This is a genomic window from Streptomyces sp. NBC_00038 (assembly GCF_026343635.1).
In the GTDB taxonomy this organism is placed as follows: Bacteria; Actinomycetota; Actinomycetes; order Streptomycetales; family Streptomycetaceae; genus Streptomyces.
This window is the reverse complement of the sequence record NZ_JAPELQ010000001.1, coordinates 7,433,004-7,490,674: the sequence shown is the minus strand read 5'-3', so window position 1 is coordinate 7,490,674 and position 57,671 is coordinate 7,433,004. Positions and strand designations below refer to the sequence as shown.

General features: G+C 70.2%; 45 protein-coding genes and 1 pseudogene (2 of these 46 cut by a window edge). 10 read left to right on the top strand and 36 right to left on the bottom strand.

Going from position 1 to position 57,671, the window contains the following annotated elements; genetic code table 11:
• The 3 genes in view from OG219_RS33960 to ureA are tightly spaced (at most 51 nt apart) and all read right to left on the bottom strand, a layout consistent with a single transcriptional unit that may run on beyond the window.
• Positions 1-33, bottom strand: partial view of an agmatine/peptidylarginine deiminase gene (locus OG219_RS33960; RefSeq protein WP_266836327.1) — the 5' portion only. The gene continues 1,008 nt to the left of window position 1, outside the view; 33 of the gene's 1,041 nt are visible here — the first part of the coding sequence; its start codon is at positions 31-33; its stop codon lies beyond the left edge, outside the window.
• 51 nt (positions 34-84) lie between these two features.
• The gene (locus OG219_RS33955; protein ID WP_266833025.1) at positions 85-1,755 is read right to left on the bottom strand and encodes an urease subunit alpha; all 1,671 of its coding nucleotides are present in this window, start codon (positions 1,753-1,755) and stop codon (positions 85-87) included.
• Entirely contained in the window at positions 1,752-2,456 is a 705-nt protein-coding gene (ureA, locus tag OG219_RS33950) for an urease subunit gamma (protein ID WP_266833023.1), read from the bottom strand. The genes OG219_RS33955 and ureA overlap by 4 nt, the downstream gene beginning before the upstream one ends.
• A gap of 115 nt (positions 2,457-2,571) precedes the next feature.
• On the opposite strand from ureA, the gene OG219_RS33945 reads away from it, so the two are divergent.
• Entirely contained in the window at positions 2,572-4,005 is a 1,434-nt protein-coding gene (locus OG219_RS33945) for a cytosine permease (protein WP_266833021.1), read from the top strand.
• 124 nt (positions 4,006-4,129) lie between these two features.
• Here the strand turns inward: OG219_RS33945 and OG219_RS33940 are convergent, their stop codons facing one another.
• Both OG219_RS33940 and OG219_RS33935 read right to left on the bottom strand, forming a co-directional pair.
• Positions 4,130-5,218, bottom strand: a complete 1,089-nt coding sequence (locus OG219_RS33940) for a branched-chain amino acid aminotransferase (RefSeq protein WP_266833019.1) — start codon at positions 5,216-5,218, stop codon at positions 4,130-4,132.
• Positions 5,219-5,482: 264 nt separating this feature from the next.
• Positions 5,483-6,526: a 3-isopropylmalate dehydrogenase gene (locus OG219_RS33935; protein WP_266833017.1), complete on the bottom strand. Its 1,044-nt coding sequence runs from the start codon at positions 6,524-6,526 to the stop codon at positions 5,483-5,485.
• A gap of 142 nt (positions 6,527-6,668) precedes the next feature.
• On the opposite strand from OG219_RS33935, the gene OG219_RS33930 reads away from it, so the two are divergent.
• Positions 6,669-8,252 (top strand): metallophosphoesterase family protein, encoded by a 1,584-nt coding sequence (locus OG219_RS33930; RefSeq protein ID WP_266833015.1) that lies wholly within the window; start codon positions 6,669-6,671, stop codon positions 8,250-8,252.
• 79 nt (positions 8,253-8,331) lie between these two features.
• Here OG219_RS33930 and OG219_RS33925 read toward each other — a convergent pair whose 3' ends face one another.
• Together OG219_RS33925 and OG219_RS33920 are read right to left on the bottom strand one after the other, a co-directional pair.
• Positions 8,332-8,475, bottom strand: a complete 144-nt coding sequence (locus OG219_RS33925) for a hypothetical protein (RefSeq protein ID WP_266833013.1) — start codon at positions 8,473-8,475, stop codon at positions 8,332-8,334.
• A 195-nt stretch (positions 8,476-8,670) separates the two neighbouring features.
• Positions 8,671-9,645 (bottom strand): LysR family transcriptional regulator, encoded by a 975-nt coding sequence (locus tag OG219_RS33920; RefSeq protein WP_266833011.1) that lies wholly within the window; start codon positions 9,643-9,645, stop codon positions 8,671-8,673.
• 101 nt (positions 9,646-9,746) lie between these two features.
• Here OG219_RS33920 and OG219_RS33915 point away from each other — a divergent pair, with 101 nt between their 5' ends.
• Positions 9,747-10,739: an NADP-dependent oxidoreductase gene (locus tag OG219_RS33915; protein ID WP_266833009.1), complete on the top strand. Its 993-nt coding sequence runs from the start codon at positions 9,747-9,749 to the stop codon at positions 10,737-10,739.
• Between the two features lie 7 nt (positions 10,740-10,746).
• Here the strand turns inward: OG219_RS33915 and OG219_RS33910 are convergent, their stop codons facing one another.
• From OG219_RS33910 to OG219_RS33900, 3 genes are all read right to left on the bottom strand, one after another.
• Positions 10,747-11,283: a GNAT family N-acetyltransferase gene (locus OG219_RS33910; protein WP_266833008.1), complete on the bottom strand. Its 537-nt coding sequence runs from the start codon at positions 11,281-11,283 to the stop codon at positions 10,747-10,749.
• Positions 11,284-11,371: 88 nt separating this feature from the next.
• Positions 11,372-13,003, bottom strand: coding sequence for an L-glutamate gamma-semialdehyde dehydrogenase (pruA, locus tag OG219_RS33905; RefSeq protein WP_266833006.1), 1,632 nt, complete (start codon positions 13,001-13,003; stop codon positions 11,372-11,374).
• Between the two features lie 30 nt (positions 13,004-13,033).
• Complete coding sequence (locus OG219_RS33900; protein WP_266833004.1) at positions 13,034-13,960, bottom strand: proline dehydrogenase family protein; 927 nt, start codon at positions 13,958-13,960, stop codon at positions 13,034-13,036.
• A gap of 164 nt (positions 13,961-14,124) precedes the next feature.
• Here OG219_RS33900 and OG219_RS33895 point away from each other — a divergent pair, with 164 nt between their 5' ends.
• Positions 14,125-15,324, top strand: a complete 1,200-nt coding sequence (locus OG219_RS33895; protein WP_266833002.1) for a CdaR family transcriptional regulator — start codon at positions 14,125-14,127, stop codon at positions 15,322-15,324.
• Positions 15,325-15,342: 18 nt separating this feature from the next.
• Here OG219_RS33895 and OG219_RS33890 read toward each other — a convergent pair whose 3' ends face one another.
• The 6 genes from OG219_RS33890 to OG219_RS33865 all read right to left on the bottom strand — a co-directional run bounded on the left by OG219_RS33890 (position 15,343) and on the right by OG219_RS33865 (position 24,147).
• Positions 15,343-16,260 (bottom strand): carbohydrate ABC transporter permease, encoded by a 918-nt coding sequence (locus tag OG219_RS33890; protein WP_266833000.1) that lies wholly within the window; start codon positions 16,258-16,260, stop codon positions 15,343-15,345.
• A complete protein-coding gene (locus OG219_RS33885; protein ID WP_266832998.1) occupies positions 16,257-17,189 on the bottom strand; it encodes a carbohydrate ABC transporter permease in 933 nt (310 codons plus the stop codon). Before OG219_RS33885 ends, OG219_RS33890 begins: the two co-directional genes overlap by 4 nt.
• Entirely contained in the window at positions 17,186-18,559 is a 1,374-nt protein-coding gene (locus OG219_RS33880; protein WP_266832996.1) for an ABC transporter substrate-binding protein, read from the bottom strand. The genes OG219_RS33885 and OG219_RS33880 overlap by 4 nt, the downstream gene beginning before the upstream one ends.
• A 107-nt stretch (positions 18,560-18,666) precedes the next feature.
• Entirely contained in the window at positions 18,667-19,764 is a 1,098-nt protein-coding gene (locus tag OG219_RS33875; protein ID WP_266832994.1) for an enolase C-terminal domain-like protein, read from the bottom strand.
• Positions 19,765-19,814: 50 nt separating this feature from the next.
• Positions 19,815-23,186 (bottom strand): discoidin domain-containing protein, encoded by a 3,372-nt coding sequence (locus OG219_RS33870; RefSeq protein WP_266832992.1) that lies wholly within the window; start codon positions 23,184-23,186, stop codon positions 19,815-19,817.
• 112 nt (positions 23,187-23,298) lie between these two features.
• Positions 23,299-24,147 carry a FadR/GntR family transcriptional regulator gene (locus tag OG219_RS33865; protein WP_266832990.1) on the bottom strand — a complete coding sequence of 283 codons (849 nt, stop codon included), beginning with the start codon at positions 24,145-24,147 and terminating at the stop codon, positions 23,299-23,301.
• 246 nt (positions 24,148-24,393) lie between these two features.
• On the opposite strand from OG219_RS33865, the gene OG219_RS33860 reads away from it, so the two are divergent.
• A complete protein-coding gene (locus OG219_RS33860; RefSeq protein ID WP_266832988.1) occupies positions 24,394-24,717 on the top strand; it encodes an L-rhamnose mutarotase in 324 nt (107 codons plus the stop codon).
• A 68-nt stretch (positions 24,718-24,785) separates the two neighbouring features.
• Positions 24,786-25,748 carry an aldo/keto reductase gene (locus OG219_RS33855; protein ID WP_266832986.1) on the top strand — a complete coding sequence of 321 codons (963 nt, stop codon included), beginning with the start codon at positions 24,786-24,788 and terminating at the stop codon, positions 25,746-25,748.
• Between the two features lie 15 nt (positions 25,749-25,763).
• Here OG219_RS33855 and OG219_RS33850 read toward each other — a convergent pair whose 3' ends face one another.
• Positions 25,764-26,354 carry a TetR/AcrR family transcriptional regulator gene (locus OG219_RS33850; protein WP_266832984.1) on the bottom strand — a complete coding sequence of 197 codons (591 nt, stop codon included), beginning with the start codon at positions 26,352-26,354 and terminating at the stop codon, positions 25,764-25,766.
• A gap of 97 nt (positions 26,355-26,451) precedes the next feature.
• Here OG219_RS33850 and OG219_RS33845 point away from each other — a divergent pair, with 97 nt between their 5' ends.
• On the top strand, positions 26,452-28,032 hold the full coding sequence (locus OG219_RS33845) for an MFS transporter (RefSeq protein ID WP_353962410.1): 1,581 nt from the start codon (positions 26,452-26,454) through the stop codon (positions 28,030-28,032).
• A 158-nt stretch (positions 28,033-28,190) separates the two neighbouring features.
• On the opposite strand, the pseudogene OG219_RS33840 reads toward OG219_RS33845, so the two are convergent.
• Positions 28,191-28,344, bottom strand: a pseudogene (locus OG219_RS33840) (cobyrinic acid a,c-diamide synthase); the annotation flags it as partial.
• Between OG219_RS33840 and OG219_RS33835 the strand changes: the two are divergent.
• Positions 28,331-31,312, top strand: a complete 2,982-nt coding sequence (locus OG219_RS33835; RefSeq protein WP_266832982.1) for a helix-turn-helix transcriptional regulator — start codon at positions 28,331-28,333, stop codon at positions 31,310-31,312. The pseudogene OG219_RS33840 and the gene OG219_RS33835 sit on opposite strands and share 14 nt — an antisense overlap.
• A gap of 206 nt (positions 31,313-31,518) precedes the next feature.
• Here OG219_RS33835 and serA read toward each other — a convergent pair whose 3' ends face one another.
• The 6 genes from serA to OG219_RS33805 all read right to left on the bottom strand — a co-directional run bounded on the left by serA (position 31,519) and on the right by OG219_RS33805 (position 41,541).
• A complete protein-coding gene (serA, locus tag OG219_RS33830) occupies positions 31,519-33,117 on the bottom strand; it encodes a phosphoglycerate dehydrogenase (RefSeq protein WP_266832980.1) in 1,599 nt (532 codons plus the stop codon).
• A gap of 314 nt (positions 33,118-33,431) precedes the next feature.
• Entirely contained in the window at positions 33,432-34,433 is a 1,002-nt protein-coding gene (gene ilvC / locus OG219_RS33825) for a ketol-acid reductoisomerase (RefSeq protein ID WP_266832978.1), read from the bottom strand.
• Positions 34,434-34,548: 115 nt separating this feature from the next.
• Entirely contained in the window at positions 34,549-35,076 is a 528-nt protein-coding gene (gene ilvN, locus OG219_RS33820) for an acetolactate synthase small subunit (protein WP_266832976.1), read from the bottom strand.
• A gap of 20 nt (positions 35,077-35,096) precedes the next feature.
• Positions 35,097-36,953, bottom strand: coding sequence for an acetolactate synthase large subunit (locus OG219_RS33815; protein WP_266832974.1), 1,857 nt, complete (start codon positions 36,951-36,953; stop codon positions 35,097-35,099).
• Positions 36,954-37,181: 228 nt separating this feature from the next.
• On the bottom strand, positions 37,182-40,145 hold the full coding sequence (locus OG219_RS33810) for a bifunctional diguanylate cyclase/phosphodiesterase (RefSeq protein ID WP_266832972.1): 2,964 nt from the start codon (positions 40,143-40,145) through the stop codon (positions 37,182-37,184).
• Positions 40,146-40,599: 454 nt separating this feature from the next.
• Positions 40,600-41,541, bottom strand: coding sequence for a 2-hydroxyacid dehydrogenase (locus OG219_RS33805; RefSeq protein WP_266832970.1), 942 nt, complete (start codon positions 41,539-41,541; stop codon positions 40,600-40,602).
• A 75-nt stretch (positions 41,542-41,616) separates the two neighbouring features.
• On the opposite strand from OG219_RS33805, the gene OG219_RS33800 reads away from it, so the two are divergent.
• Together OG219_RS33800 and OG219_RS33795 are read left to right on the top strand one after the other, a co-directional pair.
• On the top strand, positions 41,617-42,624 hold the full coding sequence (locus tag OG219_RS33800; RefSeq protein WP_266832968.1) for an aldo/keto reductase: 1,008 nt from the start codon (positions 41,617-41,619) through the stop codon (positions 42,622-42,624).
• 131 nt (positions 42,625-42,755) lie between these two features.
• Positions 42,756-43,940 (top strand): sorbosone dehydrogenase family protein, encoded by a 1,185-nt coding sequence (locus OG219_RS33795; RefSeq protein ID WP_266832966.1) that lies wholly within the window; start codon positions 42,756-42,758, stop codon positions 43,938-43,940.
• A gap of 51 nt (positions 43,941-43,991) precedes the next feature.
• Here the strand turns inward: OG219_RS33795 and OG219_RS33790 are convergent, their stop codons facing one another.
• The 12 genes from OG219_RS33790 to OG219_RS33735 all read right to left on the bottom strand — a co-directional run.
• Positions 43,992-44,234: a DUF6191 domain-containing protein gene (locus OG219_RS33790; RefSeq protein WP_266832964.1), complete on the bottom strand. Its 243-nt coding sequence runs from the start codon at positions 44,232-44,234 to the stop codon at positions 43,992-43,994.
• A gap of 38 nt (positions 44,235-44,272) precedes the next feature.
• Positions 44,273-47,326, bottom strand: a complete 3,054-nt coding sequence (locus tag OG219_RS33785; RefSeq protein ID WP_266832962.1) for a helix-turn-helix transcriptional regulator — start codon at positions 47,324-47,326, stop codon at positions 44,273-44,275.
• Positions 47,327-47,511: 185 nt separating this feature from the next.
• The gene (locus OG219_RS33780) at positions 47,512-47,709 is read right to left on the bottom strand and encodes a hypothetical protein (protein WP_266832960.1); all 198 of its coding nucleotides are present in this window, start codon (positions 47,707-47,709) and stop codon (positions 47,512-47,514) included.
• A gap of 203 nt (positions 47,710-47,912) precedes the next feature.
• The gene (locus OG219_RS33775; RefSeq protein ID WP_266832958.1) at positions 47,913-48,515 is read right to left on the bottom strand and encodes a hypothetical protein; all 603 of its coding nucleotides are present in this window, start codon (positions 48,513-48,515) and stop codon (positions 47,913-47,915) included.
• 64 nt (positions 48,516-48,579) lie between these two features.
• Positions 48,580-49,146 carry a GNAT family N-acetyltransferase gene (locus tag OG219_RS33770; protein ID WP_266474777.1) on the bottom strand — a complete coding sequence of 189 codons (567 nt, stop codon included), beginning with the start codon at positions 49,144-49,146 and terminating at the stop codon, positions 48,580-48,582.
• Complete coding sequence (locus tag OG219_RS33765) at positions 49,124-51,367, bottom strand: MMPL family transporter (RefSeq protein WP_266832956.1); 2,244 nt, start codon at positions 51,365-51,367, stop codon at positions 49,124-49,126. Before OG219_RS33765 ends, OG219_RS33770 begins: the two co-directional genes overlap by 23 nt.
• Positions 51,368-51,587: 220 nt before the next feature.
• A complete protein-coding gene (locus OG219_RS33760) occupies positions 51,588-51,881 on the bottom strand; it encodes a hypothetical protein (RefSeq protein ID WP_266832954.1) in 294 nt (97 codons plus the stop codon).
• A 101-nt stretch (positions 51,882-51,982) separates the two neighbouring features.
• A complete protein-coding gene (gene gatB, locus OG219_RS33755) occupies positions 51,983-53,500 on the bottom strand; it encodes an Asp-tRNA(Asn)/Glu-tRNA(Gln) amidotransferase subunit GatB (protein ID WP_266832952.1) in 1,518 nt (505 codons plus the stop codon).
• A 16-nt stretch (positions 53,501-53,516) separates the two neighbouring features.
• On the bottom strand, positions 53,517-53,759 hold the full coding sequence (locus OG219_RS33750) for a hypothetical protein (protein ID WP_266474783.1): 243 nt from the start codon (positions 53,757-53,759) through the stop codon (positions 53,517-53,519).
• Complete coding sequence (gene gatA, locus OG219_RS33745) at positions 53,756-55,261, bottom strand: Asp-tRNA(Asn)/Glu-tRNA(Gln) amidotransferase subunit GatA (protein WP_266832949.1); 1,506 nt, start codon at positions 55,259-55,261, stop codon at positions 53,756-53,758. Before gatA ends, OG219_RS33750 begins: the two co-directional genes overlap by 4 nt.
• A 5-nt stretch (positions 55,262-55,266) precedes the next feature.
• A complete protein-coding gene (gene gatC, locus OG219_RS33740; protein ID WP_015036350.1) occupies positions 55,267-55,563 on the bottom strand; it encodes an Asp-tRNA(Asn)/Glu-tRNA(Gln) amidotransferase subunit GatC in 297 nt (98 codons plus the stop codon).
• Between the two features lie 373 nt (positions 55,564-55,936).
• Positions 55,937-57,671, bottom strand: the 3' portion of a protein-coding gene (locus OG219_RS33735) for a bifunctional diguanylate cyclase/phosphodiesterase (RefSeq protein ID WP_266832947.1). The gene runs 488 nt beyond the window's last position; only the last 1,735 of its 2,223 coding nucleotides appear in the window; its start codon lies beyond the right edge, outside the window; the stop codon is at positions 55,937-55,939.

The following is a 57,671-nucleotide window of genomic DNA, read 5'->3' as shown; positions in this document are numbered from 1 at the left end:
CATCCGGAAGCCGTCGGCGGCAGGCGTGTTCAAGTCGGCGGCAGGGGTGTTCACGTCAGCGGCAGGGGTCTTCATCGCGGGTCCTTAGAGGAAGTACAGGCGGTTGAGGGAGACCGAGTCGGCGGGCTCGGAGCGGATCGGGGCACCGTCGAGGGTGACCAGGCCGGTGCGCTGATCGACATCGACCGCTCCGGTACGGGAGTTGAGGCGCAGGTCGGCAGGTCCGATGCCGCGGGTGCCGCGGACGGCGACCCGCCGACGCCGGGTGGGCATCAGGTCGTTGCCCTGGTCGAGCGCCGCCTGCGCGACGAAGGCCACCGAGATGTCGGCCGGTGTCGAGCCGTGTGCGCCGAACTGCGGCCCCAGGACGAGGGGTTCGCAGGTGTCGGTGGCGGCGTTGGGGTCGCCGACCACGCCGTACGCCGGGAAGCCGGACTTCAGGACCAGCTGCGGTTTGGCGCCGAAGTACTCGGGCCGCCACAGCACGATGTCGGCGAGCTTGCCGACCTCGATGGAGCCGACCTCGTGCGCGAGGCCGTGGGCGATGGCGGGGTTGATGGTCAGCTTGGCGATGTACCGGAGGACGCGTTCGTTGTCGTGATCCTCCGGGGCGCCGAACTCGGCCTTCATCTTCCCGGCCATCGCGAAGGTCCGGCGTACGGTCTCGCCCGCGCGGCCCATGCCCTGTGCGTCCGAGGAGGTGATGCCGATCGCGCCCAAGTCGTGCAGCACGTCCTCGGCGCCCATGGTGCCGGCCCGGATCCGGTCGCGGGCCATGGCGGCGTCGCCGGGCAGGTCGGTCTTCAGGTCGTGGACGGAGACGATCATCCCGTAGTGCTCGGCTACCGCGTCCCGGCCGAACGGCAGGGTCGGGTTGGTGGAGGAGCCGATGACGTTCGGAACTCCCGCCATTTTCAGGACATTTGGCACGTGCCCGCCGCCGCACCCCTCGATGTGGAAGGCGTGGATGGTGCGGCCTTCGAGCACCCGGAGGGTGTCCTCGACCGAGAGGCATTCGTTCAGCCCGTCGCTGTGCAGGGCGACTTGGACGTCGTACTCCTCGGCGACGCGCAATGCGGTGTCCAGCGCGCGGGTGTGGGCGCCCATGTCCTCGTGCACCTTGAAACCGCTCGCGCCGCCCTCGGCGAGCGCCTCGATGAGGGGTGCGTCGGAGGACGACGAACCCCGGCCCAGGAAGCCGATGTTGACCGGCCATGCGTCGAAGGCGTTGAAGGCGTGCCGCAGCGCCCAGGGCGAGTTGACGCCGACGCCCCACACCGGGCCGAACTCCTGGCCGATGATCGTCGTCACCCCGGAGGCGAGCGAGGCCTCCATGATGCGCGGGCTCAGCAGATGGACGTGGGTGTCCACGGCACCGGCGGTGGCGATGAGCCCCTCGCCGGACACGATGGACGTACCCGTGCCGACCACGACGTCGACCCCGTCGAGGGTGTCGGGGTTCCCGGCCCGCCCGATGGAACAGATCCGTCCCTCGCGGATGCCGATGGAGACCTTCCGGATCCCCTGCGCCGCGTCGATCACGACCACATTGCTGATGACGACGTCGCAGGTCTCACGGACGGCGGCGGCCTTGAGGTGCAGCCCGTCGCGGGCGGTCTTGCCGAAGCCGGCGAGGAACTCGTCGCCGTACTTCTGGGCGTCGGACTCGACCCGTACGGTGAGCCCCGAGTCGCCGAGGCGGACACGGTCGCCCGCACGCGGGCCGTGGGTGGCTGCGTACTCGTACGGGTTCATCGGTCGCCTCCTGCAGTCCGGGCTCCGGATCCCAGGTATCCGCAGGCTGCGGCCCTGCGCAGCGCCTCTTCCCGCGCGCCAGGCGCGTCCAGCGGTCCGTCGACGAGCCCCGCGAAACCGATCGCGATCCGCTCGCCGCCGATCGGCAGCAGGCCGACCTGAGCACTCTCGCCCGGCCCGAAGCGGACGGACGATCCGGCGGGTACGGCGAGCCGCATGCCGTAGGCGTCCGCGCGCGGGAAGTCGAGCCGCGGGTTGGCCTCGAAGAAGTGGAAGTGGGAGGTCACGGAGACCGGCACGGTCGCGGTGTTGGTGACCGTGAGCCGGACGACAGCCTCGGGCTCGGCGTGCGCGGGCCCCGGGAGCAGCGCGCCCGGGCCCTGATCCGCGAGGCTCCCCCCGCCGATGGGGTCGGAGACCACGGCGAGCCGTGAGCCGTCGTCGAAGACGGCCTCGACATGCACCTCGGTGACGATGTCCGCGACACCCGGCAGGACGTCGTCGGGGCCGAGCACCGACCGGGCGCGCTCGATGGCCTCGGCCAGCCGCCGCCCGTCCCGGGCCGCCTCGCACACGGTGTCCGCGATGAGCGCGGTCGCCTCCGGCACGTTGAGCCGGACGCCGCGCGCCCTGCGGGACCGGGCCAGCTCGGCGGCGCCGAAGAGCAGCAGCCGGTCGCGTTCCGTCGGGGTCAGCCTCATCCCACATCCTTCCTTTAGAACATCACTCTAAACAGTAAAACCCATTCCTAGAAGGCTTGACGCATCATCCATTTCAGGCTCACATTGAGCGTCACTCTAAGAATGGGAACCCACCATGCCGATAGAACAGCGCGGCGTCGACACCATCCCCGACGAGGAACGCACCAGCGGCCCCCGCGACCTCGTGTCGATCCTGCTCGGCTCAAATCTCTGTCTCGGCGTGATCATCTTCGGGTGGCTGCCTGCGTCCTTCGGGCTCGGCTGGTGGGCCTCGGTCACCTCGATCGTGGCGGGCACGGTGGTCGGCACGGCGATCACGGCTCCGCTCGCCCTGGTGTCCCTGCGCACGGGGACGAACCTCTCCACCTCCTCCGGCGCCCAGTTCGGCGTGCGCGGACGGCTGGTCGGCTCGGTCGTCGGCCTGCTGCTCGCCCTCGGCTACACCGCGCTGACCGTCTGGATCGGCGGCGATGTGATGGTGGGCGTACTGAACCGGCTGTTCGGACTGCCGGTCAACGGCATCTCGTACGGCGTGATCTACGGGCTGCTCGCCACGGCGACGGTGGCAGGGGCGGTGTACGGGTACCGCGTGCTGCTCGCCATGTCCCGCATCCTGGCGATCGGCATGACGGCGCTGCTGGTCCTGGGGGTGATCGCGTACGCCCCGCACTTCACCACCGCCCCGCTCCCGGAGGCCGGCGGCTACCTGCTCGGCTCCTTCTGGCCGACCTGGCTGCTCGCGGCGGTGGCGGCGGGCCTGTCCGGGCCGATCGCGTTCATCACCCTCCTCGGCGACTACACGCGCTACATCTCCCCGGCCCGCCATTCCTCCCGCAAGGTCCTGCACGCGACCTGGCTGGGGCTGACGGTCGGTCTGCTGGTCCCTCAGCTCTTCGGCACCTTCACGGCGTACGCGGCTCGCGCGGCCCTCGACTACGCGGGGCCGCTGGTCTCCGCCTCCCCCACCTGGTGCCTGGTGCCGCTGCTGCTCGCCGCCACCGCGGGCTCGGTCGGCAACGCGGGGCTGATGCTGTACTCGATGGGGCTCGACCTCGATGCGATTGTGCCGCGCGCCTCTCGCGCGCAGGCCACCCTCTCGGTTGCCGTCGTCGCCACGGTGTGTGTCTTCGTCGGTCATTACGCGTCCAGTGCTCAGGACGCTATGACCTCCTTCGTGCTGCTGCTGACCGCTGTCGGCACGCCGTGGGCCGTCGTCACGCTCATCGGCTTCGCCCGCTGTCGAGGTGTGTACGACCCGGACGCGCTTCAGGTCTTCAACCGGCGTTCGCGGGGCGGGATCTACTGGTATCGGGGCGGCTGGAATGTGCCGGCCGTCGTCGCGTGGGCGCTGGGCGCGTTCGTCGGGCTGCTTGCGGTGTCGCTTCCCTCTTATGAGGGGCCGCTGCTTTCGCTGACCGGTGGGGTGGACTGCAGTTTCCTGCTGTCGGGGGGTGTCGGGGGGCTTGTGTACCTGGTGTTGTCACCGAAGCCGGGGCCACAGCGGGTGGAGGCCGGGCAGGAACTGGCTCGCGCCGAGAGCGGGAGCTGAGCTCCCGCTGGGGTTGCGGTGTTTTGTCTGCGGGTCCGTTGTGGCTGGTCGCGCAGTTCCCCGCGCCCCTTTGGGGCGCTGCCCTCCCCGCCCCCGTTGAAGGGGGCGGGGTTCAGGGCACGGGTCAGCCCAGCGGGTGCATCCAGCCGTGCTTGTCCTCTGTGACGCCGCGCTGGATGTCGAGGAGTGCCTCGCGCAGGCGCAGGGTGACCTCGCCGGGTTCGCCGGCCGACTGCTGCCACTCGCCGCTGGTGCGCTTGACCGTGCCGACGGGGGTGATGACGGCGGCGGTTCCGCAGGCGAAGACCTCGGTGAGGGTGCCGTTCTCGGAGTCGCGCTGCCACTGGTCGATGGAGATGCGGCCCTCTTCGGACTCGTAGCCGAGGTCGCGGGCGACGGTGAGGAGCGAGTCGCGGGTGACACCGGCGAGAAGGGAGCCGGTGAGCGCGGGCGTGACGATCTTGTTGCCGTACACGAAGTACAGGTTCATGCCGCCGAGTTCCTCGACCCACTTGTGCTCGACGGCGTCGAGGTAGGCGACCTGGGCGCAGCCCTTGGCGGCGGCCTCGGCCTGGGGCAGCAGGGACGCGGCGTAGTTGCCGCCGGTCTTGGCGTCGCCCATGCCGCCGGGGACGGCGCGGACGTGGTCCTCGGAGAGCCAGATGGACACGGGCTTCACGCCGCCCGGGAAGTACGCGCTCGCGGGAGACGCGATGACGAGGAAGAGGTACTCGTTGGCCGGCTTCACGCCCAGGCCGACCTCGGTCGCGATCATGAACGGGCGGAGGTAGAGGGACTCCTCACCGCCGTGCGCCGGGACCCACGCCCTGTCCTGCTGGACCAGGACGTCGCACGCCTCGATGAACGTCTCGACCGGCAGCTCCGGCATGCCGAGACGGCGGGCCGAGGACTGGAAGCGCTTGGCGTTCATGTCGGGGCGGAAGGTGGCGACGGATCCGTCCGCCTGCCGGTACGCCTTGAGGCCCTCGAAGATCTCCTGCGCGTAGTGCAGGGTCATGTTCGCCGGGTCGAGGGAGAGCGGTCCGTACGGCACGAGCTGGCCGTCGTGCCAGCCGCGGCCCTCGGTCCACTTGATGGTCACCATGTGGTCGGTGAAGTAGCGGCCGAACCCGGGGTTGGCGAGGATCGCCTCGCGCTCCGCACCCGAGCGGGGCTGCGAAGAGGGCTTGAGCTCGATCGTGGGCGTCGTCATGAGTGGTTGTCCTTCACCGGTTGTGTGTGACGGGCCGCGCTCACGCCAGTACTGCCAGTGGCCAGTGCTAGGACGTCCGAGCATTCCCTCATTCCGCGGCTCCGCGTTCGATTATCGCGTGTCCGGAGCCGTGGACGAAATGGTGTGAATGCGGCCCATGGGATTGCCCAGGGGTAGATGGTGGCACCCGGCGAGGGCATAGGGAAAGCCGCCGGGTGCGGATGCGACCCGGCGGCTTCTACGAAACGTAAGTGGCGCGGCGGGTCAGCCGGCTACTCGTACGGCGAGCGCGTCGCCGATTTCCTCGGTGGAGCGGGCGGGCTTGCCCACGCGCTCGGCGAGGTCGGTGGCGACGGCGTCCTCGATGCGGGCGGCCTCGGCCTCGTAGCCGAGGTGGCGCAGCAGGAGGGCGACGGAGAGGACAGTGGCACTGGGGTCGGCCTTGCCCTGGCCCGCGATGTCGGGCGCCGAGCCGTGCACGGGCTCGAACATCGAGGGGAACTCGCCGCTCGGGTTGATGTTGCCCGAGGCGGCGACGCCGATGCCGCCGGAGACGGCCGCGGCGAGGTCGGTGATGATGTCGCCGAAGAGGTTGTCGGTGACGATCACGTCGAAGCGGGCGGGGTCGGTGACGAGGTAGATCGTCGCCGCGTCCACGTGGATGTAGTCGGTGGTGACCTCGGGGAACTCCTCGGCCACCTTGTTGAAGATGTTGGTCCAGAGGTGGCCCGCGAAGGTCAGCACGTTGTTCTTGTGGACCAGCGTCAGCTTCTTGCGCGGGCGGGCCTGGGCGCGGGCGAAGGCGTCACGGACGACGCGCTCCACACCGAAGGCCGTGTTCACGGAGACCTCGGTGGCGACCTCGTGCGGGGTGCCCTTGCGGATGGTGCCGCCGTTGCCGGTGTACGGGCCCTCGGTGCCTTCACGGACCACGACGAAGTCGATCGCGGGCTCACCCTTGAGGGGAGTCTCGACACCCGGCAGCAGCTTGCTCGGCCGCAGGTTGACGTGGTGGTCGAAGAGGAAGCGGAGCTTCAGCAGGAAGCCGCGCTCCAGGACGCCGGAGGGGACCGACGGGTCGCCGATCGCACCGAGCAGGATCGCGTCGTGCTTCTTGAGCGCCTCGGCGTCGGCGTCGGTGAGGGTCTCACCGGTCGCGTGGTAGCGCTTGGCGCCGAAGTCGAACTCCTTCGTCTCCAGCTTCACATCCTGAGGAAGGACGGCGGAGAGGACCTTGAGTCCCTGGGCCACGACCTCCTGGCCGATGCCGTCACCGGGAATCACTGCGAGATTGATGCTGCGAGACATAGCGGCACCGTACTCCTCGTCCCATGGGATGACACCGGGTGTCCGCCATACGGACGTCGCCCCTCCCTGGCGCACCGACCCTTCGGCCGCCGTTCACCCGTACGTATGGCGGCTGTTGGGGCTTGCTGGGAAGTTCACCAGCATGGACCCCAGCATGGACCGCGGCCCGGACCTTCCCGACTTCGGCATTCCGCCGCAGCTCGCGCGCCGTATGAGCATGGCGGAGCAGCACGAGTACCTGCGGACGAAGCTCACGCGGCGCCGCGCGCTGGTGACGGCGGGCGCGCTGGCGGGCGGCGGGCTGCTGGCCGGCTGCGCGTCGGACAGCGCGTCGGACGCCAAGAGCCCCTCGGCCACCGCCACCGGTCTTGTGCACGGTTCCGCCATCACGCCCTTCGGCCGCCACCTCGCCTTCGGCGCGGACCCGAAGACCCAGATGCGGATCTCCTGGCAGGTGCCGCTCGCGGTCAAGAAGCCGTACATCCGCGTGGGACCGACCCCATGGGACCTGAGCCGGAAGATCGACGCCGAGCTCCGCGACCTGCACACACCGGGGCTGACCGGGGTGCGGCTCGCGCTCGACCAGTACTACCTGCACGCGGCGCTCGACGGCCTGCGCCCCGGCACGACGTACTTCTACGGAGTCGGCCATGAGGGATTCGACCCCGCGGCCAGGGAGCGGCGCGGCACGGTCGGCTCCTTCCGCACGGCGCCCGCCACCAGCCCCGCGAAGTTCGTGTTCACGGCCTTCGGCGACCAGGGCGTCACCCCCGACGCGCTCGCCAACGACAAGCTGATCCTCGGCCGCCGCCCGGCCTTCCATCTGCACGCGGGCGACATCTGCTACGCGGACGTCAACGGCCAGGGCCAGAAGTCGGACTCCTACGACCCCGGCGCCTGGGACCTGTTCCTCAAGCAGACCGAGTCGGTGGCGAAGTCGGTGCCGTGGATGGTGACGACCGGCAACCACGACATGGAGGCCTGGTACTCGCCGAACGGATACGGCGGCCAGTCGGCGCGCTGGACGCTCCCCGGCAACGGCTTCGACCCGCGGAACGCGCCGGGCGCCTACTCCTTCACGTACGGCAATGTCGGGATCGTCGCGCTGGACGCGAACGACGTCTCGTACGAGATCCCCGCCAACAAGGGCTACACCGACGGCAGGCAGACGGCCTGGCTCGACAAGCGGCTCGGTGAACTGCGCAGGAGCGTCGACTTCGTCGTGGTCTTCTTCCACCACTGCACGTACTCGACGTCGTCACACGCCTCGGACGGGGGCGTGCGGGACGCCTGGCTGCCGCTGTTCACCAAGCACCAGGTGGACCTGGTGATCAACGGGCACAACCACGTGTACGAGCGGACCGACGCCATCAAGGGCGGCAGGGTGGGCAGGCAGGTGCCGGTCGGCGCGTCGACCGATCCGACGCGGGACGGGACCGTGTACGTCACGGCGGGCGGGGCGGGCAAGAGCCTCTACAGCTTCCCCGTCGGGGTCGAGGACAGCTACGAGGGGAAGGTCGTCGACCGCGAGTCCGTGGACACCTTCCACTGGACGAAGTCGAAGGAACAGAAGTCCGAGACCGTGGAGTGGTCGCGCGTGCGGTACACCGGCTACTCCTTCCTCTCGGTGGAGGCGGAGTCGGGTGCGACGCCGCGGCTCAAGGTGTCGGCGCTGGCGCAGAGCGGCAGGCGCATCGACTACTTCGAGGTGCGGCGCGGGGTCTGAGCACTCCGGGGTACGGCACGGGACCTGGGCCCCGCACCGCACCCCGTTCGGGCGCGGCTCCCGGTATGAGTGGCGGGCCTCAGTGGCCCGTGGCGCCGCCGTTGTCCCTGCGGTCGAGGGCACGCTGGAGGGCTGCGGCGGCGTTCTTGCGGTCGGACTCGCTCGTACGGGACGCGCTCGTACGGGAAACGCGACGGACTCGGCGGACGGTCGTCTCGGCCATGATGAATCGACTCCTTGCCTCCGGATGCGAGCAGCCGGAAGTGCGGTGTGGGGTTTCGAGACGCCGGAAGAGGCGGGGAGCGGTGCCGCAGGGGTTGCCTGCCAAGGGCTCCGGCTCACGACCGCCATTCGCTTGGTCGAGCGAGACGTTCGGCTCCTACAAAGCTAGGCGAGGACCGGGCATCTGTCTCCACAATTACTCGGACTTCCTACTATCTGAGACGGCGAATTGGGTCGGACCGCTCTGACCTGGGAAAACAGTCCGGCCGCGGTCACGCCCCCGAGGGTGCGACCCCCGCAGCTCCCTGATCAGCGCGCGGACGGCGACCGTCGTGGCGAGTTCCGGCGTGGTGACGTACCCGACCGAACGCGTCGGGCGCTCCGGACCGAGATCGGTGATCTCGGTTGTGAGCGGTGCACTCGTGAGCGAGAGCGCGGGCATGATGGCCATTCCGAGACCACTGCTCACCATCGAGAGCACTGCTCCGTCGTCCTCGGCGTGGACCGTCGCGCAAGGGATCCAGTCCTGCGCGGCCCACCAGGTCCGGGTGTAGGACGAGCAGTTCTCGGTCCAGTCGACCAGCGGGAGCGAGCGCGGGTCCGGATGACCGGCCGGGTGCACCAGGGCGTACGGCTCTTCGAGGAGTACGTCGCCGATCAGCTCCGGCGGTACGGGGGTCCCCGTGCCCAGCGTGGCGATCCCGACGTCCGCCCGGCCCGCGGCCACCTCCCCCGCCGTGCCCGGCCCGACCTCCCGTACCACCCGCACGGTCGGCTCGATCCCGGGATGCCGGGCCGTCAGCCGCTCAAGGGCGGTCGGCAGCAGGTGCAGTGCCGCGCTGCGGAAGGCGGCGATGCGCAACGGCCCGGCGACGGTGTCGGCTCCGCCGGGCCCGGCGCCCGCGCCCCGCGCCTCCGCGGCCAGCGTGTCCAGCATCCGCAGCACCCGCCGCGCGTGGGCCACCGCTCGCTCCCCCGCGGCGGTGGGGCGCGCCCCGTGCCGCCCGCGTTCGAAGAGCACGACGCCCACCTTGCGTTCGATGCCGCGCACCGCGTGCGAGACCGCGGACTGCGTCATGCCGAGCGTGCCGGCGGCCGCCGAGAAGCCGCCCTCGTGGGCGATGGCCACGAGGGTCCGCAGTTCCTGCGGTGCAAGGTCTTCGCTGCTCATCAGGGGTCCCACCTGCCGCTATGAGAACGGCTCATGGATGTGGCCGTTCCATGAGCGCAACCCTCTGCCCGGTGGCCGCATTCCTTCCTACGGTCCCCTTCATGAACGACATCGCGCTCACCGTCCAGCAGACCTCCCGCCCGACCGGTTTCCCCACCCCGGAGCACTTCCGTTTCGCCGAGTCGCCCGTCCCCGAGCCCGCGCCCGGCACAGCCCTCATCGAGAACCTCTACTGGTCCGTCGACCCCTACCACCGCGAAATGATGGACGGCGACTTCGAGCTCGACTCCCCGCTGGAGGGCCGCACCCTGGGCCGCGTGATCGCCTCCCGGGACCCGGCGCTCCCCGAGGGCGAGATCGTCCTCCACCGGCGCGGCTGGCGCACCCACTCCGTGGTCCGCCCCGACGAGACCAGGCGCCTCCCGCACCTCGACGGGGTACCGCTCTCCGCGCACCTGAGCGTCCTCGGCGGCACGGGCCTGACCGCGTACGTCGGCCTCACCCGCATTGCCCAACTCCGCGAAGGCGACGACCTGTTCGTCTCCGGAGCCGCGGGCGGGGTCGGCACGGCCACCGGACGGTTCGCACGGCTGCTGGGTGCCGGACGGCTCGTGGGCAGCGCGGGATCGGCTGCGAAGGCGGCGTACCTGAAGGAACACGTCGGCTACGACGAGGCGTTCGACTACCACTCGGGTCCCGTGGCCGACCTCCTGGCCAAGTCCGCCCCGGACGGCATCGACGTGTTCGTCGACAACGTCGGCGGCGACCACCTCGGCGCCGCGATCGGCGCGCTGCGCGAACGCGGCCGGGCGGTCCGGGTCGGCACGATCAGCCAGTACAACACCCCGGTCGCGCCGCCCGTCCCCTTCAACCACGCCGACGTCGTCGAGAAGAGCCTGCGCATCGAGGGCTTCCTGGTGCGCGACTATGCCGACGTACAGGAGGAGTTGTACGAGTTCGCCGTACCGCATCTGCGCAGCGGCCGGCTCGGACTCGACGAGACCGTCGTCGAGGGCTTCGAGCGGATCGTGGACGCGTTCCTGTCGATGCTGCGGGGCGGCAACACCGGGAAGATGATCGTGCACGCCGCCTGACGAACCGTCAGAGCACTTCTCCGTCCCGCCAGTCGAAGACCAGCTCGTGCCCGGGATCGAGGGAAGCGCCGACGGGCCGTACGAAGATCGAGCCCTCCTCGTCGGGCAGACGGACGACACCGCCCACCCCGAGGGCACAGACGCGACCGGGCCAGCGCTGCCAGCCGCGAGTGGCGTACAGAGCCACCCCTTCGTCGCTAGCGGACAGCGCACCGAGCCCGTACGCCCCGTCGACGACCCGCTCCAGCTCCGCCATCACCCGGCCGCCAAGACCCGTACGGCGGACATCGGCCCGAACCCCCACGGCCTCCACGTACCCGACCCGCAGCGAGCGCCCCCTGTGCAGCACCCGGCGCTGGATCACCGAGCCGTGCGCGGCGAGACCCCGCTCGTCGCGCACGAGCGCGTGGATGCCGCCGAGGCCGTGATCCCAGTCCTCGTCGCTGAAGTTCCCTTCGAAGGCCTCGTCCAGGAGCGCGCGTACGGCACCGAGTTCGGCGGGCGTGAGGTCCGCCGTGTGGGCGGTGCGCAGTCGGGTGGTCATGGGCTCAGTATTCCCACCCTTCACACACGCGGGCCGGGCCGCCGCCTCATCGGCGGCCACCCGGCCCGGAACCTCGGGACTCGGAGGGTCAGCCCATGTGCGGGTACGTGTAGTCGGTCGGCGGGACCAGGGTCTCCTTGATGGCGCGGGTCAGCGTCCAGCGCTGGAGGTTCTGCGGGGCGCCGGCCTTGTCGTTGGTGCCGGAGGCGCGGCCGCCGCCGAAGGGCTGCTGGCCGACGACGGCGCCGGTCGACTTGTCGTTGATGTAGAAGTTGCCGGCCGCGTAGCGGAGCTTGTCCATCGTGTACGCGGCGGCCGCACGGTCGTTGGAGACGACCGCGCCGGTGAGGGCGTAGTCGGAGGCCGACTCCATCTGGGTCAGCATCTCGTCGTACTTGTCGTCCTCATAGACGTACACGCCCAGGAACGGGCCGAAGTACTCGGTCTTGAAGACCTCGTTCTCCGGGTCCGAGCACTCGACGACGGTCGGGCGCACGAAGTAGCCGACCGAGTCGTCGTACGAGCCGCCCGCGACGATCGTGCAGGCCGGGTCCGACTTGGCGCGGTCGATGGCCGCCTTGTTCTTGGCGAAGGCGCGCTCGTCGATGACCGCGCCGACGAAGTTCGCCAGGTCGGTGACGTCACCCATGGTCAGGTAGTCGACCTCGGCCGCGAACTCCTCCTTGAAGCCGGAGTTCCAGATGGAGGCCGGGATGTAGGCGCGGGAGGTCGCGGAGCACTTCTGGCCCTGGTACTCGAAGGCGCCGCGGGTCAGCGCGGTCTTGAGCACCGCGCGGTCCGCCGACGGGTGCGCGACGAGGAAGTCCTTGCCGCCCGTCTCGCCGACCAGGCGCGGGTAGGTGCGGTAGTTCGCGATGTTCTCGCCGACCGTCTTCCACAGGTGCTGGAAGGTCTTCGTCGAACCGGTGAAGTGGATGCCCGCGAGGTCGCGGTGGGTGAGAGCGACCTCGGAGACGGCGATGCCGTCTCCGGTGACGAGGTTGATGACGCCCTTGGGGAGTCCGGCCTCCTCCAGGAGCTGCATCAGCAGCACGGCGGAGTGCGTCTGGGTCGGCGACGGCTTCCAGACCACGACATTGCCCATCAGCGCGGGCGCGGTGGGCAGGTTGCCCGCGATCGCCGAGAAGTTGAACGGCGTGATCGCGTAGACGAAGCCTTCGAGCGGGCGGTGGTCGAGACGGTTCCAGACGCCCGGGGAGTTCGCCGGGGGCTGCTCGGCGAGCAGGTCACGGGCGTACTTGACGTTGAAGCGCCAGAAGTCGACCAGCTCGCAGGGACAGTCGATCTCGGCCTGCTGGGCGGTCTTGGACTGGCCGAGCATGGTGGAGGCGGCGAGGGTCTCGCGCCAGGGGCCCGACAGCAGCTCGGCGGCGCGCAGGATGATCGCGGCGCGGTCGTCGAAGGACATCGCGCGCCAGGCCGGGGCGGCGGCGAGCGCCGCGTCGATCGCGTCCTGGGCGTCGGCCTGCGTGGCGTTGCGCCCGGTGCCGAGCACGGCCTTGTGGTTGTGCGGCTGCACGACCTGGAAGGCCTCGCCGCCACCGAGGCGCTTCTCGCCGCCGATGGTCATCGGAAGGTCGACCGGGTTCTCGGCCAGCTCCTTGAGCTTGACCTCGAGACGGGCGCGCTCGGGCGAACCGGGGGCGTAGCCGTGCACCGGCTCGTTGACGGGGGTGGGGACCTGGGTTACAGCGTCCATGATTCCGTGACTCCTTAACTGAGCGGTGGGTCAGCCCTTGGTGAGGATCGAGCGTGCGAAGAAGAGCAGGTTGGCCGGCTTCTCCGCGAGGCGGCGCATGAAGTATCCGTACCAGTCGGTGCCGTACGCGGTGTACACGCGCATGCGGTGGCCCTCGGCGGCGAGCCGCAGGTGCTCCTCGCCGCGGATGCCGTACAGCATCTGGAACTCGTACTCGTCGAGCTTGCGCCCGGCCTTGCGGGCCAGCTCCTGGGCGATGGAGATGAGGCGCGGGTCGTGGGACCCGATCATCGGGTACCCGTCGCCCTCCATGAGGATGCGCAGGACGCGGACGTACGCCTTGTCGACCTCGGCCTTCTGCTGGTAGGCGACCTCGGCGGGCTCCTTGTACGCGCCCTTCACCAGGCGTACGCGGCTGCCGCTCGCGGCGAGGCGGCGGGCGTCGGCCTCGGTGCGGAACAGGTAGGCCTGGATGACGCAGCCGGTCTGCGGGAAGTCCTTCCGGAGCTCCTCGTGGATGGCGAACATCGAGTCGAGGGTGGTGTGGTCCTCGGCGTCCAGCGTGACGGTGGTGCCGATGGCGGCGGCGGCCTCGACGACCGGGCGGACGTTGGCGAGGGCCAGCTCGTGCCCGTCCTCCAGTGCCTGCCCGAACATCGACAGCTTGATGGACATCTCGGCCCTGGTGCCGAGGTCCAGCGCCTTGAGGTGCTCGATGAGCTCCAGGTACGCGTCCCGGGCGGCGTACGCCTGCTCGCGGGTGGTGATGTCCTCGCCGACGACGTCGAGAGTGACTTCGAGACCCTTGGCGACGGCGTCCTGGACGACCGGGACGACCTGGTCGACGGACTCGCCTGCGATGAAGCGGGCGACCACCTGCTTGGTGCCGGGCGCCGCCGACACGAAGCGGCGCATCCTGTCGCTGCGCGACGCGGCGAGAATCACGGGACCCAGCACGGGGCACCTCCACAACAAGGCGAGTAGGAGGCCGAATCCCGACGATTCGGGTACGGCACGGAGAACCACCGTGAAACCTAAGGATCTCTCCGATCCTGTGCCATCGACAGCTGTCACGCATCCGTGCCCTGGATCTCAGACAAATGTATGAGAGCCCCGCGGAAATGCGGGAGAATGCCCGAGTGACGTCGGATGCGCCTTTCAAAAACGTGAGTGACTACCAAGAGCTCGTCGACGAGATCTCGGCGCTCCTGGGCATGCCCGCGACCCTGGAGAACCGGGACTTCGAGCTGATCGCCTTCGCCGCGTACGACAGCGAGGGCGAGCTCGACCCCTCCGCCCTCGACCCCGTGCGCACCCGCTCGATCCTCACGCGCCGCTCCACCACGACGGTCCGCACCTGGTTCGAGGGCTTCGGCATCACCCGGGCCACCGCCCCGGTCCGCATTCCGCGCACCCCGGAGGCGGGGGTGTACCGGGGACGGATCTGTCTCCCCGTACGCCATCGGGGCGTCGTCCGCGGCTACGTCTGGCTGCTCGACGACGATCCCGGCCCCTCCGACGCGCAGCTGGCCTCCGCCATGGAGGTCGCCGCCCGCATCGGCGCCCTGCTCGCCGACGAGGCGCAGGCCGGCGCCGACCTCACCCGTGAGCTGCGCGCCGTCCTCACCGCCGAACGCGGCTGGCAGCGCGACATGGCCGTCGCCGAGCTGCGTACGGCCCTTGGCCCGCGCGGCGACGGCCTGCACACGGTGGTGTGCGTGGCCCCCTGGCCCTCGGCCGACCCGGACGACGCCCCTTCCGTCCGTACGGTGCCGGGCGCGACCGCGCTGTGCACGGTGCCGTGGGGGCCGACCGGGCAGAGTCTCGCCCTCCTCGTACGCCTCCGGTCGCCGGAGGTGCTGACCCCGGCGCTGACGGCGGCCGCGCGGTTCGTGCGGGAGGCGGAGGCGAAGGCGGCGGCCGGTGTCGCCGGGGCCCGCACGGGTCTCGCCGAGCTGGGGGCCGCCTGGCAGGAGGCGTCCGCCGCCGCGCGTGCCGTGCTGGCCGAGCCCCGCCTCGGCCCGGTCGCCGAGTGGTCGTCGATCGGGCCGTTCCGGCTCCTGACGTCCCTTCCCCCGGACGCGGCCCACGATCCCGTCGTACGCACCCTGCTGTCCCCCGCCCACCGCGAACTCGCCCGCACGGCGGAGGTGTTCCTCGACTGCGCGGGCCAAGCCGGGCGCACGGCTGCGGAGTTGGGCATCCACCGGCAGACGCTCTACTACCGCCTGTCCCGCGTCGAGCAGCTCACAGGGCTCGATCTGGACGACGGGGAGGACCGACTGCTGCTGCACATGGCGCTCAAGGGGGCGCGGCTCTAGGGGCGTTGGAGGTGGTGCTCACTCCTTGGTCGCGCCGGCGAGCATCCCGGAGACCAGCGTGCGCTGCGAGAAGAGGAAGAGGACCAGGACGGGCAGGATGGCGACGACGATCGCCAGGGCCAGTTCCGGGATGGTGATGTTGAGACCGGCGCCCGCCACCGGGTTGAACGACGGGGTGGAGGTGAGCAGTTGGTTCAGGCCCACCTGGATGGGGAACTGCTCGCTCTTCGGCAGGACGAGGTACGGCAGGAAGAAGTTGTTCCAGTTGCCCACGAAGCTGAAGAACGCGACCAGGCCGACCACCGGCTTGGCCAGCGGCAGCGCGATGCGGGTGAAGAGCTGCCACTCGTTGCAGCCGTCGATGCGCGCGGCCGACAGCAGGTCCCTGGGCAGGCTGCTGCCGAAGTAGATGTAGACCAGGTACACGCCGAACGGATAGAAGGAGAAGGGCAGGATCACCGACCAGACGGTGCCGATCAGCTGGAACTTGTTGAGCTCCAGGAAGATCGGCAGCACCAGGGTGGCCTGCGGCATGATCATCGTGACCAGGGTGACGGTCAGGAGAGTCTTGCGTCCCCGGAAGTTCGTCAGGGCCAGCGCGTAACCGGCCGGGATGCTGACGGCCAGCGTCAGGATCAGCGAACCCCCCGAGTAGACCGCCGAGTTGCGCAGCCAGGTGACCATCGCGCCGTCCTGGAAGGCGAACAGGTGCTGCCAGGCATCGCCGATCTGCTGGAACGACCCGAAGGAGAGCGGGTTGTCCTGGACCACCTGGCCCGCGGTCTTCGACGGTGCGAGCAGCAGCCAGATCACCGGCAGCACGAAGAACACCAGCAGCAGGGCCAGCAGGAGGCCGACGATCAGGAAGGAGACGACCCGGGAGGGCCGGAGGCTCCGACCCACCTGCGTCGGTGAGGAGAGCGTGGATTGCGTCATTTCTCATCCAACTTGAACAGGTTCGAGCGGGCGACCAGCAGTCCGGCGGCCACGAGTCCGAGCGCCAGCAGGAAGACGGAGATGGCGGCGGCGCCGTTGAAGTCGCCCTGCTGGAAGGCGTAGACGTAGGCCAGCTGGTTGGGTGACCAGGTCGGGCTCACCCGGCCGAGGCTGGCGGTCTGGAGCAGCTGGGGCTCGACGAAGAGCTGGGTGCCGGTCGCGAACGCCATGATCGTCATGTAGACGATCCACTGCCTGATCATCGGGATCTGGACGTGCCAGGCGGTGCGCCAGGGCCCCGCGCCGTCCATCCGGGCGGCTTCCAGTACCTCGTCGGGGATGTTGTTGAGCGCCCCGTACATCACGACCATCCAGCCGCCGGCACCGGTCCAGAAGGCGATCAGCATGAGGATCAGCGGCAGGTTGCCCGGCGTGAGCACCGCCGCGAAGCTGTGCATACCCATGCTGTTGAGCAGCCAGGACACCGGGCTGACGTCCGGGTCCAGCATGAACAGCCACACCAGGACACTGGCGACTCCGGCCAGGGCGCCCGGGATGTAGTACAGGAAGCGGAAGAGCGCCGACGTACCCGGCCGCACCCTGCTGCGCAGCACCACCGCGACGAGCACCACCAGGACGACGAGGACGACCAGCCACATCACCAGGTAGACCAGCATGTGGGTGAAGGCCGGGACGAAGCGGTAGTCCTGGGCCACCTTCACGAACTGGTTGAGCCCGGTGAACTGGCCCTGGTCGTTGGTGAGCGCCAGGTAGAACGAGTAGCCGGTCGGAAAGACCCCGAAGGCGAGCAGCAGGATCGCGTAGCCGGCGACGAAGAGGTAGCCCGCAGGGCCGGGGCCCCTCCGCCGCGGCTCGGTGCCGCGGCGGAGGGCGGAGACGGCTGCGCGCTCGGTCTCCAGCAAGGTCATTGGTTGACCACCTGGTATCCCTCGGCCTTCGCCTCGTTGCTGATCTCCTTCTGCCAGGCATCCAGGGTGGAGGTGAGGCTCTTGCCCGCGGTCAGGGCCGGCAGGACGACGCTCGACCAGGCGGTGGCGTCCGAGAACTTGGTGTTCGACCAGCCCGTCCACACCTCGCCCGCGGCCTCCTTGAAGGGCCCGCTCACGTCGTTGGCGAAGTAGTCGCTGTTGACCGGGTTGGCCAGCCACGCTTCGGCGGCCTTGGTGTAGGCCGGGTAGGTGGGCGCGGCCGCCTGGTTCTCGTCGGAGGTGGTCAGCCACGTGACCAGGTCCGTGGACGCCTTGAGGTTGGCGCTGTGCGAGGACACCATCCACACGCCGCCGCCGACGTTGCCGGTCGCGGTCGTGCTCTCGCCCTCCCACTTCAGCGGGGGCGCCGCGGCGATCTGCTTGGCCGGGGTCTCGAAGGCGGTCTTGAACAGGTACTGGCCGTACCAGGAGGGGCCGTACGCCATCAGGACCTTGCTGCCGCTGTCCTTGGCGAAGCCCTGGCTGAAGAAGCCCTTGGTGGTCACGGCCTTGGCGTCGATCAGCCCGTCGAGGAGACCCGCCATCTTCGTGCAGTTGGGGTCCTGGAGGTCGGTCCGCAGGGTGTCCGGCTTCGTCAGCTCGAACGCCGGGCACTGGCCCGACCAGAAGTACGACTCATGGGAGTTGGTGTCACCGACCGAGCCGACGAGGTAGCCGGGGTGGTCCTTGGCGACCTGCTTGCCGAGGGCCTCGTACTGCTCCCAGGTGGTGGGGACGTCGTATCCCCACTTGTCCATGAGGTCCTGGTTGTACCAGAGGACGACCTGCGCGATGTCGTTGCGCAGGCAGTAGGTGTGGTCGTCGAACTGGCAGGGCGTGAGCGAGCCCTTGGCGAAGCCGTCCAGCGTGCTCTGCGGTACGAGGTCGCTGTCCAGGGGCGCGGCGAACGGCTGCGCGTCGGCCGTCGTGGGCTCGGAGGCCCAGGTCACGTCGGTGGGTGAGCCGAAGACCACGTCGGGCCAGCCGCTGCCGGTCCGGTCGAAGAGCTGCACCTTGGACTGGAGGTACGTGGAGCCGTCGGCGCCGCCGTCGTACGTGACGATGTCCATCTTCACGTCCGGGTTCGCCTTCTGGTACGCCTCCACCGACGGCAGCCGGGTCGAGTCGGCCCACACCGTGATCTGCGAACCCTCCTTCTGCGTGACCGGCTTGAACGCCGAGGCCGAAGGCGAGGAGCCGGTGGTGGTGTCGGCGCTGGCACAGCCGGTCAGGACGGCCGCGGTGGCCAGTGCCAGCGCGGCGGCCGCGGTCCGGCGGCGACCTGCTCTCGGAGATCCGGAAGACCACATTGTCTTGCCTTTCTGGTTTCTTGCGTGGGACGGGTAACGCGCCTGTTGGGGGGCGCCGGCTGCGGTGACGGTCCCCATGGGGGGGAGGAGGGACCGCCGCCGTCCGGTCAGCGCGGCTGCTCGACGAACGGCTGCAGTTCGGGGCCGTAGCCGAAGTCGAGCGGGAGGGCTATGCCGGGCCCCGTGGGGGCGTGCACCAGGCCCTGTGCGTCCACATGGCGTTCGCGGACGACCTTCGTCGCGGTCACCAGGGACTCGTAGTAGGTGGTGTTGGAGATGGCCATGCACAGGTGGTGGTTCGGGATGTCCGAACCGTGCACCTCGGCCCGCAGCCGGTAGGCGTCGGCGAGGTGTGCGGTGCGCATGGCGCCGGTGATACCGCCCCGGAGGGTGGTGCCTGCCCGTACGCCGAAGGTGGCGGCGCCGGACTTGATGAAGTCCGCGGAGTTCATATGCGCTCCGTCGGAGGTCTCGGCCACAAGGAGCGGGATGTCCACGGCCGTCGCCAGCGCCTGGTACGCGGAGATGCTGAACTCGCGCATCGGCTCCTCGTACCAGAGGTAGTCGGCTTCCGAGAGCGCCCGCCCCAGGCGGATCGCGTCGGGCAGGTCGAAGCCTGCCGACCCGTCGTACATGAGGGGGACCGACGGACCGACGTGGTCGCGCAGCGCCAGGCAGAGTTCGGCGTCACGGCGGGCGTCGCCCCAGGCGTGCAGCTTGATGCCGGCGTAGCCCAGTTCCAGGCACTGGTCCGCCACGTCGAGGAACTCCGCGATGCTGGAGAACGTCGAGGTGGAGGCGTACGCCGGTATCGCCTCGCGGAAACCGCCGAGCAGCCGCCAGACCGGCTCGCCGTGGTAGCGGCCTGCCAGGTCCCACAGCGCGGTGTCGACGAGACCCAGGGTGGGGAGCGGGAGTTCGTGGATACGGTCCAGCTCCCACACCCGGTGCCACAGCCATTCCCGCTGGAACGGGTCGGCTCCGACGAGTTCGTCGCGCAGGACCAGATCAACCAGGTCCCGCAGGGTGGTGAAGGCTCCCGGCCGGGCGAACAGGGCCACCCCCTCGGCTCCGTCGTCGGTGCCGAGGTGCAGGACCGCGCCGTCGCCCACCGGAGCGCTTCCGCTCAGTCCGTCCCGCCATTTGAAGGGCGGGGCGGCCGCCGGAACATCGATCCGGTGTACTTCGACATGGGTGATCTTCATCGTGGCTTTCGTTTCCTGTGTGGACGTGCCGGCCCGGGTGAGACGTGCGGTCAGAACTCGCCGTACACCTGGATCTCGTAGACGGAGCCGCCGTTGTAGCTGGATCCGGTGATCGTCAGCCGCAGGTAGCGGGCGGTGACGGGCTCGTCGGGGAGCGAGTGGTTGGCCGACGAGACGGTGTACTCGGCGGTGTGGTCGTCGAGCGTCGACCAGGTCGTGGAGTCGGTCGAGTACTCCAGGCGGTACTTGTAGCCGCGGGGCAGCTCGAAGGTGGTGACCACGCCGGAGACGCTGGTGTCCTTGCCCAGGTCCACCTGGATCCAGGACGGGTCGGGCAGGCCGAGTCCCTGCGCCCAGCGGGTGGTCAGGTCACCGTCCACGGCCTTCTCGGGGAAGTTCTGCTCCGATTGCGACGACGCGGTGACCGGCTTGTTCAGTGCCAGGTCGTTGTCGGCCGGAGTGGTGAAGACGGCCGCCTCACTCGGCTCCGAGGTGTTGAGTACGGCGTCACGAGCCACGACGGTGAAGGAGTACTCCTTCTCCGGGGTCAGGCCGGAGACCCGCAGGGTGGTGCCACCGGTGACGGCGATCCGCTTGCCGTCCTGGTAGACGACATAGCTGGTCACACCCGTGTCATCGGTCGCGGCCGGCCAGCTGAGGTCCACCAGGCTGGGGAGCAGCGGTGTGACGTCGGGCTGTCCGGGGGTGGCGGGGGGCGTCTGGTCCGAACTGGGCGCGGCGGCCACGCCGTACACCTGGAAGTCGTAGACGCTGCCGCCGTTGCCGCTGGTCCCGGTGACCGTCAGCCGTACGAAGCGGCCGGTGACCGGCTCGTCGGTGTGGGAGTAGTTGGTCGACGCCGTGGTGTTCGCGGAGGTGTGGTCCTCCAGCGTCTTCCAGTTGACCTCGTCCGGCGAGACCTCGATGCGGTACTTGTAGCCGCTTGCCTTCTCGAAGGTGGTGATCGCGCCGCTCACGTCGTACTGGGCGCCGAGGTCCACCTGGATCCAGGACGGGTCGGGCAGGCCCAGGCCCTGCGCCCAGCGAGTGGACAGGTCACCGTCCACCGCCTTCTCGGGGAAGTTCTCCTCCGAGTCGGAGGAGGCGGTGACCGGCTGCTTCAGCGCCAGGTCGCTGCCGGAGGGCATGGTGACCTTCGCTTCGGCGCTCGGACCCGACTCGTTGCCGGCCGCGTCACGGGCGGTGATCGTGAAGGTGTAGGTCTGGCCGGCGGTCAGGCCGGAGAGCCGCACCGAGGTCTTGCCGGTGGCGCTGACGAGCTTGCCGTCACGGAGTACGGAGTAGCCGGTGACACCCGTGTTGTCGCTGGACGCCGTCCAGTCGAGGTCCGCCACCGTCGGGAAGTCGGTGGTCGCGGCCGGGGTGCCGGGGGCGGTGGGCGCCTGGGTGTCGGTGACCGCCGGGCCCGGGTCGAGGTGACGGTAGGCCGGCTGGAGACCGGCGTTGTTCACGATGGAGGCCGGGAGCTGGTCGCAGGAGTCGACGGTGACGTTGCCGCTGACGTCGTTGTTCTTGCTCAGGTACTGGACGCTGTAGGCGGGGTTGCTGGTGTAGTTGGCGGTGGCGGTGTTCTCCTCCGCGTGGTTCATCAGCAGCCACTGGAAGGAGATGTCGCACATGGCGTTGCCGGTGTTCTCCCAGTGGCGGCTGCCCTCGTCGTGATAGACGGCTCCGTACGCCGGTGCCGGGACGTCGTGGATGTAGTTGCCGGAGACCGTGCCGCCGGGGTTGGAGCTGAGGGTGTAGACGGCTCCGCCATCGGCCTGCGACTTCATGATGTCGCTGATCTCGTTGTCGGTGACGAGGGTGTCCTGGCTGGTGGTCGGGGTGTCCCAGACCGGAATCCCGGCGTTGTTCGGGTAGGCGGAGTTGCCGCCCGCGTCGGTCAGGCCCCAGCCCCAGCCCACCGAGATGCCGGTGTAGGGCAGGTCGTAGACCTTGTTGTGGGTGATCACCGTGTTGTCGGTGTAGCCGGCCAGGATGCCGACCGAGCCGTTGTACTGGTCGGCGACCTTGGTGACAACGTTGTTGTCGACCATGGTGTCCTTGGTGATGTCCCGCGGGTCGTCGGGGTGGGCGTCCCCGGCCTCGACGCCGCCGATCTGGATGCCGGTGGCGGCGACCTGCCTGAAGACGTTGCCCGTGATGTCCGTGCCCTGCGTGCCGGTGTTGAGGTTGAGTCCGACCGCGCCGAGGTGGGTGAAGGTGTTGCCCTCGAAGCTGACGTCGTGGCCGTGGTTCACGTTGACCGCGCCAGGCGTCTTCTGCCAGTTCAGGCGGGTGGAGTCGAAGTCGGGGTTGTCCTCGCCGACCATCCGGAAGCCCGCCTGGCCCTCGATGAGGCCGTCGGACGAACTGGGGGCGAGCCAGGTGGAGTAGGAGAAGGTGATGCCCTCGAAGGACACATCGGTGACGGGCTTTGCCCTGGTGCCGTTAAGGTCGACCAGGTCCTGCACGACCGGAACCGTGACGGTCGCGGTGGACAGGTTCTGGCCGTCCTTGGGCATGTAGTAGACCTCGTCCGTGCTCTGGTCGAGGTACCACTCACCCGGGGTGTCGAGCAGCTCGCGGGCGTTCTCCAGCCAGGTGGGGTTCTGGATCTCCTGACCCTGCTGCAAGTGGGCGTTGTGCCAGCAGGGCTGCTCCATCGTCATCGTGTTGCCGGAGATCGACTCCACACCGCAGCGCTGGAGCTTCCAGCCCCAACTGCTCACGACCTCAAGGTCCTTGGGCTGCTTGTACGCGCTGATGCCGGCGTCAGTGAAGGTGTAGCCGGTGGACGTCTTGCTGAAGCCGGCCGGGTCCTTCGTGCTGCGGGCCCGGGTCGCCAACTCGCCGTTCACGTACAGCTGGCGGGTGTCGAGGTCGCCCACCTTGGCCTTGTAGACCTTGCCCGTCGAGTCGGCCGGGGTCCAGCCGGTGATCTGCTTGCCTCCGCTGATCACGGGGGTCGCGCCGGGGGCGGCCTCGTAGATGATCCGGGACCCGCCCTTGCCCGAGTCCTGGGCGGTGAGGCTGAAGGTGCGGCTCAGCTGGTAGGTGCCGGACTTCAGCAGCACATGGACGTCGCCGGAGACCTTCTTCTTGGCCTCACGGACGTAGTCCCGCGCGTACTCCAGCGTCTTGAACGGATGCGCGGAGGTGCCGGATCCGGAGTTCTTCCCGGTCGGCGAGACATAGACGTTCAGGCCCTTCGGCGAGGCGGCCTGGGCCGGCGCGGCAGCCAGCGGCGCCGTGGCCACGGCCAGGGACACTGCGGCTACCAGCGCCCTTCGGAGCGGCACGAATATTCGATCACGAGCAGCTGGTGAGCTCGTTACGGCTGGTGAGCTCGGTGCCGATGGTGAACTCGGTGCAGACGGTGCAGACACGGAAATCCAATCGCCTGAATGAAGTGACATCTGGGGAGACCCGGTCGTCCTCCGGGTTCCTCCGGCGTTGGGTGGCTCGCGAGGGCGGGGTGCCTGTGAGGGCGTGCGCCTGGTTCACGGGCCGTGACGGCGTGACGCAGGTTTACGACGCGGAGGACTTCGGGGACCGCGGCTCATCCGTGGCTCCGGTACTCCTCGGCGGCTGCGCCTGTGTGCCGGAGGCGCCGCGGCTGTCCAGGTTGAACAGCCTGTCGCGGATCTTTCGTTCGAACTGGCTCTGAGTGGTGGCGATGTGCGCCACCATCAGCTCCGCTGCGAGATCGGCCTCCCCCGCGGCGACCGCCTCGGCAATGGCGATGTGCTGTTCCGCCGCGACCACCAGGGACCCGGGCGCGTCACCGTGGAACAGCAGGACATCGGACTGTGACGCCAGGCGCCGTACGCCGGCGACGCTCGACCTCAGGAACACGTTGTGCGAGGCGGCACCCACCGCGTCGTGGAACGCGGTGTCGGCCTCGGCGAAGCCGTAGCCGTCGGCCGCCCTCGCCGCCACCATCGACTTCTCGGCGCACTCCCGGATGGTCCGGACCTCGATCGGTGTGGCGAGGGAGGCGGCACGGCGCGCCGTCTCCGACTCGATCACCGTCCGGTAGTCCAGGAGCATCAGGACGTCTTCCATGCTCGTCGGCCGGAAGTGCGAGAGCTGGTCGTCCACCAGCCCGCCGGCCGAGTCGGCGACGAAGATTCCCGCGCCGCGCCGCACGCTGAGCCGGCCGATGGCGGCCAGGACCTTCACCGCCTCGCGGGTGACGTTGCGGGTCGCGCCCAGGATCTCGGCCAGGCCCTGTTCGGTGGGCAGCCGGTCCCCGGACCGCAGGTTCTGCTCGGCGATGTAGTTGAGCAGTTGCTCGGCGACCAGTTCGTAACCGGGCCGGTAGCGGCCTGACGCGTCGTCATTGCCCTCGCCGGGCACCTGTGTTGGAGCTCCCACTGCGTTGTCCCCCTCGTTCACGCTCGGATTAATCAGGTTCATCGGTGGGGGCAACTATGACACCGGCGTTACGCGTTGAGAAGAGTGGGACAGAAGATTGCTCAATTCGCCTCTAGAACCCTTACTTAACAGGACAATTGGTGCATCCCGTCGGAACTATTGCGTACAAGGGATCAGATCCTTAAGGTCCTGCATGCCGGATGAAGCAGATCCTTGACCCGTACATCCTCTGACTTCTGGAGCAAAATGCAGCGCTTCGCCGCCGTGGTCCGACTGAGGCCCGAGAAAGAGTCGGAGTACCGGGCACTGCACGCCGCCGCCTGGCCGGGCGTGCTCGCGACCCTCAAGCGGGCCAACATCGCCAACTACTCGATCTTCGTCCGGGACGGCCTGCTGTTCAGCTACCTGGAGTACACGGGGACCGACTACGCCGGCGACACCGCGCTCATCGCCGCCGACCCGGTCACCCGCGAGTGGTGGACGCTGACCGACCCGTGCCAGCAGCCCCTGGACAGCGCGGACGAGGGGCAGTTGTGGGCCCCCGCCGAGGAGATCTTCCACCTCGACTGAGAGCACTGCTCGACCGAGAGCACGGAGAGCACCGAGAGCTACGAGAGCTACGAGACGGACATCCCCGCATGACCGACCGCCGACTCGGCCGTACGAAGGTCCGCGTCAGCCCGCTGGGCTTCGGCGCCGCCCCCATCGGCAACCTCTACACCCCGCTCGACGAGAGCCAGGCGCTGGCCGCGGTCGATGCCGCCTGGGACGCAGGTGTGCGCTACTTCGACACCGCCCCGCACTACGGCCTGGGCCTGTCCGAACGCAGGCTCGGCGCGGCCCTCGCCCACCGGCCGCGCGCGGAGTTCACCGTCTCCACCAAGGTCGGCCGCCTGCTGGAACCCCACCCCGCGCCCACCGGATCCGACCTGGCCGCGGGGGGCTTCGCCGTACCGGACACCCTGGTCCGGCGCCCCGACTACTCGCGCGACGGCGTACTCCGGAGCCTGGAGGGCAGCCTGACCCGACTGGGCCTCGACCGGGTGGACATCGTGTACGTCCATGACCCCGACGATCACTTGGACGCCGCCGTCACCGAGGCGCTCCCCGCTCTGGCGGCCCTGCGCGACCAAGGCGTCGTCGGCGCGATCGGCGTCGGCATGAACGCCGTCGCACCCCTGCTGCGGGTCGTCGCCGAATCGGATGTGGACGCCGTGATGGTGGCGGGCCGTTGGACGCTGGTCGACCGCACCGCCCGCCCGCTGCTGGACACCTGTGCCGAGCGGGGCGTCTCGGTGGTCGCGGCGGCGCCGTTCAACTCCGGTCTGCTCAGCAGGCCCCGCCCGCCCGACGACGCCTTCTTCGACTACGGCCCCGCCCCCGAGGCGATGCTGCTCCGTGCCCGGCGCCTCGCGGAGGTCTGCACCCGGCACGGCACGGCCCTCCCCCACGCGGCCGTCCGCTTCCCTCTCCGTGACCCCGTCGTGGCCGGTGTGGTGGCGGGCTTCCGCTCCCCCGCCGAGGTCACGTCCGCCGCGGACTGGGTCGCCAGGGACCTGTCCGAGGCCGCGTGGCGGGACCTCGATGCCGTCGCCGGGTGAACCCGGGACAGCGGGTCAGCCCGAGGACTTGGCCGCCGCGTCGATGACGCGGCGCAGCCCCGCGGTGAGCTGGTCGGCGTCCGGCGCCGTCGCGGGGTCGAAGGTCCACTGGGCGATGAGCCCGGTCATCAGGGTGTTGTAGAACATTCCGACCGAGTCGATGTCCTCGTCGGTGACGTCCTCCTCCCGGCCGCCCATGAGCAGCGGGATGATCCCGCGGCCGGCCTCGCGCTGCGCCCGCGCCAAGTGGTCGCGCACCTCGGGGAGTTTGTCGCCCATGACCACGATCTCCATGCTGAGGTGCCACAGCGAGCCGGGCTCCCGCATGGTCTGGATGATGTTCGACCAGACCTCCTGAAACCGCTCCAGCGAGCCCGGCGCGGCACCCTTGCTGACGCCCGCGCCGGGGTCGAAGGAACCGGACAGGTCTTCCACCAGGGAGACGTACGCGTCCGCGAGGAGCTTGTCCTTCGACCCGTAGTGGTAGCCGATCGAGGCGAGATTCGTCCCCGACTCCTTCACGATGTCGCGCGCCGTCGTGCGCACGAACCCCTTCTCCAGCAGGCAGCGCTTGGCGCCTTCGAGCAGATCGTCACGGTGTCCCATGGGCGCCAGCGTACCCCCGATCCAGACAACCGTCCCATACCCACGTCTTACACATTCGTACTAGACAAGCGTTTAAGACGCTCGTACAGTCCCTGTCATGACGAACCAGCCGAACCAGCCTGCCCGGTCGAACCCGACGAGCTCGACGAACGCACCCCCCGCCCGTGCGGGCCGCCGCGAATGGACCGCCCTCGGCGTCCTGATGCTTCCGCTGCTCCTGGTCTCCATGGACGTCTCAGTCCTCTACTTCGCGATCCCCTCGATCAGCGCGGACCTGGAGCCGAGCGGCACCCAGCAACTCTGGATCTTCGACATCTACGCGTTCGTACTCGCGGGCCTCCTGATGACGATGGGCTCGCTCGGCGACCGCATCGGCAGCCGCAAGCTCCTCCTCTTCGGCGCCGCCGCCTTCGGCGCGGCCTCGCTGGTGGCCGCCTACGCCAACAGCGCCGAGACCCTGATCGCCGCCCGCGCGGTCCTCGGCATCGGCGGCGCGACGCTGATGCCGTCGACGATGGCGCTGGTCCGCACGATGTTCACGGACGCCGGCCAGCGTGCGAAGGCGGTCGGCCTGTGGTCCGGTGTCATGACCGGCGGCATCGCGCTGGGCTCGGTGATGAGCGGCGTCCTCGTCGAGTACTTCTGGTGGGGCTCGGTCTTCCTGGTCAACCTGCCCGCGATGGCGCTGCTCCTTGTCCTCGGCCCGCTCCTGCTGCCCGAGGCCAGGAACCCGGAGCCGGGCCGCTTCGACCTCCTCAGCGTCCCGCTCTCGATGGCCGCCGTACTGCCCGTGATCTACGGCCTGAAGGAGCTCACGGCCGAGGGCTGGCACACCGAGTACGTCCTCTCGGTCACCGTCGGCCTGTTCTTCGCCTACCTCTTCGTGCAGCGCCAGCGCACCGCGAAGTCCCCGCTGATCTCGCCCGCCCTGTTCCGCGGCCACGGCTTCACACCCGCGGTCGTCCTCAACCTCGTCTCGGCGTTCGGGATGCTGGGTTCGGCGTACTTCACCACCCAGTACATCCAGTCGGTGCTCGGCAAGAGCGCGCTGGAGGCCGCGCTCTGGGCGCTGCTTCCCTCGGTACTCATCGGCATCGCGGCACCTGTCACCACCCAGCTCGTGCAGAAGGGCGTCAATCGTGCGTACGTCGTCACCGCGGGCTTCGTCGTCGCCGCGTGCGGCTACGGTCTGCTGGCCCTCGCCGATACCGACTCGATGTGGCTGGTCCTCGCCGGCGCCGGCGTCCTCGCCTCCGGAATCGTCACCGTGATGTCCCAGATGATGGACCTCGCCCTGGGCACCGTCCCCGTCGGCAACGCGGGCGCCGCCTCCTCCCTCCTGGAGACCGGCACGGAGTTCGGCGGCGCACTGGGCATGGCCGTCCTGGGCTCCATCGGCACCGCGGTCTACCGCAACGAGGTGCCCTCGGACGCACCGGCCGCGGCCCACGAGACCCTCGGCGGCGCACTGGCGGTCGCCCAGCAACTCCCGGGCGACACCGGGCAGGCCCTGACGGCAGCCGCCCGGGAGGCGTTCACCAGCGGCATGCAGGCGGCGGCGGTCGCGGGGGTGGTGCTGTTGCTGGGGGCGGCGGTGCTGGCTGCAGTGACGCTGCGCACGGTGCAGGTGCGGGAGGCCGCGGACCAGTCCGCCGAGTGCGAGAAGTCGCTCGCCTGACGGCGCGGTCGGGGGTGGGGGTTGGGTTTTTCGCCCCCTCCGCCCCTACCCGTCCCTTGCTCCTGGGGCTCCGCCCCAGACCCCGCTCCTCAAACGCCGGAGGGGCTGAATCTCTCCCCGGCCGGCGCTGAATCTTTCAGCTCCGGCCGGGGGAGAGTCTTCAGCCCGTCCGGCGTTTGAGGACGAGGCCGTTCAGGCCGATAGCGGGGGTCTGGGGGCGGCAGCCCCCAGGAACGGGACGGGAAGGGGCGGAGGGGGCGAAGAAAGCCAACGCCCCATGTCAGTGGCCCGTGCCAGGATGGCTCCCGTGGCACAGACATTCGGTACGCCGTTCATCGGCCGGGCAGACGAACTCGCCCGGCTCACCGGCGTGCTGACCCGCGCCAAGGAGGGCGACCCCCACGCGGTACTGATAGCGGGCGACGCCGGCGTCGGCAAAACCCGCACGCTGACGGAAGCCGCCACCCACGCCGCAGACACCGGAATGACCGTCCTCACCGGCCACTGCGTGGACCTGGGCGACGTGGGCCTGCCGTACCTCCCGTTCACGGAGATCCTCGGCGTACTGGCCACGGACGAGCGCTTCACCGCCGCCCTCGCGGCACACCCCGCGGTCAACCCCCTGCTGGGCACCGGCGACGGCACCCCGGACAGCGGAAACAGGCTCCGCCTCTTCGAGGGCATGGCCTCCCTGCTCTCCGACGTCGCCGACATCACCCCGCTCCTGCTGGTCCTCGAAGACCTCCACTGGGCGGACCAGTCCTCCCGCGACCTGCTGCGCTTCCTGCTCAGCCGCGGCCTCCTCCAGAGCCCGGCCTCCGGCACCCCGCCGCACCCCTTGGCGATCTTCGCCTCGTACCGCGCGGACGACCTGCACCGCCGCCACCCCCTGCGCCCCCTGCTCGCCGAGCTGGTCCGGCTGCCCGCCGTCGACCGGCTGGAACTGCGGCCGATGGCCGACGCGGAAGTGGCCCGGCTCGTACGGTCACTGCGCACGGGCGCCGTGTCCGACACGACCGTCCGCCGAATCGTCGACCGCGCCGAGGGCAACGCCTTCTACGCGGAGGAACTGCTCGCCGCCACCGCCGACACACTCCCCGGCGACACCGGCCCGGCGTCCGGCGCCATGCCGAGCGGGCTGGCCGACGTACTCCTCATCCGCATCGAGCAACTGTCCGACACCGCACAGCAGGTGCTGCGCACGGCGGCCGTCGCCGGGCGCCGCGTCGAGCACGACCTGCTGCGTGACGCCGTACAACTGCCGGAGGACGAGCTGGAGTCGGCGCTGCGCGAGGCCGTCGGCCGGCAGCTGCTCGTCCCCGGTGACGACGCCACGTACTCCTTCCGGCACGCCCTGACCCGCGAGGCGGTGTACGCCGATCTGCTGCCCGGGGAGCGGGTCCGGCTGCACCGTACGTTCGCCAAACTCCTTGCCGGGCAAGGCCATTCGGCCAAGAGTGCGGCGGAACGCGCCCATCACTCGCGGGAGAGTCACGACCTCGCCGACGCGCTCACGGCCTCGCTGGAGGCCGCCGACCACGCCCAGCGGGTCGGTGCGCCCGCCGAGGAGCTGCGCCATCTGGAGACCGCGCTCGAACTGTGGCCCGCGGTGGACTCCGCCGCCCGCCCCGAGGGCGGTGCCGACCCGGTGACCCTCACCCTGCGCGCCTCCGCGGCCGCGGCGCACGCCGGCGAGACGCACCGGGCGGTCTCCCTCACCCGCGCCGCGCTGGCCAGAGCGGGCTCGGACGCGGATTCCGAACTCGCCGCCCGTGTCCGCTACACCCTCGCGGGCAACCTGATGCGTGTCGACAGCCTGAAGGCCGCGTTCACCTACAGCAGCGAAGCGCTCGCCATCATCCCCGCCGAGCCGCCGTCGCGCACCTGGGTGTGGGCCGCTGCCACCCATGTCATGGCGGCGCGGTACATGGGGCAGGACGAGGACGCCGAGCGCGTCGGCCGCCAGGCGCTGCGCATCGCCGAGGAGCTGCAACTGGCCGACGCGCAGGCCGACTTGATCATCTCCATGGTCGGCCTGGAAGGACACAACCGGCGCACCGCCGAGGGCCGCGACCGGCTTCGCCTGGCGCGGGACCTCGCCCGGAGCGCGGGGCACGTCACGATCGAGATGCGCGCGCACTTCAACCTCGCCATCGGCTGCTACGAGTCCGGGGACCTGGACGAGTGCCTCACCTGGCTCTCCGAGGGACTGGAGCGCGCGAACCGCTCCGGGCTCGTCTCCGCGCCGTACGCCCTGGAGCTGCGCTACCTCCAGTCGCTGGTCCTCTACACCCTGGGCCGCTGGGACGAGTGCGCCCGCGCGGCCGCCGCCGACTCCGAACGGCTGCCCGCGGCGGGCGGGTTCGCTGTCGGTCCCGCGCTGTACGTGGCCGTGGCCCGCGGCGAGGAGCGCGCCGCCGAGCGTGCCCGCGCCCTGCTCGACGGCCCGTTCGACTGGATGGCGACGCTCGTCGCGAGCATCGTGCTGACCGACGACGCGGCCCTGCGGGGTGACGCCGAGGGTGCCGTCGAGTCCGTGCGCGGCAATCTGGTCAGGCTCGCCGACGGCTCGGGTTCCGAGCGGCCCGACATCGGTGTGCGGCTCGCCGCGCTGGCCCTCTCCGCCGTCGCGGACGCGGCCGTCGAGCGGCGCCTCACCGGCGACGAGGCGGGGGCCTGCCGCTGGACCGACACCGCCACCGAGCTGGTGGAGGTGGCCAGGACGACGGCCGCCAAGGGTGAGGACGGCACCGAGCAGGGGCCCGAGGGGCTGGCCTGGCTGGCCCGCGCCGAGGCGGAGTGGCTGCGCGCGCACTCCGGTCCCGACGTCACCGCGTGGGAGAAGGCCGTCGCGGCGTTCGGTTACGGCGACCCGTACGAACTGGCCCGCTGCGAACGGCGCCTCGCCGAGGCGCTGCTGTCGGCGGACCGTCGCGAGGAGGCCGCCGAGCACGCGCGCGCGGCCCGCGACGCGGCCGTCCGGCTCGGTGCCGTACCGCTGCGCGAAGACCTCGACACCCTCATCCGGCGCGGCCGCCTCGCAGAATCACCGTCCGCCACCGACCGCATCGCCGCACTGACCGCCCGCGAGAGCGACGTCCTGCGCCTCCTCGCCCTGGGCCGCACCAACCGCCAGATCGGCGAGGAGCTCTTCATCAGCGGCAAGACGGCGAGCGTCCATGTCTCGAACATCCTCGCCAAACTGGGCGCGGCCGGCCGCACGGAGGCGGTGGCGATCGCTTACCGGGAGGGCCTGATCGTGTCCGAGCCGACCGCCTGAGCCGCTCTGGCGGAAGCGCCCCAAAGGGGCGCGGGGAACTGCGCGACCAGCCACGATGGCCCCGCAGACGACGCACCGGAATTCCAGCGGAGCGCTTACGCGAAACGCCGGACAGGCTGAGTTTTCAGCCTGTCCGGCGTTTGAGGACGAGCGCGTCAGCGCGATACGGGGGTCTGGGGCCGGAGCCCCCAGGGGGACGGGCAGCCTCAGACGAGGTTGACCGACCGCGCCGACGTCGCACCGATCTCGTCGGCCACCTCGGTGAGGACATTCTGCGGGACCGTGTCGTCGACGGTGAGGACCGCGAGGGCCTCGCCGCCGGCGGCCGCGCGAGCGACCTGCATACCGGCGATGTTGATGCCCGCCTCGCCGAAGATCCGGCCGACGGTGCCGACGACACCGGGACGGTCCTCGTAGCCCAGCACGACCATGTGGTCGGCGAGCGCGAGGTCCACGTCGTACTCACCGACGGCGACGATCTTCTGCAGGTGCTTGGGGCCCGCGAGGGTGCCGGAGACCGAGACCTCCTGGCCGTCGCTGAGCGTGCCGCGCACGGTGACGACATTGCGGTGGTCCGGGGACTCCGAGCTCGTGGTCAGCCGCACCTCGACGCCGCGCTCCTGCGCGAACAGCGGGGCGTTGACGTACGAGACGGTCTCGTCGACGACGTCCTCGAACACGCCCTTCAGGGCGCTGAGTTCGAGCACCTTGACGTCGTGCTGGGTGATCTCGCCGTACACCTCGACGTCGAGGCGGACCGCGACCTCGCCCGCGAGCGCGGTGAAGATGCGGCCGAGGTTCTCGGCGAGCGGCAGGCCCGGCTTGACGTCCTCGGCGATGACGCCGCCCTGGACGTTCACCGCGTCCGGGACCAGCTCACCGGCGAGCGCGAGGCGCACCGAGCGGGCGACGGAGACACCGGCCTTCTCCTGGGCCTCGTCCGTGGAGGCGCCGAGGTGCGGGGTGCAGACGACCTCGTCGAGCTCGAAGAGCGGGGAGTCCGTGCAGGGCTCCTTCGAGTACACGTCGAGGCCGGCGCCGGCGACGCGGCCTTCCTTGAGCGCCGAGTACAGCGCCTCCTCGTCGACGATGCCGCCACGCGCGGCGTTGACGATCCGGACCGACGGCTTGACCTTGTGGAGCGCCTCGTCGCCGATGAGACCGAGGGTCTCGGGCGTCTTGGGCAGGTGCACGGTGATGAAGTCCGAGACCTCGAGCAGCTCGTCGAGGGTAAGGACCTTCACGCCCATCTGCGCGGCCCGCGCGGGCTGGATGTAGGGGTCGTAGGCGACGACCTTCATCCCGAACGCCGACATGCGCTGCGCGACCAGCGCGCCGATACGGCCGAGGCCGACGACACCGAGGGTCTTCTCGGCGAGCTCGACGCCGGTGTACTTGCTGCGCTTCCACTCGCCGTTCTTCAGCGCCGTGTTGGCCTGCGGAATGTGGCGAGCGGTGGCGAGGAGCAGACCGCAGGCGAGCTCGGCGGCGGTCACGATGTTCGAGGTGGGGGCGTTGACGACCATCACGCCGGCCTTGGTGGCGGCGGAGACGTCCACGTTGTCCAGGCCGACGCCGGCTCGTGCGACGACCTTCAGTTTCTTCGCGGCCGCGACGGCCTCGGCGTCGACCTTGGTGGCCGAGCGGATCAGGATCGCGTCGACCTCGGCGATCGCGGGCAGCAGCTCGGCGCGGTCCGCGCCGTTGCAGTGCCGGATCTCGAAGTCGGGGCCCAGGGCGTCGACGGTCGCGGGCGACAGCTCTTCAGCGATGAGTACGACGGGCTTGGATGACGCAGTGCTCACGTGAGTCCTCACAGGTCCAATGCGGACGGCCGTCCCGACGGCCGCATGCGGTGGAGGGTGGTAAACGGCCTGGGGAACGCACCTGCATTTCCCCGGTGTCGCTTAGCTAGCCGCGTGGAAGACGCACGACGCTGTGGGCCTGACGCGTTAATGATGTGCAGCAGTGTAGTGGCGCCGAACGGGCCGCCTTACGCCTCTGCGGAAGGATCACCCGTCCGTGGCTGGACGGGATGGACAACGCCGTGTTTCCAAGCGTTACCGGTGGTTCGCCGAAGGGGCCGGAGCAGACTGCTCCGACCCCTTGGACGTACGGCTTACGCCTCGTCGTCGTTGACCCACGACATGAGCTTGCGGAGCTCCTTGCCGGTGGTCTCCAGGAGGGACTGCTCGTCCTGGGTCTTGTACTCGTTGTACTTCTTCAGACCGCCGTGGTACTCGGCCATCCACTCACGGGCGAAGGTGCCGTCCTGGATCTCGGCGAGGACCTTCTTCATCTCGGCCTTGGTGGCGTCCGTGATGATGCGCGGGCCGGTGACGTAGTCGCCCCACTCCGCGGTCTCCGAGACGGACCAGCGCATCTTCTCCAGGCCGCCCTCGTACATGAGGTCGACGATGAGCTTCAGCTCGTGGAGGCACTCGAAGTACGCGATCTCCGGCTGGTAGCCGGCCTCGGTCAGCGTCTCGAAGCCCGCCTTGACCAGCGCCGCGGTGCCACCGCAGAGGACGGCCTGCTCACCGAACAGGTCGGTCTCGGTCTCCTCGGTGAAGGTGGTCTTGATGACGCCGGCGCGGGTGCCGCCGATGCCCTTCGCGTACGACAGCGTCAGCGGGAAGGCCTTGCCGGTGGCGTCCTGCTCGACGGCCGCGATACACGGAACGCCGCGGCCCTCCTCGTACTGGCGGCGGACCAGGTGGCCCGGGCCCTTCGGGGCGACCATGCAGACGTCGATACCGGCCGGCGGCTTGATGAAGTCGAAGCGGATGTTCAGGCCGTGGCCGAAGAACAGCGCGTCGCCCTCCTTGAGGTTGTCCTTGATGGACTCCTCGTAGACCTGCGCCTGGATCGGGTCCGGCACCAGGATCATGATGACGTCGGCCTCGGCGGCGGCCTCGGCCGGCGTCACCACGCGCAGGCCCTGCTCCTCGGCCTTGGCCTTGGACTTGGAGCCCTCGTGCAGACCGACGCGGACGTCGACACCCGAGTCGCGCAGCGACAGCGCGTGGGCGTGGCCCTGGCTTCCGTAGCCGATGACCGCGACCTTGCGGCCCTGGATGATGGACAGGTCGGCGTCGTCGTCGTAGAACAGCTCGGCCACTGGGGTTCTCCTTGGTGTGCGGTGTTGCGTCCCACCGTACGGCGGGCGGGGGAAGGGAAGTTTTCGGGTCTCGATATACGGGCGGTCGGCGATCGCCGACCGCCCGTTTCAAGCCTCAGGCAGATCGGTCGAGTGCGCGCAGCGACCGGTCGGTGATCGAGCGCGCGCCGCGGCCGATCGCGATCGTGCCGGACTGGACGAGCTCCTTGATGCCGAACGGCTCCAGCATCTTGAGCATGGCCTCCAGCTTGTCGCTGCCGCCGGTGGCCTCGATGGTGACGGCCTCCGGGGAGACGTCGACGGTCTTGGCGCGGAACAGCTGGACGATCTCGACGATCTGGGAGCGCGTCTCGTTGTCGGCGCGCACCTTCACCAGAACGAGTTCGCGCTGCACGGCGGAGGCGGGCTCCAGCTCGACGATCTTCAGGACGTTGACGAGCTTGTTGAGCTGCTTGGTGACCTGCTCGAGCGGCAGCGCCTCGATCACGTTCACCACGATGGTGATGCGCGAGATCTCGGGGTGCTCGGTGACGCCGACGGCGAGCGAGTCGATGTTGAAGCCGCGCCGGGAGAACAGGGCGGTGATCCGGGCGAGGACACCTGGCTTGTTCTCGACGAGGACGGAGAGGGTGTGCTTGCTCATGGGTCTGACTCGGCTCTCTCTCAGTCGTCTTCGTTGTCGCCGAAGTCGGGGCGGACGTCCCGGGCGAACATGACCTCGTCGTTGGAGGTGCCGGCCGCGACCATCGGCCACACCATGGCGTCCTCGTGGACGATGAAGTCGACCACGACCGGGCGGTCGTTGATCGAGTTCGCCTCTTCGATGACCTTGTCGAGGTCGTCCGGGGACTCGCAGCGGATCGCGTAGCAGCCCATGGCCTCCGACAGCTTCACGAAGTCGGGGACGCGGGTGCCGGCGCTCGGCTCCTTGCCGCTGGCGTCGGGGCCGGAGTGGAGCACGGTGTTGGAGTACCGCTGGTTGTAGAAGAGGGTCTGCCACTGGCGGACCATCCCGAGGGCGCCGTTGTTGATGATGGCGACCTTGATCGGGATGTTGTTCAGGGCGCAGGTGGTGAGCTCCTGATTGGTCATCTGGAAGCAGCCGTCGCCGTCGATCGCCCAGACCGTACGGTCCGGCCGGCCGGCCTTGGCGCCCATCGCGGCCGGGACCGCGTAGCCCATGGTTCCGGCGCCACCGGAGTTCAGCCAGGTCGCGGGCTTCTCGTACTGGACGTAGTGCGCGGCCCACATCTGGTGCTGGCCGACGCCCGCCGCGAAGATCGTGCCCTCCGGGGCGAGTTGGCCGATGCGCTCGATGACCTGCTGGGGGGCGAGCGAGCCGTTGTCGGGCTGCTCGTAACCCAGCGGGTAGGTCTCGCGCCAGCGGTTGAGGTCCCTCCACCAGGCGGTGTAGTCGCCCCGGTGGCCCTCGCCGTGCTCCTTCTGCACCGCCTGGACCAGGTCGGCGATGACCTCGCGGGCGTCACCGACGATCGGCACGTCGGCGGCGCGGTTCTTGCCGATCTCCGCCGGGTCGATGTCGGCGTGGACGATCTTGGCGTACGGGGCGAAGCTGTCCAGCTTGCCGGTGACGCGGTCGTCGAAGCGGGCTCCGAGGGCGACGATCAGGTCGGCCTTCTGCAGCGCGGTGACGGCGGTGACCGCACCGTGCATGCCCGGCATTCCCACGTGCAGCTCGTGACTGTCGGGGAATGCGCCGAGCGCCATCAGTGTGGTGGTGACGGGCGCTCCGGTGAGTTCTGCGAGGACCTTCAGCTCGGCGGTGGCATTGGCCTTGAGGACGCCGCCGCCGACGTAGAGGACGGGCCGCTTCGCGGCGGTGATCAGCTTGGCGGCCTCGCGGATCTGCTTGGCGTGCGGCTTGGTCACCGGGCGGTAGCCGGGCAGGTCCTGGGTGGGCGGCCACTGGAAGGTGGTCTGCGCCTGGAGTGCGTCCTTGGCGATGTCGACGAGGACGGGTCCGGGGCGGCCGGTGGAGGCGATGTGGAAGGCCTCCGCGATCGTCCGCGGGATGTCCTCTGCCTTGGTCACCAGGAAGTTGTGCTTGGTGATCGGCATGGTGATGCCGACGATGTCCGCCTCCTGGAAGGCGTCCGTGCCGATCGCCTTGGACGCGACCTGCCCGGTGATCGCCACGAGCGGCACCGAGTCCATGTGCGCGTCGGCGATCGGGGTCACCAGGTTGGTGGCGCCGGGGCCGCTGGTCGCCATGCAGACGCCGACCTTGCCGGTGGCCTGCGCGTAACCGGTGGCCGCGTGACCCGCGCCCTGCTCGTGACGGACGAGCACGTGCCGCACGCGCTGGGAGTCCATCAGCGGGTCGTAGGCCGGAAGGATCGCGCCGCCGGGAATGCCGAATACCGTGTCGGCCCCGACTTCCTCAAGAGAACGGATGAGGGACTTCGCACCCGTCACCTGCTCGGGCGCGGACTGCTGTCCTCCGGATCGGGGCCGCGGCTGCGGATGGTGGGCCCCGGTGGCCTGCTCGGTCATCGGCATTCTCTTCTCGATGCTGAGGGTTTTTGCGAAGTTTGTGCGGTGTACGACTGGTGCCTGTGCAACAAAAAACCCCTCGTGCCGTGAGGCAAGCGAGGGGAGCGCGCCGGTGCGTTCACTGGGGATTCCGGTTCTGTCGATCCGGTGGGTCCCAGCTCAGCCGACGCGCTTTCCAAGTACGAGAATTCGGGTGCGCATGGCATTGACCCTCCCCCCGGCACGCACCGACTGTCAAGTGGGTGGGACGGGAGTCTCATTATGTGAGCGGAGCACCGTACCGCCTCCATAGACAGCGGGCACACCACCGGTGTACACCCCCGCGCCGCCGCCCGCGAACGCGGGCTCGACGGGCCCGTGCGGCACGGGGTAGTGCCCCATGGACAGCGCTCTGCGCAGCCGGTATTCGTCGAGCGGCGCGGAGAACGCCATGCCCTGTCCATGGGTGCAGCCCATGGCGCGCAGGGCGATGACCTGCTCCGGGAGGTCCACACCCTCGGCCACGGACTGCAGCCCGAGGTCGGTGGCGATCCGCAGCAGCCCACTGGTGATCTTGTGCAGCCGCGCGGACTCGACGACACCCTCGACGAGGTCCCTGTCGAGTTTCAGCACGTCTATCGGGAGCCTTCTGAGTGCCGTGATGGCGGCATGGCCGCTGCCGAAGCCGTCCAGGGCGATCCGGACGCCGAGCCGCCGCAGCGCGTTCAGCCGGCGCTCCAGTTCGTCCAGGGAGACCCGGGGGTCGGTTTCGGACAGCTCGATGATCAGGGCGCCGGAGGGGAGCCCGTGCCGGGTCAGCAGGGCCTCCACCGAGCCGAGGGGCCCGGAGCGGTCCAGCAGGCGCCGGGCGTTCATCCGGACCGCGACGGGTGCCGTGATTCCGGTGGCGGCGCGCGCGGCTGCCTGCTCGATGGCCTCTTCGAGCATCCAGCGGCTCAGCTCGGCGGTGCGGTCGCTGTCCTCGGCGACGCGCAGGAACTCGGCGGGTGTGAAGAGCACGCCCTGGGAGGAGCGCCAGCGGGCCTGGGCGGTGACCGTCGCGATCCGGCCGTTGTCCAGCGAGACCACGGGCTGGTGCAGCAGCGTGAACTCGCCGTCCTGCAACGCGGAGCGCAGCCTCGTCGCCAGCTCCGCCTTGCGGACGACGTCCTGCTGCATCTGGGGCGCGTACAGCTCGACGCGGCCCTTGCCCGTCGCCTTGGCCCGGTACATGGCGAGGTCGGCATTGCGCAGCAACTCACCGGCGCCCAGGCCCGGTTCGGCGAAGCCGACGCCGATGGACGCGGCGACCCGGACATCGTTGCCGTCGATGGCGTACGGCTGCGAGAGCGTGATCCTCAGGCGGTCGGCGAGTTCGAGGATCTGGTGTTCGCGGGCGGTGCGGTCGCGGGTGCCGTCGCCGACGATGAGCGCCGCGAACTCGTCACCGCCGAGCCGGGCCGCGGTGTCGCTCTGCCGCACGGATTCCTGGAGTCTGCGGGCCGCCTGGACGAGCAGTTCGTCGCCGGCCTGGTGCCCGATCGTGTCGTTCACGGCCTTGAAGCCGTCGAGGTCGATGAAGAGGACGGCGGTGCCGCGGTCCGAGGAGCGGCGGCCGGAGAGCGCCTGCTGGACGCGCCGGGTGAACAGCGCGCGGTTGGGCAGGTCTGTCAGCGGGTCATGCTCGGCGTTGTGCTGTAACTGCGCCTGCAGACGCACCCGTTCGGTCACGTCACGGCTGTTGAAGATGAGGCCGCCGTGGTGCCGGTTGACGGTGGACTCCACGTTCAGCCAGCCGCCGTCGCCGGACCTGAAGCGGCACTCGATGCGGGTCGTGGGCTCCTCGATGTGACTGGCGGCCAGGAAGCGGCGCACTTCGTGGACCACGCAGCCGAGGTCCTCCGGGTGGATGAGCGAGGCGAGTTCGGAGCCGACGAGGTCCTCGGCGTCCCGTCCGTAGACCCCGGCGGCGGCCGGACTGACGTATCTCAGAATGCCGTTCGGGGCTGCGATCATGATGACGTCGCTGGAACCCTGCACCAGGGAGCGGAAGTGGTTCTCCTTCTGGGCCAGTTCCTGGGTGAGGGTGATGTTGTCGAGGAGCATGATGCCCTGGCGGACGACGAGGGCGAGCACGACCAGACCGGCGGTGATGAGCACCACGCGGTCGACATTGCGGCCGTTCAGAACGTTGTAGAGGATCCCCAGTGTGCAGACGGCGGCCGCCAGATAGGGCGTGAGCGCGGCCAGCGATCCGGCGATGGGGCGGGTGGCCTGATACCGACTGTGGCCTCCGCCGTGGAGGGGTACGTGCACCTGTCCTCCCGGGTGCCCCGGCCGTACCTCCTGCCGCTGCCCCGGGATGTGCTCGTGCACCACGCGCGCTTGCCCGTCCGTGTCGTACCGGCCGGTGTCCGGCTGACCGTGCCGGGGGCCGACCCAGGGGGCGTACGCGAGGAGCAGTGAGCCGGCGAACCAGCCGGCGTCGAGGAGCTGCCCGGAGCGGTAGTCGTTGTGCAGCAGGGGCGAGGTGAACAGGGCGTCGCACATCACGGTCAGGGCGAGCGCGCCGATCGCGGTGTTCACCGCGGAGCGGTTCACCGACGAGCGCCGGAAGTGCAGCGCCAGCACCATGCTGACCAGCGCGATGTCCAGCAGCGGATACGCCAGTGACAGTGCGGTGTGCGCGACGCTCGGCCCGTCGAACTTCGCCGCCTGAGCGAGCGCGAGGCTCCAGGACAGCGTGAGCAGGGAGCCACCGATTAACCAGGAGTCGAGCGCGAGGCAGACCCAACCCGCCTTGGTCACGGGCCTCTTGGCGAGCACGAGCAGACCCACGATGGCGGGCGGCGCGAAACACAGGAAGAACAGGTCGGCGAAGCTGGGGCTGGGGACGGGACGGTCGAGGACGACCTCGTACCACCCCCAGACGGCGTTGCCCAGGCAGGCCATGGCGGAGGAGAGCCCGAAGAGCAGCCAGGCGGGTCGAAAACGGCTGCGACGGCTCTGGGCGTAGCGGAAACAGGAGACCGCCGCGACGCCCGCGGCGGCGCTCAGCCCGAAGTCGCCCATGACGAGCCCGAGGGTCACGGAACCCCAGCCGAGCGCGGAACCGACGGCGTATCCCGCGCACACCAGGGCCAGTACGAGTTGCGAGAACAGGCCCGTCCCGCCACCGAGCGCCGGCCGACGGGTCAGCAGCGCTCCGGGGGAGCTCACCGGGCCCACCCGGTCCGCACGCCGGGGTCCCACTGGTCCGCGTGCGCCGGGTGCCCGTGCCTCCGGCGGCCGTTGCGCCTGCGGTGGTGATGACCGCCGTGGCCACTGTGGCCGCACTGCCCGCGTCTCCGCGTGGCCGCGCGCCAGGGTCGTCGTCGGCGGCCCCGCCGCGTCGGATCGTTGGTCCATAGGCCGTGCATCGCCCGTCGCCCCCCTCGCAGTCTGAAAATCCATCCCCGGCGCCGAACGGTGCGCGGCGCAGCCCCTGTCGGGACGATACACCAGTCTCGTCACTCAGGGACATAGTTCCTCTACGCTCCGTGACGACCAGGGAGTTTGTCGGCACTGCCCGCATTCGAAGAACTGCGGAGGGTGTCAAAAGCGGACGGGGAGCGAACGGGAGGTGGCCCGCGCGCCCGTCGTGAACCGACCTGCGCGCCCGTCGTGAGGTGACCTACGCGCCCGTCGTAAGGACCACGTTCCGCAGCGGCTCCCGGTTCACGAAGAGGTTCAACTGCGCTACCAGGAGCCGCTTGGCGCGCGGCAGGAACGCGGACGTGGGTCCGCCGACATGAGGGCTGATGAGCACGCCCGGCGCCTGCCACAACGGGTGCCCCTGGGGCAACGGTTCGGGGTCGGTGACATCGAGGGCCGCGGTGATGCGGCCGCTCTCCAGCTCGGCGAGCAGCGCCTTGGTGTCGACGACGGGGCCGCGGGCGACGTTCACCAGGAGGGCGCCGTCCTTCATGTGGGAGAGGAAGTCGGCGTTCACCAGGCCGCGGGTGGTGTCGTTGAGGGGCGTGGAGAGGACGACGATGTCGGCCTCGGGCAGCAGGGCGGGCAGTTCGGTGAGCGGGTGCACGGGACCGCGCTCCGTGGTGCGCGGGGAGCGCGCGACGCGCGCCACCCGCGCGAGCTCGAAGGGAGTGAGCCGGTCCTCGATGGCGGACCCGATCGACCCGTACCCCACGATGAGTACGGACTTGTCGGCCAGCGCCGGGTGGAACCCCGAACTCCACTCCCCCTTGTCCTGCGCCCGCACGAATGCGGGGATGCCCCTGAGCGAGGCGAGGATCAGCGCGAGGGCGAGCTCGCCGGTGCTCGCCTCGTGCACACCGCGCGCGTTGCACAACTGCACACCGGGGCTCAGGACTTCCATGCTCGGCAGGACGTGGTCGACACCGGCGGAGAGTGTCTGCACGACCCGCACCGAGGTCATTTCGGGCATCGGACGCTGTGAGACGGCGGGCGGCTGCATATAGGGCACGACATAGAACTCGCAGTCGGCCGGATCTGCGGGAAACTCCAGGTCACCATTCCAGTAGCGGTAGTTCAGGCCTTCGGGAAGCCCGTCGATGTCGTCGGCGCGAAAGGGAAGCCATACGTCGGAGGTCATGCTCACGAGGCTATGTCAGGCGCTTGGACGCGCAGAGGTTAGGTTGGGGAGCCGGAGAGGGAGGGTTGCGGCCAGGTGGAGCGCAGGACGATCGGGGCGGCGGCGCTCGAAGTGGGGGCGGTCGGGCTCGGGTGCATGCCGATGAACTGGGCGTACACCGGTTCGCGGCAGCGCGGTGAGGAGTCGCTCCGCGCCGTGCACACGGCACTCGACCGGGGTTCGACGCTGCTCGACACGGCCGACATGTACGGCCCCTTCACCAACGAGCTGCTGGTGGGGCGGGTACTGAAGGAGCGCCGCGGCGAGGCCTTCGTGTCGACCAAGGTCGGCCTGCTGGTGGGCGAGCAGCACATCGTGGCCAACGGCCGCCCCGGCTATGTGAAGCGGGCGTGCGACGCCTCGCTGCGCCGGCTGCAGACGGACGTGATCGACCTCTACCAGTTGCACCGCGCGGACCCGGAGGTTCCCGTCGAGGAGACCTGGGGTGCGATGGCGGAGCTGGTGACGGCCGGCAAGGTGCGGTCGCTCGGGCTGTGCGCGGTGGGCGCGCGCTCCGCCCGCCGCTCGGGGGCGCGGCTGCACGACGGAACGATCCGCCAGTTGGAGCGGGTGCAGCAGGTCTTCCCCGTGAGCGCCGTGGAGGCCGAGCTGTCGGTGTGGTCCACGGAGGCGCTGGACGCGCTGCTGCCCTGGTGCGCGGCGCGCGGGGTGGGCTTCCTGGCGGCGATGCCCCTCGGCAACGGCTTCCTGACCGGCACGCTGACCCCGGGCGAGGGCTTCGAGCCCGACGACGTACGCGCTCGGCACCCCCGCTTCACCGCCGAGATGATGGCCTCGAACCAGCCGATCGTCGTCGGCCTGCGCCGCGTCGCCCGGCGGCACGGGTCCGACGAGAACGCGGTCACGCCCGCGCAGGTGGCGCTGGCGTGGGTGCTGGCGCAGGGGCGGCACGTGGTGCCGGTGCCGGGGGCCAAGCGGGAGCGGTGGGTCGCGGAGAACGCGGGTGCGGCCGGGCTGAGGCTGACGGCGGAGGATCTGGCGGAGGTGGCGGGGCTGCCGGGGGCGCAGGGATCCTGGGAGTAGGGCGCGTTCGCGGAGTACGTGCCGTGCGTAGGTGCCCGGGAGCACGTGGCTGGATTTACGTCTCCGTGATCGGGAACTCGTGGGACGCGAGCGGTGTATGAACAGTAGGACCGCCGCGTCGAAGGGACCCCATGATCGTGCAACGACGAGTGGTGACGGCCGTGTTGGCCGCGGCCGCGCTTCTGGTGACGGCCGGCTGTTCCTCCGACGACGGAGGGACGGCCTCCGGCGGCGGAAGCACGCCGCCGAGCAGCACAGGTGACGGCGGTACGGAGCCGGGGGCGTCGTCCTCCGAGAAGGCCGCCGAGGAGCCACCGCCCGCCAAGGGCACGGTGAAGGTCGTGCGCACCGTCACCGAGGACCTCGATTCCCCCTGGGGCCTGGCACCACTGTCCGAGGACGACCTGCTGGTGTCTTCCCGCGACGAGGGGACGATCACGCGGGTCGACAAGGAGACCGGCAAGAAGACGGAGCTGGGCGAGGTGCCCGGGGTAGCCCCCGAGGGCGAGGGCGGCCTCCTCGGGATCGCGCTCTCCCCCGACTACGCCTCGGACCACTTCGTCTACGCGTACTTCACCACGGTGTCGGACAACCGCATCGTGCGCATGCTGTACGACGAGAGCAAGCCGTCCGGGGAGCAGCTGGGCTCGCCGGACACGATCTTCAAGGGCATCCCCAAGGGGTACATCCACAACGGCGGCCGGATCGCGTTCGGCCCGGACAAGATGCTGTACGCGGGCGCGGGTGAGACGGGTCAGACGGGTCTGGCCCAGGACACGAAGTCGCTCGGCGGCAAGATCCTGCGGATGACGCCGGAGGGCGAGCCGGCGCCGGGCAATCCGTTCGGCGACTCGGTCGTCTACTCGTACGGGCATCGCAATGTCCAGGGCCTCGCCTGGGACGACAAGCAGCGCCTGTGGGCGGCCGAGTTCGGCCAGGACACCTGGGACGAGCTGAACCAGATCAAGCCGGGCGGGAACTACGGCTGGCCGGTGGTCGAGGGCGAGAGCGACAACTCCGAGTACCTGAACCCGATCGCCCAGTGGCACACGGACGACGCCTCCCCAAGCGGCATCGCCTACGCGGAGGGCTCCATCTGGATGGCGGGCCTCAAGGGCGAACGCCTGTGGCGCATCCCCCTGGACGGCACGAAGGCCTCCGCCGAACCCCAGGCGTTCCTGGAGGGTGACTACGGCCGCCTGCGCACGGTGGTGTCGGCGGGCGGCGACAAGCTGTGGCTGGTGACGAGCGAGACGGACGGGCGGGGCAGCCCCGGAGCGGGGGACGACAGGATTCTGGAGCTGGAGGTGACGTGATCCTGGAACTGACGGGGTCCTAGTGCGCCGCGTAGTCCCAGTCCGCACTTCTCAGTCGCCGGCGGGCTCCTCGGCCTGGGGCTCCACCTCTGTCTCCGGCTCCGCGGCCGGGCTCGGAGGAGTCGTCCGTCCGGGCCCCGGTGGTCGTACGACCACCTTGCCCGAGGACAGGTCTATGGGGCCGCGGCCTGGGTCGCCGTCGTTCAGGTCCACCCGGGACAGTTCCAGTCGCTTGCGTTCGTCGTTGGTGTGCTTGCGGCCTGGTGCGAACAGCTCCTCGAACATGTTGAACACGGCGCCTCCCTCGGCCCGGATCCCTTACAGCGTAAACCTCAGCCCACGGCCTGGGCTGTGGGGGTCTCCGGCGGGAACAACCGCAGGCGGTGGGCCATGGCCGCGGCCTCGCCTCTGCCGGAGACACCCAGCTTGGCGAGGATGTTCGACACATGGACGCTGGCCGTCTTCGGGGAGATGAAGAGTTCCTCGGCGATCTGGCGGTTGCTGCGGCCGGCGGCGACGAGGCGGAGGACGTCGCGTTCGCGGCTGGTGAGGCCGAGAGCGACCGCCGGGTCGACGGAGGCCAGGGCGGACGGCTCGGGGGCGCGGCCCAGGGCGAGGCGGGCCCGCTGGGCGAGCAGTGCGACGGCGTCGGCGAGGGGGCGGGCGCCCAGGTGGTCGGCGGCGGCTCGGGCCAGCCGGAGGAGTTCCGTGGCGCGGGCGCGGGCGTCGTCGTCCGTGCCCGAGGACAGCAGGGCCTCGGCGAGGCGATGGCGGACGCGGGCGAGGTCGTAGGGGCGCTCCACGGGTTCGAAGGCGGTGACCACCTCGGACCAGTCGTGCGGGTCGGTCACGCCCTCGGCCCGGCGGAGTTCGGCGCGCACCCACTCCTCGTACGCGAGCCAGAGGGGCGCGCCGGTGGCCAGGGACTTGGCGGCGGAGCGGATGTGTTCCACCGTCTCGGGGCGGCCCGGTGCGGCGAGGGGCAGGCTGTGGGCGTCGGCCTCCGCGGTGGCGGCGGCGAGCAGCAGCGGCCAGCCGTAGCGCTGGGTGCCGGGCGGGAAGCCCGCGCCGAGGGCCTCCTCCAGCGCGGTGCGGGCGTCGAGGAGGCGGCCCTCCGAGGCGGCGATGCCGATCGCGCTGCCCAGCAGCGGCAGAGAGTGCTGCGGCATGGGGTCGTGGGTGCCGAAGTGGGCGCGGGCGGCGGCCAGTTGGCGTCCGGCCTCGGCGAGGTCGCCGCGGGCGAGCGCGAGATACGACAGACGGATGGCGCCCACGCCGGAGGCCTTGCCGCTGAGCCCGATGCGCAGCGCGTTGCCCGCGGCGTCGACGGCCTCGTCCCACCGACCGAGCGAGTCGAGCGACTCCGAGAAGTTGACCCAGACGTAGGCCTCGGTGTCCAACAGGCCTTTCGTCCGGGCCAGTTCGACGCCTTCCCGCAGCACCGAGACCGCCTCGCGGGAGCGGCCGAGCGACTCCAGATGTGAGGGCAGGTTGATGTGCACGCGCCCCAGGACGAGGGAGGAGCCCCGCCGGTTCACCCGCTCCTTGACCTCGTACATCTCCGCGAGCCCCGCCTCGACGTCACCCGCGTCGACCATGAGGCCGCCGAATACGAGCCGGGCGTTCAGCTCGATGTCCCGGGCGCCGACCATGCGCGCGTACTCCACGGCGCGTTCGGCGGCGGAGAGGGCGCTGGGCCCCGGTTCGTGCAGCATGCACCAGGCGGCGACGGCGGCCAGCACCTCGGCGTGCACCTCCGACGGCGGGAGGCCGCGCACCAGGTCCTGGGCGGTGGCGAGTTCCTTCCAGCCGTCACCGCGAGCCTGCGACTGCACCAGGCGGGAGCGCTGGACCCAGAACCAGGCGGCGCGCAGCGGATCGCCCTCGTCCTCCAGGAGGTGCAGCGCCCGCTTGGTGATCTTCAGGGCCCGCTCGCGCTCCCCGCACAGCCGGCCCGCGACGGCAGCCTCGGCCATCAGGTCGAGGTAGCGCAGGGGCTTGGTCGCCGGGTCGCAGCCGCAGGGGGGATAGACCTCCACGTAGTCGACGGGGCGCAGTTCGTCCCGTACGGCGTCGGGGGCGACGTCCCACAGTTCCATCGCCCGTTCCAGGAGCCGCAGTTGCTCGGAGTGGGCGTGCCGGCAGCGGGCCTCGACGGAGGCGTCCAGGACGGCGGGGAGGGCCTTGGCGGCGTCATGGGCGTGGTACCAGTAGCTGGCCAGCCGGGTGAGGCGCTGGTCGGCCGGTACGAGCGACGGGTCGGCCTCCAGGGCTTCGGCGTAGCGGCGGTTGAAGCGGGAGCGCTCGCCGGGCAGCAGGTCGTCGCTGACGGCTTCGCGGACCAGGGAGTGGCGGAAGCGGTAGCCGTCGCCGCCGGGTGAGGCGAGCAGGATGTTGGCGCCGACGGCGGCCCGCAGCGCCTCGATGAGGTCGTCCTCGGCGAGCCGGGCCACGGCGGCGAGCAGCGGGTACTCGACGGTGGAGCCGCCCTCGGCGACGATCCGGGCGACGCGCTGGGCGGTCTCGGGCAGCCCTTCGACGCGTACCAGGAGCAGGTCGCGGAGGGAGTCCGTGAGCCCGGTGCGGCAGCCCTGGTGGGAGGCGACGGCGAGTTCCTCGACGAAGAAGGCGTTGCCGTCGGAGCGTTCGAAGATGTCGTCGACCTGGGCCGGGTCGGGTTCGTGAGCGAGGATTCCGGCGATCTGGCGGCCGACTTCCGCGCGGCTGAAGCGGCCGAGTTCGATACGGCGGACCGTGCGCAGCCGGTCCAGCTCGGCCAGCAGGGGCCGCAGCGGGTGGCGGCGGTGGATGTCGTCGGCGCGGTAGGTGGCGACGACGACGAGGCGGCCGCTGCGCAGTGTGCGGAAGAGGTAGGCGAGAAGGTGGCGGGTGGAGGCGTCGGCCCAGTGCAGGTCTTCGAGGGCGACGACGACCGTGCGGTCCGCGGCGACGCGCTCCAGGAGGCGGGCGGTGAGCTCGAACAGGCGGGCCATGCCCTCCTCTTCGTACCGCCGCCCCTGTCCGGCCTCGCCCAACTCGGGCAGCAGCCGGGCCAGTTCCTCCTCCTGTCCGGCGGCAGCGGCGGCGAGTTCGTCCGGGAGCAGCCGGCGCATGCCGCGCAGGGCCGTGGAGAAGGGGGCGAAGGGCAGTCCGTCGGCGCCGATCTCGACGCAGCCGCCGCACACGACGACCGCGCCCTCGCGGCCGGCCGCGGTGGCGAACTCCTCGATCAGGCGGGTCTTTCCGACCCCCGCCTCGCCGCCGAGCAGCAATGCCTGCGGCTCGCCCGCGGTGGCGCGGGCGAGCGCGTCGTGCAGCACGCCCAGTTCGTCGGCGCGTCCGACGAACACCGGGCTGACGGACCTGGCTTCCACGGGCCCGAGCATCGCACAGGGGTCCGACAGTGCGGCACTGGTTATCGGGACGGCGACCTTCGACACGGATGTCGGGACCGCGACCGTCGACCCGGTTGTCGGGACGGCCGCCGCCGACGTTGTTGTCGGGATGGCCGCCGCCGACCCGGGAGGACGGCCGACCCCCGTGCGGCCGCCCTCCCGAGGCCCCGCGGCGTTCACGCGGCGCGGGCGAACCGGTGCCGGCGGTGGCGGCGGCTATGTCCCTGCCCCTCCGTGTCGTTCTGTGCGGACTCACGCACGGCGGCACGGCGGGCGGCACGGCGACTGCGGAGGGCCTCCCGTACCAGTCGGTGGTTCTGGGCCTCGCGGATCAGCTCTGCGGACCGGATCTGCTGGAGCTCGTACTCGAACATCTCGTACCCCTCGTGAAGAGTCGGTTTCGGGCTTCGCTTGTTGCGATGCCTCAACCTTCGTCTCCAAGGGGGGTGCGCCACATCGGGAGAGTTCCGCATCTTGAGCGCGCGAAGGGCCTTAGGTCCGCCGTACGTGACGTAGGGCGGGCCTAAGGCCCCTCAGAAAAGCTCGGGAAAGCCCGGGTAACTCAGGAAGCGAGCGCTCAGCTGCTCACGGTCGGCATGGACAGCAGGATGTCCGTGTACTTGAGCACGGCGAGCAGCAGGCCGATGATCGCGAGCGAGACACCCGCCCAGGCGACGGACTTGACCCACGTGGCCTGCACGACCCGGTCGGGGTTGCCGAACGCCGGCCGGACCAGCACGAAGACGCCGACGAGCAGGGCGACCAGCGCGAAGATGCCCGCGACCAGCGCGTTGGCGTTCCACGAGTTGCCGTAGACCTGCTCGATCTGCGTGGAGACGGTCGCGGTCGACGCGGTCTCCAGCTGGCCGTACAGCGAGTCGCGCGCCTGCGCGACGGTGCCGAGCCAGCCGCCGGTCAGCGAGACGAGACCCAGTGCGGCGGAGACCACCGCGGCGGCACCCAGGCCGACCCCTGAGGGGGCCTTGGCAGCGACCGCCTCGGAAAGCTCGTCCTCGTCGTACTCGTCCTCGTCCGGGGTGCCGGCCGCGGCTTCCCCGTCGGTGCCCACGGCCTCGTCGGCCTTGGCGCCGTCGTCCTTGGTGAGGTCCACGGCCTCCTCGTCGCTCTTAGCCTCTGTGCCGGTCTCGACCCCGGCCTCGTCAACAGTCTTGGTTCCCATATCTCGCACCGTACGGATCCTGTCTGAGAGGTCTCTTAATGTTCGCGGGAATGGAAGTGGATCGTTATCGTCCACCACGCGCGCGCGTGGCCCGCCACTCGGGCGCGAGCACCGACCAGACCTCCATGTCGCTCCGTACGCCCCGGTACAGGTAGCTTTCGCGCAGTACGCCGTCCCGCGTCATGCCGAGGCGCCGCGCCACGTTCAGGCTCGGTTCGTTCGCGGACGGGGCGATCCACTCCACACGGTGCATACCGCGCTCCTCGACCGCCCAGTCGATGATGATCCGCGCCCCGCGGGTGACGAGTCCGCGCCCGGCCGCCGCGGGCTCCAGCCAGCACCCGGCCTCGCAGTTCCCCTGCGCGGTGTCGAAGATCCGGAAGAGCAGCCCGCCTACGAGCTTCCCCTCCAGCCAGATCCCGTACAGGAAGCCGCTGTCGGCGGCGCGCTTGTCGGCGTACGCCTGGAGGAAGGCCCTCGTCGAGGTGAGGTCCGTCACCGCGTCGGGCAGTGAGACATGCCGGCCGATGAACTCGCGACCCCGCTCCATGTGAGCCAGGAACTCCTCGGCGTGCCAGGGCTCCAGGGGCCGCAGTTCCGCTCCGTCGTCACCCAGGGATATCGCGTACATCCTGCCGCCGCTCCTTCTCCAGTACGTCCGCCACCTCGGCGTCCGTCGCCGCCGCCAGCCTCTCATGGGCGGCGCGGCACTCGGGAGGCTCGATGCTGATGCGCGGCAGGCACCGGTCGAGCCAGCGGGGCAGCCACCAGTTGGCGCCCCCGAGGAGGTGCATGAGGGCGGGCACCAGGAGCGTCCGCAGGACGAAGGCGTCCAGGGCGACGGCCGCGGCCAGCGCGATGCCGAACATCGCGATGACCCGGTCGCCGCTGAGCACGAAGGCCAGGAAGACGGAGATCATGATGACGGCGGCGGAGTTGATCACCCGGCTGGTCTCGGCGAGGCCGACCCGGACGGCGCGCCGGTTGTCGCCGGTTTCCAGCCACTCCTCGTACATCCGGCTGACCAGGAAGACCTGGTAGTCCATGGAGAGCCCGAAGAGCACCGACACCATGATCACGGGCAGGAAGGGTTCGATCGGGCCCGCTCGGCCGAGGCCGAGCAGTTCGCTCCCCCAGCCCCACTGGAAGATCGCGACGACGACGCCGAAGGCGGCGGCCACGGCGGCGATGTTCATCACGGCGGCCTTCAGGGGGATGCCGATCGAACGGAAGGCGAGCAGCAGCAGTGCGCAGCCGAGGCCTATGACGACGCCTACGAAGAGGGGCAGTTTGCCGACGATGACATCCGCGAAGTCGTCGTAGCTCGCCGTGACGCCGCCGACCTGGACGTCGAGTGAGTTGTCCGCCTCGGCGCGCGGCAGTACCTCGGTGCGCAGCCGGTCGACGAGGGCGCTGGTCCGCTCCGACTGCGGCGCGGATTCCGGGACGAGCGTGAGGTACGCGGTGTCGCCACCGGTGTTGTACGTCACCGGGGTCACCGATGCGACGCCCTCGGTCTCCCGGAGCGTGGCGTCCAGGTTGTCGAGCGCGAGCATGTCCTCGGCGCCGTCGACCTTCGTGACGAGGGTCAGGGGCCCGTTCACACCGGGCCCGAAGCCTTCGGCCACCAGGTCGTACGCCTGCCGCGTGGTCGCCTGCTTCGGATCGTTGCCCTGGTCCGAGGTGCCCAGGTGGAGCGAGAGCGTGGGCAGGGCGAGCAGCGCCATCACCACCAGGGCGACGGAGCCGAGCAGTTTGGGGTGCCGCTCCACGAAGGCCGACCAGCGCGCGGCGAGCCCGGTGGGTATCTCCGGCTGGGGTCCGTGCTCGTACAGCCGGCGCCGCTCACGGCGGCTCAACGCGCGTGGACCGATGTAGGAGAGCAGCGCCGGGAGCAGGGTCACGGAGGCCGCGACGGTGAGGATCACGGTCAGGGAGGCGGCGATCGCGACGCCGTTGAGGAAGCCGAGCCGCAGGATGAGCATGCCGAGCAGGGCGATGCAGACGGTGGCTCCGGCGAAGACGACCGCGCGGCCTGTAGTGGCGACGGCGTTCCGCGCGGCCTCGGCCACCGGGAGCCCGCGTTTCAGGCCGCGCCGGTGCCGGGTCACGATGAACAGCGCGTAGTCGATCCCGACCCCGAGCCCGATGAGTATGCCGAGCATGGGCGCGAAGTCGGCGACGGTCATGACGTGCCCCAGGAGCACGATCGAGGCGTACGCGGTCCCCACGCCGACCAGGGCCGTGGCGATGGGCAGCAGGGAGGCGGCGAGCGAGCCGAAGGCGAGGAAGAGGACCACGGCGGCGACGACCACGCCGACGATCTCGGCGACATGCCCGCCCGAGGACCCCGTGAGCCCGATGGCGCCGCCGCCCAGCTCCACCTGGAGCCCCTTGGCCTCGGCGGCCTTGGCCGCGCTCACGACGGCCCCCGCCTCGCCCTTGTCGATGTTCCCGGCCTGGTCGTCGAAGGTGACCGTGGCGTAGGCCGTACGTCCGTCGGCGCTGATCCGGCCCGAGTCCTGCCCCTCGTACGGGCTGACGACGGAGGCCACCCCGGGCAGGCCCGCGATCCTGTCCAGGGCGCGGGTCATCGTCTGCTGGACGTCGGCGGAGCGCACGGTGGTGGCAGTGGTGTGCCAGACGACGGTGTCGCTGTCGCCGCCGAGGCCGGGGAAGCCGTCGCGCAGGAGCTGGGTGGCGCGGCCCGACTCGGTGCCGGGTGCTTCGTAGTCGTTCGAGTAGGCGGTGCCCATGACGGCCGCGGCGGCGGTGACACCGCCGAGCGCGAGGAGCCACAGGAGAACGACGACGAGGCGGCGTTGGACACACCAGCGCGCGAGGGCTGCCACAGACGTGCTCCCTGGGGGCGATACGAGGATCTTTGACCGGGAACAGCCGCTATAGGACGTTGACAGCCTCTATAGAAGTGAACAGCCCGCAAAGAACACATGAGCAATACCCAGTCACTCTTACAGCCGAAAGTGATCGTTTATCGCATTCGTGGGCTTACTCACAAGAGTGCGACCCAACTCACAGGACATTCCCCGGGACTCTGTCACCCCGCCGGGTTCAGTCGAACTGGTCGCCGACCGCCATCACCATCAGCCCGGCGACCAGCAGCCACAGAGCCCGCCTGGTACGTCCGCGGGCGCCGAGCAGGGATGCGACGGCGCACACCGTGGCGCCCGAGGCGTAGGCGGCGGGCACAAGGGCCGTCGTGGAGCCCACGGCTCGCAGCGCGGACGCCGCGAGGCCGGCGAGGGTCAGCAGCGCTCCGGTCCCGGACGCCGTCCAGCGGGCTCGCCGGGCCGCCTGCGCCGGCTCATCGAGGTCACTCGTCTCGGAATCACTGCCTCCAGTCATGCGCGGGAGGGTAACGCGCGCGCCTGTGCGGCTGACTACATGCCTGGGGGGATGCATCGGTTTCGATGCATCCCCCCAGGGCGCCTGTGCAGAGGTTGGGCTCAGCCCTCGCCGACGCCCAGCTTCTCCAGGATCAGTTCCTTGACGCGGGCCGCGTCGGCCTGGCCGCGGGTGGCCTTCATGACCGCGCCGACCAGGGCGCCGGCGGCCTGGACCTTGCCGCCGCGGATCTTGTCGGCGATGCCCGGGTTGCCTGCGATGGCCTCGTCGACGGCGGCGGTCAGCGCGCCCTCGTCGGAGACGACCTTCAGACCGCGCTTGTCGACGACCTCGTCCGGGGTGCCTTCTCCCGCGAGGACGCCTTCGATGACCTGGCGGGCCAGCTTGTCGTTGAGGGAGCCCTCGGCCACCAGCGCGGTGACGCGGGCGACCTGCGCCGGAGTGAAGGGCAGGTCCTCAAGGGCCTTGCCCGACTCGTTGGCGCTGCGGGCCAGTTCGCCCATCCACCACTTGCGGGCGGACGCCGCGTCGGCGCCCTCCTCGATGGTGGCGACGATCAGGTCGATGGCACCGGCGTTGAGGATCGACTGCATGTCGTGGGCGCCGACGCCCCACTCCTCGCGCAGGCGGTTGCGGCGGGCCAGCGGCTGCTCGGGCAGACCGGCGCGCAGCTCCTCGACCCATTCACGGGACGGGGCGATGGGGACGAGGTCGGGCTCCGGGAAGTACCGGTAGTCCTCGGCCTCCTCCTTCACGCGGCCCGAGGTCGTGGACCCGGTGTCCTCGTGGAAGTGGCGGGTCTCCTGGATGATCGTGCCGCCGCTGTTGAGCACGGCTGCGTGCCGCTGGATCTCGAAGCGGGCCGCACGCTCCACGGAGCGCAGGGAGTTGACGTTCTTCGTCTCGCTCCGCGTGCCGAACTTCTCGCGGCCGTGCGGGCGCAGCGACAGGTTCACGTCGCAGCGCATCTGGCCCTGCTCCATGCGGGCCTCGGAGACGTCGAGCGCCTTGATGAGCTCGCGCAGCTCGGCGACGTACGCCTTGGCGACCTCGGGAGCGCGCTCGCCCGCACCCTCGATCGGCTTGGTGACGATCTCGATGAGCGGGATGCCCGCGCGGTTGTAGTCGAGGAGGGAGTGCGAGGCGCCGTGGATACGGCCGGTGGCGCCGCCGACGTGCAGCGACTTGCCGGTGTCCTCCTCCATGTGGGCGCGCTCGATCTCCACGCGGAAGACCTCGCCGTCCTCCAGCTGGACGTCCAGATAGCCGTTGAAGGCGATCGGCTCGTCGTACTGGGAGGTCTGGAAGTTCTTCGGCATGTCCGGATAGAAGTAGTTCTTCCGGGCGAAGCGGCACCACTCGGCGATCTCGCAGTGCAGCGCGAGGCCGATCTTGATGGCGGACTCGATGCCGATCGCGTTGACGACGGGGAGCGCGCCGGGCATGCCGAGGCAGGTCGGGCAGGTCTGCGAGTTGGGCTCGGCGCCCAGCTCGGTGGAACACCCGCAGAACATCTTGGTCTTGGTGCCGAGTTCGACATGGACTTCGAGGCCCATGACGGGGTCGTACGTCGCCAGGGCGTCCTCGTACGACACCAGTTCGTCGGTCGTGGTGGTCACGGTGAAAACTTCCCTCTCAGCCCAGCAGGACGTCGTCGTCGCCCAGGCGCTTGAGCTCCCGGTAGAGGATGGCGAGGCCGGTGACGATGGCGGCGGCGGACACGGCCGCGTCGATCAGCCGCAGCGTGTCGTTCTCGGAGCGGGCCTTCTTGGCCTGCTTGGCGACGCTGACGGCCCCGAACGCGGTGGTCGCGATGGACAGGTACGTACCGGACTTGGACTTCTTGAAGCCCTTGGCCTTCGACAGTGCGTTGCTCACAGCGACGGTGCCTCCTCGATCAGCGGGTGGCCCCACCTTTCCACGAAGGCGGCCTCGACGGCGGCGCCGACCTTGTACAGCCGCTCGTCCTTCATCGCGGGGGCGATGATCTGCAGGCCGACCGGGAGACCGTCCTCCTGCGCGAGACCGCAGGGCAGCGACATGGCGGAGTTGCCCGCCAGGTTGGTCGGGATGGTGCAGAGGTCCGCGAGGTACATCGCCATCGGGTCGTCGGCACGCTCGCCGATCGGGAAGGCGGTGGTCGGCGTCGTGGGCGACACGATCACGTCGACCTGCTCGAAGGCGTTCTCGAAGTCGCGCGTGATGAGCGTACGGACCTTCTGGGCGCTGCCGTAGTACGCGTCGTAGTAGCCGCTGGACAGGGCGTACGTGCCGAGCATGATGCGGCGCTTGACCTCGTCGCCGAAGCCCGCTTCGCGGGTGAGGGCGGTGACCTCCTCGGCGGAGTGCGCGCCGTCGTCGCCGACGCGCAGGCCGTAGCGCATGGCGTCGAAGCGGGCGAGGTTCGACGAACACTCGGACGGCGCGATCAGGTAGTACGCGGAGAGCGCCAGGTCGAAGGACGGGCAGTCCAGCTCGACGATCTCGGCGCCCAGCTCCTTGAGGAGGGCGACGGACTCGTTGAAGCGCTGGACGACTCCGGCCTGGTAGCCCTCGCCCGCGAACTGCTTGACGACGCCGACGCGCATCCCGGCGACCGAGCCGTTGCGCGCGGCCTCGACGACCGGCGGGACCGGGGCGTCGATGGAGGTCGAGTCGAGCGGGTCGTGCCCGGCGATGACCTCGTGGAGCAGGGCCGCGTCCAGGACCGTACGGGCGCAGGGCCCGCCCTGGTCGAGGGAGGACGAGAACGCCACCATGCCGTAGCGGGAGACGCCGCCGTACGTCGGCTTCACGCCGACCGTGCCGGTGACGGCCGCGGGCTGGCGGATGGAGCCGCCGGTGTCGGTGCCGATGGCGAGGGGGGCCTGGAAGGAGGCGAGCGCGGCGCTCGAACCGCCGCCCGAGCCGCCGGGGATCCTGGACAGGTCCCAGGGGTTGCCGGTCGGCCCGTACGCGCTGTTCTCGGTGCTGGACCCCATGGCGAACTCGTCCATGTTGGTCTTGCCGAGGATGACGACGTCGGCGGCCTTCAGCTTCTTGGTGACGGTCGCGTCGTACGGCGGGATCCAGCCTTCGAGGATCTTCGAACCGACGGTGGTCGGGATCCCCTCGGTGGTGAAGATGTCCTTGAGCGCGAGCGGGACGCCGGCCAGCGGGCCGAGCTTCTCGCCGTCGGCCCGCTTCCGGTCCACGGCTCGGGCCTGCGCGAGAGCGCCTTCCCGGTCCACGTGGAGGAAGGCGTGCACCTTCTCGTCGACGGCCTCGATACGGGCGAGGTGCGCCTCGGTGACCTCTACGGCGGTGAGTTCGCCTTCGGTGATCTTCTGGGCGATCTCGGCGGCGGTCAGCCTGATGATGTTGATGTTGGTGTCCGTCATGGTGATTAGTCCTCCCCCAGGATCTGCGGCACCTTGAAACGCTGCTGCTCCTGGGCCGGGGCGCCGGAGAGCGCCTGCTCGGGGGTGAGCGACGGACGGACCTCGTCCGCGCGCATGACGTTCGTCAGCGGCAGCGGGTGAGAGGTCGGCGGTACGTCTTGGTCGGCGACCTCGCTGACGCGGGCGACCGCGCCGATGATGTCGTCGAGCTGGCCGGCGAAGTGGTCGAGCTCTTCGCCCTTCAGCTCCAGACGCGCCAGCCGTGCGAGGTGGGCGACCTCCTCGCGCGTGATGCCAGGCATGCGGCGTTCCTCTGGGGTGGAGTGTGTGTGGTTTGGCCCAATCCTATGGGGCCGGGGGTGGTGCCTGCGCCCGGGTTTCTTCCGGGGGCTTTGCCCACCCACGCCCGCCCGTGACCCTCACCTGACAAGTGGGGCTCTCCTGTGGGGGTTCCGCGCCGTCGGCGGCCGTCTGTACGGGGGGCGCGCCATCGTTCATGAGCTGCGGGCCGCATGGGGCTGGGCGCGCAGTTCCCCGCGCCCCTGACGGTCCCGCTCCTCTACGGGCGGGCGCCGACAGCGCTCAGCCCCCACGGCAGGGGTTCACTTGTCGACGAACCGTCCCGGGCGGTGCGCGGGCGGGAGAACCAAGCGGCAACCCCCACCGGCCCGCAGGCTACTCCGCGGCCGGCAGGGCGGCCCGAGGCCGCTGCCACCCCCGCGACCCCCGCGCGAGCAGCCACGCCGTGGTGTCCTCCGGCGGCATCGCGGCGGCGACCAGCCACCCCTGCACCGCGTCACACCCCAGGTCCCGCAACCGCTCCCACGTCTCGTCGTCCTCCACGCCCTCGGCGACGACGAGCAGTCCGAGGGAGTGCGCGAGGTCGATGGTGCAGCGCACGATCTCCGCGTCCTCGTTGTCCACGGCGAGCTTCGCGACGAAGGAACGGTCGATCTTCAGCTCGCTGACCGGCAGCCGGCGCAGATGGACGAGCGAGGAGTACCCCGTACCGAAGTCGTCCAGCGACATCTTCACGCCGTGTCCGGTCAGCCCGGCCAGGGTGTCCGCGGCCCGCTGCGGATCCTCGAGGAGCACATGCTCCGTTATCTCCAGCTGGAGCGACCCGGCGGGAACCCCGTGCCGGGCGAGCCGCGCGGCGACCGACCCGGCGAACCCGGGAGTGTGGACGTCGCGCGGTGAGACGTTCACCGCGACCGGCACGTGCAGGCCCTGCGCCCGCCACCGCGCGACCTGCGCGAGCGCGGTCTCCAGGACGTACTCGGTGAGGTGCGGCATCAGCCCGGAGGACTCGGCGATGGCTATGAACTCGTCCGGCGCCACCCTCCCCCGCTCGGGGTGCACCCACCGTACGAGTGCCTCAAGTCCCGCCACCTGCCCGTCGAACCGGACCTTGGGCTGGTAGTGCAGCTCGACATCACCGGCGTCCAGGGCCCTGCGCAGATCCCCGAGCAGCCCCAGCCGGTCCGGGGTGTTCGAGTCCCGCTTGGACTCGTACACCTCCACACCCGTCCGGTCCCGCTTCGCCTGGTACATCGCGACGTCCGCCCGCCGGAGCAGGCCCTCGGCGTCGAGCGCGTGGTCGGGGAAGACGGCGAGCCCGGCGCTGGCCTCCAGGACGAGCGAGAGCCCGTCGAGGTCGAGCGAGGAACCGAGCGCCGCGACGAGATTGCGGGCGACCCGGGTGGCCGACGTCGTGGAGTCGGCGATCGGCAGTAACACGGCGAACTCGTCGCCGCCCAGCCGCGCGGCCTCCGCCCCGCGCGGCAGGTTGAGCCGCAGCCGATCGGCTATCTGAAGGAGCAGCCGGTCCCCGGCGAGATGCCCCAACGTGTCATTCACCGAACGGAAACGGTCCAGGTCGATCAGCATCAGGGCAGACCGCGCACCGATGCGTTCGGCATCGTCCAGAGCCGTCCACGTACGTTCAAGCAGCCACTGCCGGTTGGGCAGCCCGGTCAGCGGGTCGCGCAGTTGCTCCTCGGCCCGCGCGCGGGCTATCCACAGCGTGGAGTCGAGAGCGATCAGCGGGATCGAGAACAGCGGCAGCAGCATCGGCTGCGCGGTCGCGACCACACAGATCAGCGGCGTGATGCCGAGCAGCGCGACGGCGACGAGCCCCTGTCTGACCAGGGCCGTGCGGGCGACGGTCGGCAGACCGCCGGTGCGCGGCGCGTGGACGTACCAGAGCAGAGTGCGGGTGGCCGCGAGATACGCGGCGGCGACCAGGACCACTTCGGGTACGGCGGAGACGGTCCAGGTCTCCGGATTCCAGGGCGTCTCGACGGACGGGAACCGTCCCCACGCGGCCAGGACCAGCGCCCCGGCGCCGATGCCGAGGATGTCGACCGCGCCGTGCAGTATGCCCTGGCGCCAGCGGTTGCGGCGCGCG

What these genes read in the sequence shown, in the direction of transcription:
- OG219_RS33835 (WP_266832982.1), top strand. Translation starts at nt 28,331, where the DNA reads ATGGCTCCCGTGGCACAGACATTCGGTACGCCGTTCATCGGCCGGGCA.
- OG219_RS33920 (WP_266833011.1), bottom strand. Translation starts at nt 9,645, where the DNA reads ATGAGCAGCGAAGACCTTGCACCGCAGGAACTGCGGACCCTCGTGGCC.
- OG219_RS33780 (WP_266832960.1), bottom strand. Translation starts at nt 47,709, where the DNA reads ATGTTCGAGTACGAGCTCCAGCAGATCCGGTCCGCAGAGCTGATCCGC.
- OG219_RS33930 (WP_266833015.1), top strand. Translation starts at nt 6,669, where the DNA reads ATGGACCCCAGCATGGACCGCGGCCCGGACCTTCCCGACTTCGGCATT.
- ilvN (WP_266832976.1), bottom strand. Translation starts at nt 35,076, where the DNA reads ATGAGCAAGCACACCCTCTCCGTCCTCGTCGAGAACAAGCCAGGTGTC.
- gatA (WP_266832949.1), bottom strand. Translation starts at nt 55,261, where the DNA reads ATGACGGACACCAACATCAACATCATCAGGCTGACCGCCGCCGAGATC.
- OG219_RS33785 (WP_266832962.1), bottom strand. Translation starts at nt 47,326, where the DNA reads ATGCTCGGGCCCGTGGAAGCCAGGTCCGTCAGCCCGGTGTTCGTCGGA.
- OG219_RS33925 (WP_266833013.1), bottom strand. Translation starts at nt 8,475, where the DNA reads ATGGCCGAGACGACCGTCCGCCGAGTCCGTCGCGTTTCCCGTACGAGC.
- OG219_RS33935 (WP_266833017.1), bottom strand. Translation starts at nt 6,526, where the DNA reads ATGTCTCGCAGCATCAATCTCGCAGTGATTCCCGGTGACGGCATCGGC.
- OG219_RS33940 (WP_266833019.1), bottom strand. Translation starts at nt 5,218, where the DNA reads ATGACGACGCCCACGATCGAGCTCAAGCCCTCTTCGCAGCCCCGCTCG.
- OG219_RS33760 (WP_266832954.1), bottom strand. Translation starts at nt 51,881, where the DNA reads ATGACTGGAGGCAGTGATTCCGAGACGAGTGACCTCGATGAGCCGGCG.
- OG219_RS33815 (WP_266832974.1), bottom strand. Translation starts at nt 36,953, where the DNA reads ATGCCGATGACCGAGCAGGCCACCGGGGCCCACCATCCGCAGCCGCGG.
- OG219_RS33805 (WP_266832970.1), bottom strand. Translation starts at nt 41,541, where the DNA reads ATGACCTCCGACGTATGGCTTCCCTTTCGCGCCGACGACATCGACGGG.
- OG219_RS33775 (WP_266832958.1), bottom strand. Translation starts at nt 48,515, where the DNA reads ATGGGAACCAAGACTGTTGACGAGGCCGGGGTCGAGACCGGCACAGAG.
- ureA (WP_266833023.1), bottom strand. Translation starts at nt 2,456, where the DNA reads ATGAGGCTGACCCCGACGGAACGCGACCGGCTGCTGCTCTTCGGCGCC.
- OG219_RS33870 (WP_266832992.1), bottom strand. Translation starts at nt 23,186, where the DNA reads ATGTCACTTCATTCAGGCGATTGGATTTCCGTGTCTGCACCGTCTGCA.
- OG219_RS33770 (WP_266474777.1), bottom strand. Translation starts at nt 49,146, where the DNA reads ATGTACGCGATATCCCTGGGTGACGACGGAGCGGAACTGCGGCCCCTG.
- OG219_RS33850 (WP_266832984.1), bottom strand. Translation starts at nt 26,354, where the DNA reads ATGGGACACCGTGACGATCTGCTCGAAGGCGCCAAGCGCTGCCTGCTG.
- OG219_RS33845 (WP_353962410.1), top strand. Translation starts at nt 26,452, where the DNA reads ATGACGAACCAGCCGAACCAGCCTGCCCGGTCGAACCCGACGAGCTCG.
- OG219_RS33945 (WP_266833021.1), top strand. Translation starts at nt 2,572, where the DNA reads ATGCCGATAGAACAGCGCGGCGTCGACACCATCCCCGACGAGGAACGC.
- OG219_RS33860 (WP_266832988.1), top strand. Translation starts at nt 24,394, where the DNA reads ATGCAGCGCTTCGCCGCCGTGGTCCGACTGAGGCCCGAGAAAGAGTCG.
- OG219_RS33795 (WP_266832966.1), top strand. Translation starts at nt 42,756, where the DNA reads ATGATCGTGCAACGACGAGTGGTGACGGCCGTGTTGGCCGCGGCCGCG.
- OG219_RS33880 (WP_266832996.1), bottom strand. Translation starts at nt 18,559, where the DNA reads ATGTGGTCTTCCGGATCTCCGAGAGCAGGTCGCCGCCGGACCGCGGCC.
- OG219_RS33910 (WP_266833008.1), bottom strand. Translation starts at nt 11,283, where the DNA reads ATGACCACCCGACTGCGCACCGCCCACACGGCGGACCTCACGCCCGCC.
- pruA (WP_266833006.1), bottom strand. Translation starts at nt 13,003, where the DNA reads ATGGACGCTGTAACCCAGGTCCCCACCCCCGTCAACGAGCCGGTGCAC.
- OG219_RS33885 (WP_266832998.1), bottom strand. Translation starts at nt 17,189, where the DNA reads ATGACCTTGCTGGAGACCGAGCGCGCAGCCGTCTCCGCCCTCCGCCGC.
- OG219_RS33875 (WP_266832994.1), bottom strand. Translation starts at nt 19,764, where the DNA reads ATGAAGATCACCCATGTCGAAGTACACCGGATCGATGTTCCGGCGGCC.
- OG219_RS33955 (WP_266833025.1), bottom strand. Translation starts at nt 1,755, where the DNA reads ATGAACCCGTACGAGTACGCAGCCACCCACGGCCCGCGTGCGGGCGAC.
- OG219_RS33895 (WP_266833002.1), top strand. Translation starts at nt 14,125, where the DNA reads ATGCGGGAGAATGCCCGAGTGACGTCGGATGCGCCTTTCAAAAACGTG.
- gatC (WP_015036350.1), bottom strand. Translation starts at nt 55,563, where the DNA reads ATGCCTGGCATCACGCGCGAGGAGGTCGCCCACCTCGCACGGCTGGCG.
- OG219_RS33890 (WP_266833000.1), bottom strand. Translation starts at nt 16,260, where the DNA reads ATGACGCAATCCACGCTCTCCTCACCGACGCAGGTGGGTCGGAGCCTC.
- OG219_RS33915 (WP_266833009.1), top strand. Translation starts at nt 9,747, where the DNA reads ATGAACGACATCGCGCTCACCGTCCAGCAGACCTCCCGCCCGACCGGT.
- OG219_RS33855 (WP_266832986.1), top strand. Translation starts at nt 24,786, where the DNA reads ATGACCGACCGCCGACTCGGCCGTACGAAGGTCCGCGTCAGCCCGCTG.